This window comes from Janthinobacterium leeuwenhoeki (genome assembly GCF_051380795.1).
In the GTDB taxonomy this organism is placed as follows: domain Bacteria; phylum Pseudomonadota; class Gammaproteobacteria; order Burkholderiales; family Burkholderiaceae_D; genus Janthinobacterium.
The window spans coordinates 55981-112172 of record NZ_JBNYXT010000003.1; the positions used below are offsets into that span (position 1 = coordinate 55981).

The 56192-nt window shown below is 62.3% G+C and carries 54 protein-coding genes (2 of these 54 only partly in view); 31 read left to right on the forward strand and 23 right to left on the reverse strand.

Annotated features, from left to right (window positions below; genetic code table 11):
* Positions 1–436, reverse strand: partial view of a sensor histidine kinase gene (locus ACQ4WS_RS03590; protein WP_436473737.1) — the start only. 668 nt of this gene lie to the left of the window's left edge; 436 of the gene's 1104 nt are visible here — the first part of the coding sequence; its start codon is at positions 434–436; the stop codon falls past the left edge of the window.
* A 198-nt stretch (positions 437–634) separates the two neighbouring features.
* Here ACQ4WS_RS03590 and ugpQ point away from each other — a divergent pair, with 198 nt between their 5' ends.
* Entirely contained in the window at positions 635–1375 is a 741-nt protein-coding gene (gene ugpQ / locus ACQ4WS_RS03595) for a glycerophosphodiester phosphodiesterase (RefSeq protein ID WP_436473739.1), read from the forward strand.
* 73 nt (positions 1376–1448) lie between these two features.
* Here the strand turns inward: ugpQ and ACQ4WS_RS03600 are convergent, their stop codons facing one another.
* On the reverse strand, positions 1449–3494 hold the full coding sequence (locus ACQ4WS_RS03600; RefSeq protein ID WP_436473741.1) for a TonB-dependent receptor domain-containing protein: 2046 nt from the start codon (positions 3492–3494) through the stop codon (positions 1449–1451).
* Between the two features lie 154 nt (positions 3495–3648).
* Here ACQ4WS_RS03600 and ACQ4WS_RS03605 point away from each other — a divergent pair, with 154 nt between their 5' ends.
* The 6 genes from ACQ4WS_RS03605 to ACQ4WS_RS03630 all read left to right on the forward strand — a co-directional run bounded on the left by ACQ4WS_RS03605 (position 3649) and on the right by ACQ4WS_RS03630 (position 11186).
* On the forward strand, positions 3649–4101 hold the full coding sequence (locus tag ACQ4WS_RS03605) for a Fur family transcriptional regulator (RefSeq protein ID WP_436473742.1): 453 nt from the start codon (positions 3649–3651) through the stop codon (positions 4099–4101).
* A 119-nt stretch (positions 4102–4220) separates the two neighbouring features.
* On the forward strand, positions 4221–6839 hold the full coding sequence (gene alaS, locus ACQ4WS_RS03610; protein WP_436473743.1) for an alanine--tRNA ligase: 2619 nt from the start codon (positions 4221–4223) through the stop codon (positions 6837–6839).
* A gap of 228 nt (positions 6840–7067) precedes the next feature.
* A complete protein-coding gene (locus ACQ4WS_RS03615; protein ID WP_010395510.1) occupies positions 7068–7295 on the forward strand; it encodes a sulfurtransferase TusA family protein in 228 nt (75 codons plus the stop codon).
* Between the two features lie 251 nt (positions 7296–7546).
* Complete coding sequence (locus ACQ4WS_RS03620; protein ID WP_099379460.1) at positions 7547–8296, forward strand: electron transfer flavoprotein subunit beta/FixA family protein; 750 nt, start codon at positions 7547–7549, stop codon at positions 8294–8296.
* Between the two features lie 76 nt (positions 8297–8372).
* The gene (locus tag ACQ4WS_RS03625; protein ID WP_436473745.1) at positions 8373–9305 is read left to right on the forward strand and encodes an electron transfer flavoprotein subunit alpha/FixB family protein; all 933 of its coding nucleotides are present in this window, start codon (positions 8373–8375) and stop codon (positions 9303–9305) included.
* 90 nt (positions 9306–9395) lie between these two features.
* Positions 9396–11186: an acyl-CoA dehydrogenase gene (locus ACQ4WS_RS03630; RefSeq protein ID WP_436473747.1), complete on the forward strand. Its 1791-nt coding sequence runs from the start codon at positions 9396–9398 to the stop codon at positions 11184–11186.
* Positions 11187–11326: 140 nt separating this feature from the next.
* Here ACQ4WS_RS03630 and ACQ4WS_RS03635 read toward each other — a convergent pair whose 3' ends face one another.
* The gene (locus tag ACQ4WS_RS03635) at positions 11327–11953 is read right to left on the reverse strand and encodes a glycine zipper 2TM domain-containing protein (protein ID WP_436473748.1); all 627 of its coding nucleotides are present in this window, start codon (positions 11951–11953) and stop codon (positions 11327–11329) included.
* 136 nt (positions 11954–12089) lie between these two features.
* Positions 12090–12524: an NINE protein gene (locus tag ACQ4WS_RS03640; protein WP_436473750.1), complete on the reverse strand. Its 435-nt coding sequence runs from the start codon at positions 12522–12524 to the stop codon at positions 12090–12092.
* A 277-nt stretch (positions 12525–12801) separates the two neighbouring features.
* Between ACQ4WS_RS03640 and rpsP the strand changes: the two genes are divergently transcribed.
* The 8 genes from rpsP to ACQ4WS_RS03680 all read left to right on the forward strand — a co-directional run bounded on the left by rpsP (position 12802) and on the right by ACQ4WS_RS03680 (position 17739).
* The gene (gene rpsP / locus ACQ4WS_RS03645) at positions 12802–13053 is read left to right on the forward strand and encodes a 30S ribosomal protein S16 (RefSeq protein WP_010395524.1); all 252 of its coding nucleotides are present in this window, start codon (positions 12802–12804) and stop codon (positions 13051–13053) included.
* Positions 13054–13066: 13 nt separating this feature from the next.
* Complete coding sequence (gene rimM / locus ACQ4WS_RS03650) at positions 13067–13624, forward strand: ribosome maturation factor RimM (protein WP_257572951.1); 558 nt, start codon at positions 13067–13069, stop codon at positions 13622–13624.
* Positions 13625–13674: 50 nt separating this feature from the next.
* Positions 13675–14421, forward strand: a complete 747-nt coding sequence (gene trmD / locus ACQ4WS_RS03655; protein ID WP_436473753.1) for a tRNA (guanosine(37)-N1)-methyltransferase TrmD — start codon at positions 13675–13677, stop codon at positions 14419–14421.
* Between the two features lie 132 nt (positions 14422–14553).
* Complete coding sequence (gene rplS / locus ACQ4WS_RS03660; protein WP_010395528.1) at positions 14554–14937, forward strand: 50S ribosomal protein L19; 384 nt, start codon at positions 14554–14556, stop codon at positions 14935–14937.
* Positions 14938–15015: 78 nt separating this feature from the next.
* On the forward strand, positions 15016–15675 hold the full coding sequence (locus ACQ4WS_RS03665; RefSeq protein WP_436473755.1) for a CoA pyrophosphatase: 660 nt from the start codon (positions 15016–15018) through the stop codon (positions 15673–15675).
* Between the two features lie 97 nt (positions 15676–15772).
* A complete protein-coding gene (locus ACQ4WS_RS03670; protein ID WP_436473757.1) occupies positions 15773–16732 on the forward strand; it encodes a CobD/CbiB family protein in 960 nt (319 codons plus the stop codon).
* Between the two features lie 225 nt (positions 16733–16957).
* Positions 16958–17293, forward strand: coding sequence for a DUF3579 domain-containing protein (locus tag ACQ4WS_RS03675; RefSeq protein ID WP_029496213.1), 336 nt, complete (start codon positions 16958–16960; stop codon positions 17291–17293).
* A gap of 83 nt (positions 17294–17376) precedes the next feature.
* Positions 17377–17739: a CBS domain-containing protein gene (locus ACQ4WS_RS03680; protein ID WP_436473759.1), complete on the forward strand. Its 363-nt coding sequence runs from the start codon at positions 17377–17379 to the stop codon at positions 17737–17739.
* Between the two features lie 131 nt (positions 17740–17870).
* Here ACQ4WS_RS03680 and ACQ4WS_RS03685 read toward each other — a convergent pair whose 3' ends face one another.
* The gene (locus ACQ4WS_RS03685) at positions 17871–18611 is read right to left on the reverse strand and encodes a GntR family transcriptional regulator (RefSeq protein ID WP_035825427.1); all 741 of its coding nucleotides are present in this window, start codon (positions 18609–18611) and stop codon (positions 17871–17873) included.
* 387 nt (positions 18612–18998) lie between these two features.
* Here ACQ4WS_RS03685 and ACQ4WS_RS03690 point away from each other — a divergent pair, with 387 nt between their 5' ends.
* Complete coding sequence (locus ACQ4WS_RS03690; protein ID WP_436473761.1) at positions 18999–21659, forward strand: TonB-dependent receptor; 2661 nt, start codon at positions 18999–19001, stop codon at positions 21657–21659.
* A gap of 256 nt (positions 21660–21915) precedes the next feature.
* Positions 21916–23037 carry an acyltransferase family protein gene (locus tag ACQ4WS_RS03695; protein WP_436473763.1) on the forward strand — a complete coding sequence of 374 codons (1122 nt, stop codon included), beginning with the start codon at positions 21916–21918 and terminating at the stop codon, positions 23035–23037.
* A gap of 132 nt (positions 23038–23169) precedes the next feature.
* Here the strand turns inward: ACQ4WS_RS03695 and ACQ4WS_RS03700 are convergent, their stop codons facing one another.
* The 10 genes from ACQ4WS_RS03700 to ACQ4WS_RS03745 form a co-directional block, all read right to left on the reverse strand.
* Complete coding sequence (locus ACQ4WS_RS03700) at positions 23170–24483, reverse strand: tetratricopeptide repeat protein (protein WP_436473765.1); 1314 nt, start codon at positions 24481–24483, stop codon at positions 23170–23172.
* Between the two features lie 159 nt (positions 24484–24642).
* Positions 24643–25788, reverse strand: a complete 1146-nt coding sequence (locus tag ACQ4WS_RS03705) for an ABC transporter ATP-binding protein (RefSeq protein ID WP_436473766.1) — start codon at positions 25786–25788, stop codon at positions 24643–24645.
* A gap of 14 nt (positions 25789–25802) precedes the next feature.
* On the reverse strand, positions 25803–27161 hold the full coding sequence (locus tag ACQ4WS_RS03710) for an MFS transporter (protein WP_436473768.1): 1359 nt from the start codon (positions 27159–27161) through the stop codon (positions 25803–25805).
* On the reverse strand, positions 27158–27994 hold the full coding sequence (locus ACQ4WS_RS03715) for a carbohydrate ABC transporter permease (RefSeq protein WP_436473770.1): 837 nt from the start codon (positions 27992–27994) through the stop codon (positions 27158–27160). The genes ACQ4WS_RS03710 and ACQ4WS_RS03715 overlap by 4 nt, the downstream gene beginning before the upstream one ends.
* Before the next feature lie 13 nt (positions 27995–28007).
* Positions 28008–28877: a carbohydrate ABC transporter permease gene (locus tag ACQ4WS_RS03720; RefSeq protein WP_436473772.1), complete on the reverse strand. Its 870-nt coding sequence runs from the start codon at positions 28875–28877 to the stop codon at positions 28008–28010.
* Positions 28878–28884: 7 nt separating this feature from the next.
* A complete protein-coding gene (locus ACQ4WS_RS03725; RefSeq protein WP_436473774.1) occupies positions 28885–30141 on the reverse strand; it encodes an ABC transporter substrate-binding protein in 1257 nt (418 codons plus the stop codon).
* Between the two features lie 88 nt (positions 30142–30229).
* Complete coding sequence (locus tag ACQ4WS_RS03730) at positions 30230–31243, reverse strand: SIS domain-containing protein (protein ID WP_071079063.1); 1014 nt, start codon at positions 31241–31243, stop codon at positions 30230–30232.
* Complete coding sequence (gene nagA, locus ACQ4WS_RS03735) at positions 31233–32345, reverse strand: N-acetylglucosamine-6-phosphate deacetylase (protein ID WP_436473776.1); 1113 nt, start codon at positions 32343–32345, stop codon at positions 31233–31235. The genes ACQ4WS_RS03730 and nagA overlap by 11 nt, the downstream gene beginning before the upstream one ends.
* Entirely contained in the window at positions 32342–33076 is a 735-nt protein-coding gene (locus ACQ4WS_RS03740) for a GntR family transcriptional regulator (protein ID WP_099374772.1), read from the reverse strand. Before ACQ4WS_RS03740 ends, nagA begins: the two co-directional genes overlap by 4 nt.
* A 2-nt stretch (positions 33077–33078) precedes the next feature.
* Positions 33079–33951, reverse strand: a complete 873-nt coding sequence (locus ACQ4WS_RS03745; RefSeq protein WP_436473778.1) for a glucosamine kinase nucleotide-binding domain-containing protein — start codon at positions 33949–33951, stop codon at positions 33079–33081.
* A gap of 348 nt (positions 33952–34299) precedes the next feature.
* Between ACQ4WS_RS03745 and ACQ4WS_RS03750 the strand changes: the two genes are divergently transcribed.
* A complete protein-coding gene (locus tag ACQ4WS_RS03750; RefSeq protein WP_436473780.1) occupies positions 34300–34587 on the forward strand; it encodes a hypothetical protein in 288 nt (95 codons plus the stop codon).
* Between the two features lie 51 nt (positions 34588–34638).
* Here the strand turns inward: ACQ4WS_RS03750 and ACQ4WS_RS03755 are convergent, their stop codons facing one another.
* The gene (locus ACQ4WS_RS03755; RefSeq protein ID WP_436473782.1) at positions 34639–34911 is read right to left on the reverse strand and encodes a hypothetical protein; all 273 of its coding nucleotides are present in this window, start codon (positions 34909–34911) and stop codon (positions 34639–34641) included.
* Between the two features lie 413 nt (positions 34912–35324).
* Here ACQ4WS_RS03755 and ACQ4WS_RS03760 point away from each other — a divergent pair, with 413 nt between their 5' ends.
* The 8 genes from ACQ4WS_RS03760 to bufB all read left to right on the forward strand — a co-directional run bounded on the left by ACQ4WS_RS03760 (position 35325) and on the right by bufB (position 42879).
* Complete coding sequence (locus ACQ4WS_RS03760; RefSeq protein ID WP_436473783.1) at positions 35325–35849, forward strand: hypothetical protein; 525 nt, start codon at positions 35325–35327, stop codon at positions 35847–35849.
* Positions 35850–35900: 51 nt separating this feature from the next.
* Positions 35901–37541 carry an ExeA family protein gene (locus ACQ4WS_RS03765; RefSeq protein ID WP_436473785.1) on the forward strand — a complete coding sequence of 547 codons (1641 nt, stop codon included), beginning with the start codon at positions 35901–35903 and terminating at the stop codon, positions 37539–37541.
* A gap of 1 nt (position 37542) precedes the next feature.
* The gene (locus ACQ4WS_RS03770) at positions 37543–38241 is read left to right on the forward strand and encodes a general secretion pathway protein GspB (protein WP_436473787.1); all 699 of its coding nucleotides are present in this window, start codon (positions 37543–37545) and stop codon (positions 38239–38241) included.
* Between the two features lie 130 nt (positions 38242–38371).
* Positions 38372–39817 carry an alkaline phosphatase family protein gene (locus ACQ4WS_RS03775; protein WP_436473789.1) on the forward strand — a complete coding sequence of 482 codons (1446 nt, stop codon included), beginning with the start codon at positions 38372–38374 and terminating at the stop codon, positions 39815–39817.
* Between the two features lie 82 nt (positions 39818–39899).
* Positions 39900–40424, forward strand: a complete 525-nt coding sequence (mobB, locus tag ACQ4WS_RS03780; protein ID WP_436473791.1) for a molybdopterin-guanine dinucleotide biosynthesis protein B — start codon at positions 39900–39902, stop codon at positions 40422–40424.
* A gap of 57 nt (positions 40425–40481) precedes the next feature.
* Positions 40482–40682: a YjfB family protein gene (locus tag ACQ4WS_RS03785; RefSeq protein WP_436473792.1), complete on the forward strand. Its 201-nt coding sequence runs from the start codon at positions 40482–40484 to the stop codon at positions 40680–40682.
* A 254-nt stretch (positions 40683–40936) separates the two neighbouring features.
* The gene (locus ACQ4WS_RS03790; protein WP_436473793.1) at positions 40937–41239 is read left to right on the forward strand and encodes a BufA1 family periplasmic bufferin-type metallophore; all 303 of its coding nucleotides are present in this window, start codon (positions 40937–40939) and stop codon (positions 41237–41239) included.
* Positions 41240–41256: 17 nt separating this feature from the next.
* A complete protein-coding gene (bufB, locus tag ACQ4WS_RS03795) occupies positions 41257–42879 on the forward strand; it encodes an MNIO family bufferin maturase (RefSeq protein WP_436473795.1) in 1623 nt (540 codons plus the stop codon).
* A 4-nt stretch (positions 42880–42883) separates the two neighbouring features.
* Here bufB and ACQ4WS_RS03800 read toward each other — a convergent pair whose 3' ends face one another.
* From ACQ4WS_RS03800 to fumC, 3 genes are all read right to left on the reverse strand, one after another.
* A complete protein-coding gene (locus tag ACQ4WS_RS03800; RefSeq protein WP_436473797.1) occupies positions 42884–43168 on the reverse strand; it encodes a hypothetical protein in 285 nt (94 codons plus the stop codon).
* 125 nt (positions 43169–43293) lie between these two features.
* On the reverse strand, positions 43294–43515 hold the full coding sequence (locus tag ACQ4WS_RS03805) for an RNA-binding S4 domain-containing protein (protein WP_035825476.1): 222 nt from the start codon (positions 43513–43515) through the stop codon (positions 43294–43296).
* Between the two features lie 96 nt (positions 43516–43611).
* The gene (fumC, locus tag ACQ4WS_RS03810) at positions 43612–45006 is read right to left on the reverse strand and encodes a class II fumarate hydratase (protein ID WP_436473799.1); all 1395 of its coding nucleotides are present in this window, start codon (positions 45004–45006) and stop codon (positions 43612–43614) included.
* Positions 45007–45177: 171 nt separating this feature from the next.
* Here fumC and ACQ4WS_RS03815 point away from each other — a divergent pair, with 171 nt between their 5' ends.
* A complete protein-coding gene (locus ACQ4WS_RS03815; protein ID WP_436473801.1) occupies positions 45178–46308 on the forward strand; it encodes a type IV pilus assembly protein FimV in 1131 nt (376 codons plus the stop codon).
* 422 nt (positions 46309–46730) lie between these two features.
* Here ACQ4WS_RS03815 and ACQ4WS_RS03820 read toward each other — a convergent pair whose 3' ends face one another.
* Positions 46731–47027: a flagellar protein FliT gene (locus tag ACQ4WS_RS03820; protein WP_495542687.1), complete on the reverse strand. Its 297-nt coding sequence runs from the start codon at positions 47025–47027 to the stop codon at positions 46731–46733.
* 209 nt (positions 47028–47236) lie between these two features.
* Here ACQ4WS_RS03820 and ACQ4WS_RS03825 point away from each other — a divergent pair, with 209 nt between their 5' ends.
* The 3 genes from ACQ4WS_RS03825 (at position 47237) to ACQ4WS_RS03835 (ending at position 50385) form a co-directional block, all read left to right on the forward strand.
* On the forward strand, positions 47237–49315 hold the full coding sequence (locus ACQ4WS_RS03825; RefSeq protein WP_436473804.1) for a M13 family metallopeptidase: 2079 nt from the start codon (positions 47237–47239) through the stop codon (positions 49313–49315).
* 69 nt (positions 49316–49384) lie between these two features.
* On the forward strand, positions 49385–50035 hold the full coding sequence (locus ACQ4WS_RS03830) for a class I SAM-dependent methyltransferase (protein ID WP_436473806.1): 651 nt from the start codon (positions 49385–49387) through the stop codon (positions 50033–50035).
* Between the two features lie 164 nt (positions 50036–50199).
* Positions 50200–50385, forward strand: a complete 186-nt coding sequence (locus ACQ4WS_RS03835; RefSeq protein ID WP_116743435.1) for a CsbD family protein — start codon at positions 50200–50202, stop codon at positions 50383–50385.
* 70 nt (positions 50386–50455) lie between these two features.
* On the opposite strand, the gene ACQ4WS_RS03840 is transcribed toward ACQ4WS_RS03835, so the two are convergent.
* From ACQ4WS_RS03840 to ACQ4WS_RS03850, 3 genes are all read right to left on the reverse strand, one after another.
* On the reverse strand, positions 50456–52663 hold the full coding sequence (locus tag ACQ4WS_RS03840) for a S9 family peptidase (protein WP_436473809.1): 2208 nt from the start codon (positions 52661–52663) through the stop codon (positions 50456–50458).
* A 191-nt stretch (positions 52664–52854) separates the two neighbouring features.
* Positions 52855–53694, reverse strand: a complete 840-nt coding sequence (locus ACQ4WS_RS03845; RefSeq protein ID WP_436473811.1) for a PhzF family phenazine biosynthesis protein — start codon at positions 53692–53694, stop codon at positions 52855–52857.
* A gap of 18 nt (positions 53695–53712) precedes the next feature.
* The gene (locus ACQ4WS_RS03850) at positions 53713–55107 is read right to left on the reverse strand and encodes an MATE family efflux transporter (protein WP_436473813.1); all 1395 of its coding nucleotides are present in this window, start codon (positions 55105–55107) and stop codon (positions 53713–53715) included.
* A gap of 471 nt (positions 55108–55578) precedes the next feature.
* Here ACQ4WS_RS03850 and ACQ4WS_RS03855 point away from each other — a divergent pair, with 471 nt between their 5' ends.
* A protein-coding gene (locus ACQ4WS_RS03855) for a beta/gamma crystallin family protein (protein ID WP_436473815.1) crosses the window boundary here: on the forward strand, positions 55579–56192 show its 5' portion. The gene runs 391 nt beyond the window's last position; only the first 614 of its 1005 coding nucleotides appear in the window; its start codon is at positions 55579–55581; the stop codon falls past the right edge of the window.

Below are 56192 nucleotides of genomic sequence, written 5' to 3' on the forward strand. Positions count from 1 at the left end.
GGGCGATTTTTTCGCGGCTGCCAAAGAACAGGATGGCCGCCCCCGCTGCCGCCAAGGTGAACACCGTCATGCTGACATTGCGTGGCGACATGGCAATGGGCGCGGGAACGTCGATATTCGCCAGCCAGCCGAACAGCATGGTGCCGGCCACCTGTGCCACGGCGGCGCTGACGATGAGGAGGGCAGTGAAGGGCAGCCATGGTGCACGCCGCTGTTCGCCCCACCACGCCAGGCGGATGCCGTCGATGAGCAGGAAGGCAATGCCGCCGATGCACATGGATGCAAGGAGGTTGAGCCAGAAGCTTTGTCCACCGCTCAGCACGTAGGTGATGAAGAGGGCGCACAAGACATTGAGCAGCAGCGCATAACGGGCGTCGCCCAGCAGGCGCCGGTAGGGAAAGCCCTTCTTGCGTGGGGCGATGTCGGTGGTGTGCATGCGGAACCGCTTTCGGGTGGGCGCTCGGGTTGGTAATGCGGCAATTATGGGCGGCTCTGCATGCGGGCGCAACGCCGTTGCGACGAAACAGCACAGGCGTGGCGCCAATCGCCTGATCGCGTCCTTTACACGGTGGCGCTGGCACGCGATGATGGCAAGACGTCTTGGTCGACAACCTCATCATGATAAAGGAACAGCATGTGGCCCTATCCACGTACCCTGGCGCACCGCGGCGGCGGCACCCTGGCGCCTGAAAATACCCTGGCTGCCCTGCGCTGCGGCCTGGCCTACGGCTACCGCGCCGTGGAATTCGACGTCATGCTGGCGTCCGACAGCCTGCCCGTCGTCGTGCACGACCCCGAGCTGGGGCGCACCGTGGCCGGCAGCGGCCATATCCGCGATTACACGGCCGCACAGCTGGGAGCGATGGAGGCGGGCGCCTGGTTCGGCCCCATATTCGCCGGTGAAGGCGTGCCCACGTTCGAGGCCGTGGTGGCGTATTGCAAGGCGCAGCGCATCTGGATGAATATCGAAATCAAGCCGGCGCCCGGCTTCGATGCGCAGACAGGGACGGTGGTGGCGCGCGCCACCCGAGGCTATTTTGCAGAGGAAATCGCCGCCAGGCAATTGCTGCCGCTGCTGTCGTCGTTCAGCATCGAAGCCCTGCAGGCGGCACGCCAGGCGGCGCCGGAACTGGCGCGCGGCTGGCTGGTCGACGCTATTCCCAACGACTGGGCGCGCACCGCGAAGCAATTGGGCGTGGTGGCCATCCATTGCGACCACCGGCAACTGACGCCGGAACTGGCGCGAGAGGTAAAAGAGGCGGGATACGGGCTGTTCTGCTACACCGTCAACACCCCGGAACGGGCCAGCGAGCTGCTGGCCTGGGGCGTGGATGGGTTTTGTACGGACAGGATAGATTTGATCAAGCCAGTCTGAACGTAACCCAAAGCAACATCTGGGGTCGTACCCTGCAGGGTACGACCCCAGTCTTTGCCGTTGGGTTCAGCGTCTAGAAAGTCACACGCATACCTACCGTCAAGTTGCGCCCCATCAAAGGCGCCGCATTCTTGATGAAGGAAGTGTGGCTGTACGCCAGTTCATTCGTCAGGTTGTTCGCCTTGACGTAGAACTGGGCCGGCGTGGTGCCGATGCGCGTGTCGTAGTTGGCGGAGAGGTTCAGCATGTTGTAGCCCGGCGTTGCCGTTTCAAACGCTGCCACTTTATCCTGCTTGCCCACACGGTAGAACTCGGCCACGCCGCTCCACGCCTGCCAGTTGGCATCAAGCTTCACGCCGACGCGCTGGGCCGGGATGCGCGGCAGGTTGCCACCATTGTCGGCCAGCTTGGCTCTGACGTAATCGCCGAACACGCTGGCGCCGAACATGGGGTTCAATTGCTGGCGGATCTGGCCTTCCACGCCCGTAAACGTCGCGTCGCGCTGGGCGTACTGGATCAGCTGGAAGCCTTCGTGGCTGTCCAGCGTGGAACCGAAGATGTAGTTATCGACCTTGTTGCGGTAGGCGCTGGCCGAAAACGTCGTGGCGCCCGCATATTTGCGCAAGGTCAAGTCGATATTGTTCGACGTTTCCTTGCCCAGGTTTTCATTGCCCAGTTCATACGTGGCCGTGGCCATGTGCACGCCGTGCGCATACAGTTCCTCGGCGCTGGGCAGGCGGTGGGTACGGGAAATGGTCGAACCGAGCGAGTACTGCGGCGCGAATTTCCACACGGCGCCCAGCGACACGGACGTGCCCTTGGCGCTGCGGTCTTGCAAAGTGGCGCTGTCGACCGTGATGTCTTGCCACTCGTGGCGCAAGCCCGCTTCGAAGCGCCATTGGTCGAGTTTGTATTCTTCCACCAGGAAGGCCGCGTGTTTCTTTGTTACCGTCGGCGCCACGTAAGCTTCCTCGCCCAGGGCGGAGAAATCGCGCTTCGACGTTTGCAGGCCGACCACGCCGCGCCAGCCGAAGACGGGATGGTGTTCCATTTCCAGGCGTGCATCGTGGCCCTTGTTCTTGAAGGTGGTAGCGATTTCCGTACCTTCGATTTCGTCGTGTTTGTAGTCGGTGAACGCGGCGCGCAGGCGCAGCTTGGCGAAGCCGGGCACAGGATCGCGCAATTCGCCGCGCACGTCCCAGCGTTCGCTCTTCAGTTTCACGTACGGCACGCTGCCGTGGTCGTGCTCCTCTGCAGCGCCATGGTCGTGGCCTTCGTGGCCACCGCAATGCAGGTGCGTGCCATGCGGGTGGCAGCTTTCGAATTCATGGTTGTGGCCAGGCAAGCCGTATTGCGCGTGCTGGCTGGTGAAGGCCAGGCCCAGGAAGCCGCGTTGACCCACCCACGACACGCCCACGCTGCCCGTGTCCGTCTTGTTGTAGCTGCCGGCCACTTTGGAGCCGCCTTCCCAGCCGCTGCCGACCTTGTATTCTTTTGCGTCGCGCTTGACGCCTTCCGCGTGGAAGGCGATGTTGCCGGAGCCGCCAGTGACTTCAAAGGCGCCCGCCTTTTCGCGCGCGGCCGAGTTGGCGCGCACTTCCGCGCTGCCTTCAACACCTTTCGCCGGCACGCGCGTGGGGATTTTCTTGTCGATCACATTGACGACGCCGCCAACGGCGCCGCCGCCATACGCCAGCGCGGACGGGCCGCGCAAGACTTCAATCTGTTCCGACAGCATCGGCTCGGCCGCGACGGCATGGTCGGGGCTGATGGTCGAGGCATCCTGCACTTCGGCGCCGTCGGACAGCACCTTGACGCGCGGGCCATCCATGCCGCGGATGATGGGGCGGCTGGCGCCGGCGCCGAAATGGCTGGACGTGATGCCGGGTTGGCCGGCCAGGGTTTCACCCAGGGTCGCCTCGCGGGCGTGCACCAGTGCCTCGCCTTCGAGTACGGTAACGGGCGTGCTCATGTCGTCGCTGCCCAGGGCCAGTGCGCTGGCCGAAACGGTCACGGCAGGCAAGGTGGCTGCCTGCTGCGCCAGTGCGCTGGCAGGAGCGGCAAAGGCCAGCATGATGGCCAGCGCGAGGGGAGTGGGTTGGTGAGGACGGATGGGCATGGGCAAGGTTCCTTATCGGCTATCTGTGTTGGCAGGGTTGGGCAGCGCGTGAAAGGTAATGCCTGCCCTAAGATGATAATGATAACCCATTATCATTACTGTGTGACAGTTTTTCCGGGCGGTAGATGCAGGCGGATGGTGTATTCTGTCGGCTATGGAACGCACAACACGTCAAAAAACCGCTATTCAAGCCGCCATCGAGTCGGCCCAGCGCCCCTTGTCGGCGCAGGAAATCCTCGAACAGGCCAGCCTGCAAGTGACGCAGCTGGGCATCGCCACCGTTTACCGCAACTTGAAGTCCCTGGTGCTGGAAGAAAAGGTGCACGTGGTGACCTTGCCGGGTGAAAACCCGCGCTATGAGTCGAACACGGCCGCCAATCACCACCACCACCATTTCCAGTGCACCACCTGCCAGCGCGTGTTCGACGTGCATGATTGCCCGGGCGACTTGAAACGCATGGCGCCGCAAGGCTTTGTCGTCGAGCGCCACGAACTGACTCTGTATGGCCGCTGCGCCGATTGCAATGGCGCTGCCAGTGTCGCCGGTGCCGCCAGTGCTGCGGTTGCCACCCCGCACGCCTGCGCCAGCCACCACGACCCGGCCTGAGCGGGCAGGTTGTCGATGTTGGCACGGGCGCAACAATGCCCTGTCCAGCCGTCATTGCCGCACCCCATATCACGTATAATCTTCCCTTTAAAGCTGCCGCCACTCTTTGCCAAAAAAACATGAAATCAACTGAAATCCGCGACAAGTTCCTCAAATTTTTCGAGTCCAAGGGCCATTCCATCGTCCGTTCCAGCTCCCTGGTGCCAGGCAACGATCCGACCTTGCTGTTGACGAACAGCGGCATGGTGCAATTCAAGGATGTGTTTACGGGCACGGACAGCCGCCCGTACACGCGCGCCACCTCGGTGCAGCGCTGCGTGCGCGCCGGCGGCAAGCACAACGACCTGGAAAACGTCGGCTACACGGCGCGCCACCATACTTTCTTTGAAATGCTGGGTAACTTCAGCTTCGGCGACTATTTCAAGCGCGATGCGATTCACTACGCGTGGGAATTGCTGACCAAGGTGTACGGCTTGCCGGCCGACAAGCTGACCGTCACCGTGTACATCGAAGACGACGAAGCGTATGACATTTGGGCCAAGGAAATCGGCGTGCCTGTCGAGCGCATCATCCGCATCGGCGACAACAAGGGTGCGCGCTACGCGTCCGACAATTTCTGGCAGATGGCGGACACGGGCCCATGCGGTCCATGTACGGAAATCTTCTATGACCACGGCGCCGATATTCCTGGCGGCCCGCCGGGCTCGCCTGACGAAGATGGCGACCGCTTCATTGAAATCTGGAACCTGGTGTTCATGCAGTTCAACCGCGACGAAGCGGGCGTCATGCACAAGCTGCCGAAGCCGTGCGTCGACACGGGCATGGGCATGGAGCGCCTGGCCGCCGTGCTGCAGCACGTGCATTCGAACTATGAAATCGACCTGTTCCAGCATTTGATCCGCGCCGCCGCGCGCGAAACGGGCGCCACGGACCTGGAAAACAAGTCGCTGCGCGTGATCGCCGACCACATCCGCGCCGCCGCCTTCATGATTGTCGACGGCATCATTCCGGGCAGCGAAGGGCGCGCGTATGTGTTGCGCCGCATCATCCGCCGCGCCTTGCGCCATGGCCACAAGCTGGGCCAGACCAAGCCATTCTTCTACAAGCTTGTGGCGGATCTCGCCATCGAGATGGGCGGCGCCTATCCCGAACTGGAAGAAGCCAAGGAAAATGTCGCCAACATGCTGAAAGCCGAGGAAGAGCGCTTCGGCGAAACTCTGGAAACGGGCATGAAAGTGCTGGAAGCGCAACTGGCCAAGGATGCCACCGGCATCGATGGCGCCACCGCCTTCACCCTGTACGAAACCTACGGCTTCCCGCCAGACCTGACGGCCGACATTTGCCGCGAACGCAATATCACGTTCGACCAGGTGGGCTACGACGCCGCCCTGAAGGAAAGCCAGGAATTGTCGCGCAAGGGCGGCAAGACGCACAAGGATAGCAAGGTCGAATACACGGGCGAGAAAAATACCTTCGTCGGCTACGATCAACTGACGTTCAGCAGCAAGGTCATCGCGCTGTACGCGGCCGGCACGCCCGTGCAGGAACTGAAAGCGGGCCAGGATGGCATCGTCGTGCTCGACACCACGCCGTTTTACGCGGAATCGGGCGGCCAGGTGGGCGACCAGGGCGTGATCGCCTCGGGCGCAGGCAGCTTTGCCGTCAGCGACACCCTGAAAATCCAGGCTGACGTGTTCGGCCACCATGGCGTGCTCGCATCGGGCGTGCTGACAGTGGGCGACGCCGTCTCGGCCGAAGTCGATACGGCCAAGCGCGCGCGCACGATACGCAACCACTCGGCCACGCACCTGATGCACAAGGCCTTGCGCGAAGTGCTGGGCAGCCACGTGGCGCAAAAGGGTTCGCTGGTCGACCCGGACAAGACCCGTTTCGACTTCAGCCACCATGCGCCGATGACGGCCGAGCAAATTGCCGCCGTGGAAACCATCGTCAACAAAGAGATCCTGGAAAACCGCGCCACGCAAGCGCACCTGATGTCGTTTGACGATGCCGTCAAGCATGGCGCGATGGCCCTGTTCGGCGAGAAATACGGCGATGAAGTGCGCGTGCTCGACATCGGCAGCTCGAAAGAGTTGTGCGGCGGCGTCCATGTGCAGCGCACGGGCGACATCGGCCTGTTCAAGATCATCGGTGAAAGCGGCGTGGCCGCCGGCATCCGCCGCGTGGAAGCGGTGACGGGCGAGGGCGCGCTGGCGCTGGTGCAAACCATCAACCGCCGCCTGGTCGAAGCAGCGCAAGTTCTGAAGGCGCAGCCGGAAGAGCTGACTGCCCGTATCGTCCAGGTGCAGGACCATGTGAAGGCGCTGGAGAAGGAACTGGCCGCGCTGAAATCGAAACTGGCTTCCGGCCAGGGCGATGAACTGGTCACGCAAGCCGTCGATGTCAACGGCATCAAGGTGCTGGCGGCCGTACTGGACGGCGCCGACGTGGCCCGCTTGCGCGAAACCATGGACAAGCTGAAGGACAAGCTGAAGACGGCCGCCATCGTGCTGGCCAGCGTGGTTGACGGCAAGGTCAGCCTGATCGCCGGCGTGACGGCGGATGCGACTTCCAAGGTCAAAGCGGGCGAGCTGGTGAACTTCGTTGCACAGCAAGTGGGCGGAAAAGGCGGCGGACGCCCCGATATGGCGCAAGCTGGCGGTACCGATCCGAGTGGCCTGGCGAATGCCCTGGCCGGCGTGCCGGCCTGGGTCGGCGAACGCGCCAATAAGGCGTAAGCTAGAGGGCATGCGGGTTTTTCGCCCCACAGCCCCTTGAAAACGGCCCGCAGACACTGTTTGCGGGCCGTTTTTCCATGTGGGATCTCGTTGTGACACCACAACAGCCGATGAACTATTTTGGTGCAGCGCGTCAATGCCCCTGATTTAGAGTAGTATGTCGAAAATCAGTACAACAAAAATGGCGGGATATTGATGATGAGCGACACACTACTTGATACCGAGATTATGGAATTTCATAAAGAACTCGACGCGCGGGGCTTGAATTGCCCCTTGCCGATTCTGAAGGCGAAAAAGGCTTTGTCAGAGCTGCAGAGCGGGGAAGTGCTGCGCATCATGGCAACCGATCCAGGTTCCGTGCGCGACTTCCAGGCTTTCGCCAAGCAAACGGGCAATGCCCTGCTGTCGCATGTGCAGACGGGCACCGAATTCGTCTTCCTGATGCAACGCAAATAATTCTGCCAGCCGGGGCCGCCGTGGCGCGGCCTGCTTGCTCACCTGCGTGCCGTTTCCATGCCGTTTTGCTGCCTTGCAGCGTAGCGGCAGACTCCCCTGAAATCCCCAAAGCTGGACAGTTTAGATGGATTGCTCTAACAAAAAATCGCACGATCGTGCTTAAATTCGGTTCAAGATTCAAATTTCTCTTATAATCGAACGCACAATCAGCACTTGATCCGTCATTTTTATAATTTCCCAAAGGCATAGCTATGAAAGTCTTGGTACCCGTCAAACGCGTGGTCGACTATAACGTCAAAGTCCGCGTCAAGAGTGACGGCACTGGCGTCGATACCGCCAACGTCAAAATGTCGATGAACCCTTTCGATGAGATCGCACTGGAAGAAGCGATGCGCCTGAAAGAAGCCGGCAAGGTCACTGAAGTGGTCGCCATCTCCTGCGGCGTGACGCAGTGCCAGGAAACCCTGCGCACGGCCATGGCCATCGGCGCCGACCGCGGCATCCTGGTGGAAACGACGACTGAACTGGAACCGCTGGCCGTGGCCAAGCTGGTGAAAGCCCTGGCCGAGAAAGAGCAGCCGCAACTGATCATCCTGGGCAAGCAAGCCATCGATGACGACAGCAACCAGACCGGCCAGATGCTGGCAGCCCTGCTGGGTTGGCCGCAAGCCACGTTCGCCTCGAAAGTCGTGCTGGAAGACGGTAAAGTCACCGTCACCCGCGAAGTCGACGGCGGCCTGGAAACCCTGGCATTGACCTTGCCAGCAATCATCACCACCGATTTGCGTTTGAACGAGCCACGCTATGTGACCTTGCCAAACATCATGAAGGCCAAGAAAAAGCCGCTCGAGACCGTCAAGCCGGAAGACCTGGGCGTCGATGTTGCGCCACGCCTGAAGACCCTGAAAGTCGTCGAGCCAGCCAAGCGCTCGGCCGGCATCAAGGTGCCGGACGTCGCTACCCTGGTCGCCAAGCTGCGTACTGAAGCCAAGGTTATTTAAACATACCCCAAGACAAAAACTGGGGTCAGACCTGGAAGGTCCGACCCCCGGCACTTGCACATTACTAGGAATAATCATGGTCGCATTAGTTATTGCTGAACACGACAACGCTACCTTAAAGGGCAGCACCCACCATACCGTGACCGCGGCTGCCCAGTGCGGCGGCGACGTGCACGTGCTCGTCGCTGGCTCGAACGCTGCGGCTGCCGCCGCTGCCGCCGCGCAAATCGCCGGCGTGACGAAAGTCATCGTCGCCGACGCGCCATACTTTGCCGACGGCCTGGCCGAAAACGTGGCCGAGCAAGTGCTGGCCATCGCCGGCAACTACAGCCACATCCTGGCGCCAGCCACCGCCTACGGCAAGAACATCCTGCCGCGCGTGGCTGCCAAGCTGGACGTGGCGCAAATCTCGGAAATTACCAAGGTCGATTCGCCTGACACCTTCGAGCGTCCGATCTACGCCGGTAACGCCATTGCCACCGTGCAATCTGGCGACAAGATCAAGGTCATCACCGTGCGCACCACCGGTTTCGACGCGGCTGCCGCCACCGGCGGTTCGGCTGCCACCGAAACCGTCGCCGCCGTCGCCGACAACGGCAAGTCGGCCTTCGTGGGCCGCGAACTGGCCAAGTCCGACCGTCCTGAACTGACTGCCGCGAAAATCATCGTGTCGGGCGGCCGTGGCATGGGTTCGGCCGAGAACTTCCACATCCTGGAGCCGCTGGCCGACAAGCTGGGCGCCGCCATGGGTGCTTCGCGCGCCGCCGTCGACGCCGGCTTCGTGCCGAACGACTGGCAAGTGGGCCAGACGGGCAAGATCGTCGCGCCATCGCTGTACATCGCCGTCGGTATCTCGGGCGCGATCCAGCATCTGGCCGGCATGAAAGACTCGAAAACCATCGTCGCCATCAACAAGGATCCGGAAGCACCGATCTTTGCCGTGGCCGACTACGGCATCGTGGGCGATCTGTTCGAGATCGTGCCGCAACTGGTTAAGGAACTAGGTTAAGTCTTACCCATTCAGGTTTTGTTATTGACAAAGCCACGCCGGCCCGCCCCACACGGCGAGCCGAGCGTGGCTTTTTTCTTGGAGAAATAGATGAGCTATCAAGCCCCGCTGAAAGACATGTTGTTCGTGATGAATGAACTGGCCGGCCTGGCCGAAATCCATACCTTGCCGGGCTGCGAGGACGCCACGCCCGACACGGCCGAGGCCGTGCTGGAAGAGAACGCCAAGTTCTGCGGCGGCGTGGTGGCCCCCCTGAACTGGCCCAGCGACAAGGAACCGAGTTTCTGGCACGACGGTCAGGTCACGACGTCAAAGGGCTTCAAGGAAGCCTTCAAGGCGTATGGCGAAGCGGGCTGGCAGGGTGTGCAGCATCCGACGGAATTTGGCGGCCAGGGCTTGCCCAAGCTCCTGGCCACGCCGTGCATCGAAATGCTCAACTCGGCCAGCATCTCCTTCGCTTTGGTCGCCCTGCTGTCCGATGGCGCCATCGAAGCGCTGCTGACGGCCGGCAGCGACGAGCAAAAAGCCACGTATCTGGAAAACCTGGTGTCGGGCAAGTGGACGGGCACCATGAATCTGACGGAGCCGCAAGCAGGGTCCGACCTGGCCGCCGTGCGCACGCGCGCCGTGCCGCAGGGCGACGGCACCTATAAAGTCTTCGGCACGAAGATTTTCATCACGTATGGCGAACACGACATGGCCGAAAACATCGTCCACCTGGTGCTGGCCCGCACGCCGGACGCGCCCGCTGGCGTGAAAGGCATTTCGCTGTTCATCGTGCCGAAATTCCTCGTCAACGGGGATGGCAGCCTGGGTGAGCGCAACGACGCCCATTGTGTTTCCATCGAGCACAAGCTGGGCATCAAGGCCAGTCCGACGGCCGTGCTGCAATTCGGCGACCACGGCGGCGCCATCGGTACCCTGGTGGGCGAGGAAAACCGGGGTCTCGAATACATGTTCATCATGATGAACGCGGCCCGCTTCGGCGTCGGCTTGCAAGGCATCGGCCTGGCCGAGCGCGCCTACCAGCAGGCCGTGGCGTTCGCCAAGGACCGCGTACAGTCGCGCGACCTGGCTGGCTCGCCTGGCCCGGTCTCCATCATCCACCACCCGGACGTGCGCCGCATGCTGATGTCGATGCGCTCGCAGACGGAGGCGGCGCGTGCGCTGGCCTACGTGGGCGCGGCCATCAGCGACGTGGCGCACCACCATCCGGAGGCTGACGTGCGCGCGGAAAGCCTGGCGACGTATGAATACCTGGTGCCCGTGATCAAGGGCTGGGCCACGGAAATGTCGCAGGACGTCACGCGTGACGGCGTGCAAGTGCATGGCGGCATGGGGTTCATTGAGGAAACAGGTGCTGCCCAGCATTACCGCGACGCCAAGATTCTCACCATTTACGAAGGCACGACGGCCATCCAGGCGAACGACCTGGTGGGCCGCAAGACGGTGCGCGACGGCGGCGCCGTGGCGAAAGCCATCATCGCCCAGGTGCGCGCCACGGAAGCCCAGTTGGGCGAACTCTCCGGTGCCGACTTCCAGGCCATGCAGCGTCACCTGGCCGAAGGCAGCGCCGCGCTGGAAGCGGTGGTGGAATACGTGGTGGCGAACATGAAGACGGACATCAAGGCCGTCTTCGCGGGCAGCGTGCCCTACCTGAAGCTGGCCGGCATCGTGCTGGGCGGCTGGCAAATGGCCCGCGCGGCCGTGGTGGCGCAGCAAAGGCTGGGAGAAGGCAGCGGCGACGCTTCGTTCTACAAAGCAAAAATTGCCACGGCGCGCTTCTTTGCCGACCACATCCTGTCGCAAGCACCGGGCTTGCGCGCCACCATCATCGATGGCAGCGCCGGTGTGATGGCCTTGTCGGAAGAGCAGTTTTAAGTTGAAACTTGGCCGGCCCCCGCCGGCTGAATGTAAAAAAGCGCTGGAGATCACTCTCCAGCGCTTTTTCTTTTCTAGCCCCAAAGCAAATTCTGGGGTCGTACCCTGAGGGTACGACCCCGGTTTTTCCTGGGTTGGGCTTATCTTCTGGCAATACCATTGCCGGAATTGCGTACCAGGTCCCCAGCGGCCAGGCCAGGATCCTGGTCAAACGCGAAATCAGCCTTGGCGCCCGTCTCATATTGCACGGTGACGGTCCAGGTCTTGGCGTTCTTCATGTGGCCTTCGACTTGCTTGCCCGCGAAAGCGCCGCCTGCGGCGCCGGCCAGGGTGGCCAGGTCCTTGCCGCGTCCGCCACCGACCTGGCGGCCCAGCAGGGCGCCGGCCACGCCGCCGCCGATCATGCCCAGCGCGCCGCCTTCGCCCGCTTTTTCAGTGACATTGACTGCCAGCACCTTGCCGCAATCGGCGCAGATCTGGTGCTGTGGCTGCTTGGAAGGCTGGCTGGCGTAGGAATTGCCCGCTTTTTGCGCGGCCTTGGCGTTGATGATGGCCTGGTCGTATTCGCCCTTGGCGTCGCGCAGGCATTGCATGCGGGCTTTCGAGGTGCTTTCTTCTGCGCACAATTTCTTGTCGTCCGCATAGCGCGTGTTCGCTTGCTTCGTATCGTAGGCGTATTGCGCCTTCGGCGACAGGTTTTGCGCGAAGGCGGAGGTGCTGAACAGGGCCGTGATGGCGACTGCGAGGATGAGTGGGCGACGAATCATGATCTTCTCCTAGGGGGTGTTAAATGTGCCAGTAATGTCGGCATTGTGAATGCAGTATAGAGGAAAATCATGATTGCTTACCAACACTTACATGTGCGTGTGGCGCGCGTTGCTTGAGGTGATTTCCGTATGGAAATTAACCGTAGGCGCCGCCTGTATACAGCAAGTCGAACAGGCGCGCCATGGTGGCGATCAGCACGCCCGCGCCTAGCATCAAGGTAGCGACCAGTACCACGGCCAGGGGCCAGCCCGTGTCCGACAGGCGGCTGGAGGTGGCGTTGTAGCGCGCATCCCACTTGTCGTCCGGCATCAGGCCCAGCACCAGCGCTTCCAGGAAACCGACCAGGGCGGACAGGGTCAGCGGCAATATCTGGTAAAACCAGTCGGCCTCGGGAAGCAATTGTCGCAGCAGCAAGCTGGCGGGCAGGGCGGCCAGGTGTAGCCAGCCCCAGCGGTCTTTGGCGCCGTGCAGGTAGAAGCGGTGGGCGCCAAGCATGCCCAGCAGGAAGGCCAGTAGTGCCGTGTATGCCTTGTTCTTGTGCGACTGTTGCAAAATGGTAGCGGTGGTCATGGGACTCCAGAGTTGCTCATCGGTAAAGATTGCCAGTATCGGCCATTGTCTCGCACAACGATAGCACTTTCCTGTGGCGTTTATGTAATGTTTTCACCTGATTCCAAGCCATGGCCGGCACGATAGACGCACGCGCCTATTGCGTCTTCGGCCATGACTGGTCATAATGTTTGATTAGCCCAAATTACACGCCCGTCATCATAACGCTTGCTGCCTGGCGGTAAAGCGCGCTATAATTTGCGGCTTTTTCCGCCTCAGCACACTTTTTGGAAATATTATGGTCGTTATTCGTTTAGCTCGTGGAGGCGCCAAGAAGCGCCCGTTCTTCAACATCGTCGCTACTGACTCGCGCAATCGCCGCGATGGTCGCTTCATTGAGCGTATCGGTTTTTACAACCCGATGGCGCAAGGTGGCGAAGTTCCACTGCGTATCACCGCAGACCGTCTGGCCTACTGGCAAGGCGTTGGCGCACAATTGTCGCCAACCGTTGCTCGCCTGGTAGCTAGCAACAACAAAGCAGCAGCTTAATTAGATCACTGGTTTGACGGTCAAGACTGCATCCGGGGTGAAAGTCCCCGATGACCTGGTACAGGTAGGCTATGTCTCCGGTGCTTATGGCATTGCTGGCGGGGTCAGGATCACTCCTTTCTCCGACGACGCGGATGCATTATTAAGCGTCAAAACCTGGTGGTTTGATAAACCGACCTTGCATGATGTTCAAGTCAGGCAAGCGAAGTTACACGGCGGCGACGTCGTGGCCCAGCTGGTGGGTGTGGTCGGGCGGGATGCCGCAGAAGCGCTGAAAGGCGTCTCTGTGCAAATTCCGCGTAGCCATTTCCCGACGCTGACGGCCGATGAATTTTATTGGTCCGATCTGATCGGACTGACAGTCGAGAATTTGCAAGGCGAGTGCCTCGGCACAGTGCACGACATGATGAGCAATGGTCCGCAGTCGATCTTGCGCGTCACGCCCGTCGCCACTGCCGATGAGACCGTTGAAAAGGCGCCTGAGCGCCTGATCCCGTTTGTTGGCCAGTTTGTCATTAACGTTGACAAGACCGCCAACAAAATCACGGTCGACTGGGGCCTCGATTATTAAACCGCCTGCGCTTAACAATGCGCCGGGCAAACTTTGCAGGATGGTGAGCGATGCAATTTGATGTCGTGACCCTGTTCCCGGAAATGTTTGCCGCGCTGACGCAGTCGGGTGTGACCCGGCGTGCCTTCGAGCAGGGGAGATGTGGCTTGTCGCTGTGGAATCCCCGTGATTTCACCACCGACAATCACCGTACCGTGGATGACCGCCCGTATGGCGGCGGCCCCGGCATGGTGATGATGGCACGTCCCCTTGAAGCGACAATTAATGCCGCTAAGCAACGCCAGACCGATCTCGGCCTGGCGGCGCCCCGCGTGGTATTCATGTCGCCGCAAGGCCGTCCGTTGACGCATGAGCGCGTCACGCAACTGAAAGCCGAACCTGGTTTGGTGATCCTGTGTGGCCGTTATGAAGCCGTGGACCAGCGTTTGCTGGAGCGTTGCGTCGACGAAGAAATTAGTGTCGGCGACTTCGTCCTGTCGGGCGGTGAATTGCCTGCCATGGCGCTGATGGATGCGGTGATCCGCCTGTTGCCGGGTGTCTTGAACACCGAGGCATCGGCCATCGAGGACAGCTTCGTCAATGGCTTGCTCGATTCGCCGCACTACACGCGGCCGGAAACCTATGAAGGCATGGCCGTGCCGCCCGTCTTGATGGGTGGCAATCATGCCGAGATTGTCAAGTGGCGCCGCCAGCGCATGCTGGAAGCGACCGCGACAAAGCGGCCTGACCTGCTGCGCAGTGCGCGCGCCGCCGGCTTGCTCAGCAAGACCGACGAAAAATTCCTGGCCAGCCTGTAAACCGTTTTCGGACGGCAAGCAGGGTGGCTTTGTAGTGCCGGGCATGTTGCCCATATTGTGTTACCCATCCTCTACCGGGCGGATACTTGCTATCCACAGTGCGCCGGCATGATGGTTTTCGGAGTTATAAAAATGGACTTGATTCAACAATTAGAGCAGGAAGAAATTGCTCGTCTGGGTAAAACCATTCCTGAATTCGCACCAGGCGATACCGTTATCGTCAGCGTCAACGTAGTCGAAGGTACGCGCAAGCGCGCCCAGGCTTACGAAGGCGTCGTTATCTCCCGTCGTAACCGTGGCCTGAACTCGAACTTCATCGTTCGTAAGATCTCGTCCGGCGAAGGCGTTGAGCGTACGTTCCAACTGTACTCGCCGCTGATCGCTTCGATCGAAGTGAAACGCCGTGGTGATGTTCGCCGCGCCAAGCTGTACTATCTGCGTGAGCGTTCGGGTAAATCGGCGCGTATCAAAGAAAAATTGCCAAATCGCCGCGTTGTGGCGAAAGCAAGCGCGTAATATCAGCGTCTGCGTTGGGAAAAGGGGTGCCTCTCGGCGCCCTTTTTTTATTCTGAATTGCTAATGGGACAAGCTGCCATGGCCACCATCGCATTTGATCCAAAACAACTCGCCATCGATTCGATCGCCGGCGAGGCGGCGCTGGACGCCGTGCGCCTGACGCCCGCCTGGCTGCGTCAGCGCCTGGCCGAACAGCCTGACTGGCAGCCCGAGATTACCCAGGATTTTCTTTCCGCCCGCGCCGTGCCCGTGCGCGCCGCCGTGCTCATTCCCCTCGTGCAACGGCCGCAAGGCTTGACCATCTTGCTTACCATGCGCACGGACCACCTGAGCAGCCATGCGGGCCAGGTCAGCTTTCCCGGCGGGCGCAGCGAAGCCTTCGATGCGTCGCCCATCGCCACGGCCTTGCGCGAAACGGAAGAAGAAGTGGGCCTGGCGCGCGAACACATCGAAGTGCTGGGCTGCCTGCCCGACTACCTGACGGGCACTGGCTACCAGGTCACGCCCGTGGCGGGCCTGGTGACGCCACCGTTCGAGCTGCGCGCCGACCCGTCCGAAGTGGCGGAAATCTTCGAAGTGCCGCTGGCCTTTCTCATGGATGGCCTCAACCACCAGCGCCTGTCGGTGGAATTGCCCGGCGGACGGCGCTCGTTCTACGCCATGCCCTACGAGCGCTTCTACATTTGGGGCGCCACCGCCGGCATGCTGCGCAATCTGTTTCACCTCTTGCGCGCGTAAAATGGCGCCGTGCACGTAATAAGTTTGATTCCAGCACTGCACTGCGCTATCGTAGCGGGCATTGCGGTATTGCTGAAAAAGACAAAAAGGACGTTTGATGACATTTCTCTCCATACTTTGCGCATTGCTGATCGAGCAGCTCAAACCTTTGCGCGCGGACAACCCGATCTACGCCGAAATCAAGAGCCTGGCAATGCGCATGGAGACCTGGTTCAATGCCGGCCACGCCAACCATGGCCGCATGGGCTGGTTCCTCATGATCGGCGTGCTGATGGTGCCGACGGCAGGCGTGTACTGGCTCTTGCAGCATTATCAGCTGAGCCTGCTGGCTTTTGCCTGGAACGTCCTCATCGTCTACCTGACCCTGGGTTTTCGCCATTACAGCCACTACTTCACCTCGATCCAGCTCGCTCTGAGTGCCGGCGACGAAGCGACCGCGCGTACCTTGCTGACCGACTGGACCAAGCTCGATACGGTGGGCATGGAAGCGAGTGAAATCGCCCGCATCGCCGTGGAAAAAGCCCTGATTACCACGCATCGCAATGTATTTGGCGTCTTTTTCTGGTTCCTGATGCCGCTGGGTCCTGCCTGCGCCGTGATGTACCGCGTGGCCGAATACCTGGCGCGCGCCTGGAACGAACCCGAGCACATGCGCAATGAAGCGTTCGGCCAGTTCGCCGCGCGCGCCTTTTACTGGATCGACTGGATCCCCGTGCGCCTGACGGCCGTGGCGTTTGCCGTGGTCGGCAATTTCGAAGATGCCATCTACGCCTGGCGCAATTTCGCCCAGCGCTGGCAGGACGAGGCCATCGGCATCATCCTGACGGCTGGCGGCGGCGCCATGGGTGTACGCCTGGGCACGCCAGCGGAAACGGCGGCGCGTGTGCTGGTGACTCCCGACATGGCCGTCGATGACAGCGACAGCGAAAGCGATATCCTGCCTGGCGAAGAGCCGGGCCCGCGCGCCTTGCAGAGCACGGTCGGCCTGGTCTGGCGCGCCTTGCTGCTGTGGATGCTGTTGCTGCTGTTGATGTCGGGCGCCGTTTTCCTCGGCTGATGCGGGCGCACACGCGCCATCCATGCGCCTCGCGCGTGGAACAAGGTTAAAATAGGGGCTGGCGCGCAAGGCGTGCCGGCCCCTGTTTGCATAGTCAGGGCAGATCGAGGTAGAACCCAAGTCTTCTATAAGATATAATACTGGCTTACCGCAGCAAACGTAGTTGAATTACCAGCCCGGCTTACCCGCCGGGGCCATTCACGCAATCCAGTCCCGACAAGCCACATGGCCGAGTTATCTCAAAAAACAGGGGAACTCTCAGACGAGTTCTTCATCCTTGGTCTCACCAGCAATGGCAAGCAATTCCGACCCAGCGATTGGGCCGAGCGCCTTTGTGGAGTGATGTCCTGTTTCAATCCCGAAGGTGGCGGGCGCAATGCGCACCTCCAGTATTCGCCCTACGTGCGCCCGACCGTCGTCAATGGCGTCAAGTCGGTGGTGGTCAACACGAAGTTGCGCGAGATCGAGCCGATGGCGTTTCACTTCGTGCGCGAATTTGCCAAGGATAACGACTTGCAAATCGTCGAAGCCTGCTTCCTGCCGCCCCCCGAAGAAAAGTAAGACCCGTTTCATTTGATCTGGCGCAAAGCCCGCCACGGCCGTGCGGCGTAGCGTGGACACTCTGCCTCAAACGCAGTGGCGACATGCATATCGGCGATATCTGCACCCTGCACGGCATGCATTGCGAGCGCGTCCCCATCGGCATCCTCACCGACCGCGACATCGTCATTTCCGTCATTGCCTTGGGCCTCGCCGCCGCCATCCTGCTGATGGGTGACATCATGAGCGCGCAGCTGCTCACGGCCAGCGAAGACGAAGACGCCTATGACATCATCGAACGTAGGCGTGTCAACGGCATCCGCCGCCTCCCCGTGCTCAACAGCCTGGATGCGCTCTCCGGCGGCGTCAGCATCGACGATCTGCCGGCCTTCCTGGCGCAAGAAATGGTCGAGTTGGCGCGCTTCAGCGGCGGCCAGCTGGTGCATGAAGAGCGCACCCGCGAATAAGTCCGCATTGCGCAATGTCAGTTAAATCATCAATGGCAGTATTGCCGTGCCTATATCGGCGCGATGCAGACATATATATTGCACTGCAATAAGTGGTTTTATCTGGTATTGGTGAAATGGGACGCTTGGTATTAATTGGTACTTAATTCGGCCACGAAGTCATACATATCGCCGCGGAAATAGGAACGGCAAAATTCCACCGCGCGGCCATCGCGCAAAAAGCCCAGTCTTTCCACCGACAAGCCCGCATCACCTTCCTCCGCCTGCAACAGGCTGGCCTGTTCCCCCGTCAGCAAAAGCGCGCTGAGGCGCTGCAAGGCGCGCACGGGCCGGTTGCCCGCCTGTTCCAGCGCGTCATACATGGACACGTCGACGGCGTCGAGCGCCGGCAGGCAGCTGGCGACGATGGTCGCGTACTCCAGGCACATCGGTATCTCGTCCGCATAGCGGATGCGGTGAAAGCGGTATACGGGCGCGCCCGGCGACAGCCGCAGGCGCAGGGCCTCTTCCGGCGTGACGGTTCCCTCTGCGCGCTTGAGCCACACGCTGCGGGGCGTGCGTCCGCGCGCCCGCATGTCCTCGGAAAACGAAGTCAGCTTGGCGAAGTTTTTCTCGATGCGCGTATTGATGAAATTGCCCGAGCCGGGGCGCCGCACCAGCAAGCCCTCGTTGACGAGGCCATCGATGGCCTTGCGTACGGTGATGCGCGAGACGGACAGGTCGCTGGCCAGCTGGCGCTCGGCCGGCAAGGCTTCCTCGGGGCCGAGGATGCGCTTGTCGATCGCTTCGCGCAGCGCGCGCTGCAGTTGCTGGTACAGGGGCAGGCTACTCGTCTGCCCCAGGCCTTGCATGATGTGTGCCAGGGTTGTCATACGCTGAGGGTCTCCGTTACGGCGCGTTGCAGACGCGCTCTGTATCTGTTTTGTGTCGCTGGATAATACCAAAAAAGGCCGTTATAAAACCAATTTGAATTGTCAGGCCAGCAATTTATGCCAGGCTTCTCTGGTATTTAGCCCGTTCATACGGGCTACAGATTGATTTAGATAAAGTGGTCTGTGTGATTCAAACAACGTTATAAAAAAAAAGTTGCAACTGGTAGTGTTCTGGTATTGGATAGTAGTATATTGGCGTTGAATTGGTTTTGTAAGTGGTTGTGCCGAAGGGTCTGCAGCATGCCGCGAGAGTGGCCGGGCTGGAAAGAAGACCTACGTTAAAAATGAAAAGGGTCCAATCCTGGAGCCTAAATCAAGGGGGAGTACATGAAACGCAATTTGACACCTGCAGCTGCCGTCGTGAAATCCGGTTCGCGTAGCCGTACGCCGATCGCTGCTGCCGTTGCCGTAATGGTCGCCGGTCTGGCTTTTTCGGCACAGGCGCAGGAAGCACCCGCCGACGACGTGTCCACCGTAGTGACGGTGACCGGCGTGCGTGCCTCGCTGGAAAAATCGCTGAAGCAAAAACGTAATGCGGATTCCGTGGTGGAAGTGGTCACCGCCGAAGATATCGGCAAGATGCCAGACCGTAACGTGGCTGACGCGATCCAGCGCCTGCCAGGTGTAAATACCCAATCGTCTGCCGGTGGCGAAGGCGGCTTCGGCGAAAACGACCGCGTCAGCCTGCGCGGCACCAGCCCCAGCTTGCAGCAAACCCTGTTCAATGGCCACGCCATCAGCACGGGCGACTGGTTCGTGCTGAACCAGTTCGGTGGCAACGTCGGCCGCAGCAGCAGCTTCTCCCTGCTGCCATCGGAGCTGGTGAGCTCGGTCGTCGTGCGGAAGAGTGCTACAGCCGATCTGGTGGAAGGTGGCGTGTCCGGTGCTATCGACGTGATCACCCGTCGCCCGCTGGAGTTCAAGAACAAACTTACCGCCGAAGGCTCCATTCAGGCCAACTACAATGACCTGTCGGAGAAAACCCAGCCGCAATTCTCCGGTATGGTGAACTGGAAAAATGACGACAATACGTTGGGGATCATGGTTCAGGGTTTCTCGCAAAAGTCGCAAGTGCGTCGTGATGGCCAGGAAATCCTCGGTTACACGGCAATTGCCGCTGACAAGGCTGCTGCGAAGACGCACCCGGACCTGGTGGGAGTACTGGCTCCTACCTTCATAGGCGCGAGTTTCTTCGAGCAAAAGAAAACCCGTGAGGGTGGTGCTTTTGATATCGAATTCAAGCCGAACAAGGATCTGACGCTGGATTTGAATGGCTTCTATTCGCAATTGAAGGCGCCGCATTCGAACACCAACCATTTGGCCGCGCCGAGTGGCTCGATTAACGCGGGGATGGTACCGACGTCCTACACGGTGCGCAATAATACGCTCGTGGCGGCGAACTTCACGCAGAATGCTGGCGAGGTCGATAATATTTATCGTCCGGACGCAGGCGGCGAAACGTACTATTTGGATTTCAACTTCAAGTACCGTGCCAGCAAGGACCTGACCTTCACAGGCAAGTTAGGCAAGACCCACGGCGTGGGCTACGACCGTGATGATGTGTACTACCAAAACAAGGTCGATGGCGGCATGAACTATGCGCTAAATGGCATGAGTCCGGCAACCGTCGCCTACCCAGGCGGTACGACTACCGCGCCATTGGGCACGGCATGGATCGGTGGCGGGGAATCGCAGTCGGTCGACAAGGAACTGTATACCCAGATCGATGGCGAATTACGCCTGTCGAACGGTATATGGGATTCCATTAAGTTTGGTGCACGCTTCACTGACCATAAACGTACCGCCGAGCATCCGTTTGAAACGGGTCCTGGCGCGACAGGATTGGCCAGTGCCGGCCCCATCTGGAACGGTACGCAATATCCGGGTAATTTCGCCTCTAACCTGGGCGGAAATTTGCCTACCAACTATTTCCGCTATGCCGGTGATGCCTTGGCAAAATGGGCGGCGATTCCTGGTAACCGCAATCCCGATCGCGTAGCGCGCCACAACTGGCGTGATGAATTCAAACTGCAGGAAAAAACCCAGGCAGTCTACGGTATGGCCAATTTGGCGGGCGATAACTGGAGCGGTAACTTCGGCGTGCGTGCAGTCCATACCAAGCAGTCCACTACTGTCAATTCCAGTGGCGGTCCGATCACAGGTTCCGCTTTCGGCGCATACTCGCAAAATACCTATGACCGCAGCTATAACGACTTCTTGCCTAGCGCCAACATCAAGTTTGATGTCAGCCGCGATCTCGTTGTGCGCGGCGCATTGGCCAAGACTATAGCGCGTCCTGACTATAGCGCGTTGGGCGGCGCCGTATCGCTGAATGAGGATTCCCTGAGCGGTACCAAGGGCAACATCAACCTCAATCCTGTGCGTTCGAACAATGCCGAAGTCAGCGCCGAGTGGTATTTCGCGCCAAAATCGGCGGTATCTGCCGGTATTTTCTACATGGATTTGAATTCGATCGTGGCGCAGCGTAACGTCAACGCTACCTATTTTAATACCAAGGTCGGTGCTGAGAGGGTGTTCCAAGTTACTGAGTCCTATAACACCAAGGGCAAGAACAAGGGTATCGAGTTGAGCTATCAGCAGCCGGTGCTGGGTGATTTCGGTATATTGGCCAACTACACCTACGCCGATGGTAAGCTGAACGATGGCAGCGAATTGTTGAACGCGTCGAAAAACACCTATAACCTGACCGCTTTCTACGAAGCACACGGTTTTAGCGCGCGCCTGGCTTACAACTATCGTTCGGCTTACAAGGCGGGCGTGGATCGTGGCGCCAGCCAGCACGTCGATGACAGCAGCACCCTGGCAGGTTCGCTTAACTACAAGATCAATGAGAACTTCACGATCACGTTCGATGCGCTTAACCTGACCAACGAAACCATCAAGATGTACGCTGAAAACAAGGATCAGCCACGCGCTTTCTATAGCAACGGCCGTACTTTCTACCTGGGCTTGCGCGGCAAGCTGTAAGCAAGACGATCCGGCCTGATGCGTCCGCGTCAGGCCAGGTCTTCCTCGGTCTTTCAAGCAAGTTCCTGCTTCAGGGGCTTGCTTTTTTTTTGCGCTCACCGGTAGGGTGGCTTCTGTCTTGTTCATGCCAGGGCTGTCGCCGCCGGTCGCCAGCATGGCTTGCGCCCGCGAAGCTTGTATCCGGCGGCGTAAGGGTTTTTGCCGCCTCCTTGCCGCAAGCAGGAAGGCGGTTTTTCTCATTTGGAATTGTTTGATCATGACTATTGCACCTCAACGCTACCTCGCCCTCGACGTCCTGCGCGGCTTGACCGTGGCCCTGATGATCGTCGTCAATACGCCCGGCGACTGGGGCAGCGTGTATGCGCCGTTGCTGCATGCCGAATGGCATGGATTTACCGTGACGGACCTGGTCTTCCCCAGTTTTTTGTTTGTCGTCGGTAATGCGCTGGCTTTTGCGTTGGGGAAATATGAGCATCTGGGCCATGGCGCCGTGCTGGCCAAGTTGTGCAAGCGCAGCGCGCTGATCTTTTTACTGGGATTCCTGCTGTACTGGTTCCCTTTCTTCAAGCTCGACGATGCGGGCCAGTTCGCCTGGTCGCCCCTGTCGCACACGCGCATCCCCGGCGTGCTGCAGCGCATCGCCGTGTGCTACCTGGCCGCCGCCCTGGTCCTGCATTACTGGAAGACCCGGGGCGCGCTGGTCTTCAGCGCCTGCGCCTTGCTCGGCTACTGGGCCATCCTGGCATGCTTTGGCGACTACAGCCTGCACGGCAATGCGCCGGCCAAGCTGGATCTGATCTTGCTGGGTGACAGCCATTTGTACCACGGCGAAGGCATCGCCTTCGATCCGGAAGGTATCCTCGGCACCTTGCCGGCCATCGTCAATGTCATCGCCGGCTACCTGGCGGGCAGTTTCCTGCGCCAGACGGCGCCGGCGCAGCTGCGCTACAGCCTGGTACAACTGGCCGTGGTCGGCGCCATTTGCGTGGCCGTGGCCCTGTGCTGGAACGCGGTGTTCCCGATCAACAAGAAGCTGTGGACCAGCTCTTACGTGATGCTGGGCATCGGCCTGGACTTGCTGCTGCTGGCGTTGCTGATGTTCATCATCGACGTGCGCAAGATCACGGGCTGGACGTATTTTTTTGAAGTCTTCGGCAAGAACACCCTGTTCATCTACCTGGTGTCGGAAGTGCTGGTGATCATCGCCTTTACCGTGCGCATCGGCGGCGGCACGCTGTACCAGTGGCTGTACCAGCAGTGGTTTACGGGCTGGGCGCCGGCGCGCGTGGGATCCTTGCTGTTTGGCGTCAGTTTCATGCTGCTGTGCTGGCTGATCGCCTACGGCATGGACAAGCGCAAGATCTATATCAAGGTCTGACACTTCACGTCAGCCCATGCCGCGTGGACAGGGCAGAGGTGCGCATCCGTGGGCCGAAGGATGCAAGGTCGAAAAAAAAGCAGCCCCGGCCTGAGCCGGGAACTGCCTTGCACATGCTTGAGGAAGCGGGAATTACTGTGCCGCTGCTGCCGGCGCTGCCGCTGCGGTGGCAGGGCGGTTCAGCCACAGGATCCAGTAACGGGCCAGGTCGCTCACGCCGTCGCTGCCCTTGACCGTTTCCAGTACCTTGATGGCGTCGTCTTTCTTGCCGGCCATGGCGTAGGAATAGCCTAGGCGCAGTTTGGCGTCTTCAGCACGTTTCAGGCCGCCCTTGGCGATGCCTTTCTGGATCAGGTCGATACCTTTGTCGAACTGGTCCATCGTCACGAAGGCGTAGCCCAGGTTGATCAAGCCCGTGCCATCCTTGCTCTTCATGGCCGACGCTTCGCCGCTGGCGATGTTTTTCACATCGTCGGCGGCCGCCTTGTTGGCCTGGTCGCGCAGTTTCTTGTGCTTGGCAGCATTCGCTCCCGTGCCCAGCACGCCTTTGGCAAAGCCCGCGTCGAGGACTTTTTTCGCTTCCGTCGGGAAGGCGTTTTGCAAGGCGATTTCAGCCATGTCGCTGTAGTCCTGAGGCGGCATGGTGCCGACGGCCTGGTATTGCAGGCGCAGCACGTCCAGCGCGAAGCGGTCCGAATAACCGGCCTTGCCCTGCAGACGGCCCAGCAGATCGCTCCAGTAGTCGTCCGACGGGTAGTAGCGCACCAGGTTTTCCATGGCGATCAGGTAGGTGGCCGGATCCTTGCTTTTCGATCCCGTGTTGGCCAGCAATTGCAACTCTTCGATGTTCGGCGTCTTGCCCGCTTGCTGCTTGGCCGTCACGTCGGCCAGCAATTCCTGCTTGGCGCGCGCGAAATCGTTGCTGAAGTAATAGGCGCGGATGATGTAGGGACGCACGGTGGCCACGTCGCCTGTTGCTGTCTGGTAACGGGTGAACCATTTGATGGCGTTCGGGTAATCCTTGGCGTTGTAGTGATAGTTCGCCAGGGCCTGGATGAAGTCGCCTTCCGATTTTTTATCCAGCTTGCCCGATTCAATCACCGCTTCCAGCGCCGTCATGGCCATCGGTGCATTGTTGGTGGTCGAGGCCAGCGCCACGCGCAGGCGGTTCAGCACGAACAATTCGTAGGGCGTCAGGGCGGGAATGGCGGCAGCCTGGTCGATGCGGCTTTGCACGTCGGCGTAGTTTTTGGCATCCATCGATGCCTTCACTGCCGTCGGATCGAGCAGCTTGAATACTTCAGGACGCACCGTGTCTGCGGGCACGGCGGCGGGCGCACCAGCAGCGGCTGGCTTGGCATCCTGTGCGTGCGACAGGGCTGGCAGGACATTCAGGCCGATGGCGGCCAGGAGCAGGCTAAGACGGGCAAGACGGAATTGGGACATGGGTTATCCTTCAATCAATAACAAAAATACGCACCGGCACTGGCAGCCGCAACATCGGGTAGTAGCATCGCCAGAGGGGCAAGGAAGCTCGAAAAAACACACTCTGCCAGTCTGTCTGCATAAGTCAAACAGAAGCGGCATGATACAGAGCGGCTATTGTCACATAAACTGCTGGGCTGGTGCGGCAAACGTGTGCGCCAGTGCTTGCCCTTTGGCATCGAACAGCAGGCAGCGCTGCGGTGGCAGATGCAGGCGCATGGCGTCGCCCGCCTGGCGCAAGCCTTCCTCTGCCGGCAGCTTGACGGCCAGCATCTCGGCCAGCGTCCCGTCCACACCTGGCATGCTGGCGTAAACGATGGCCACGTCGCCCAGGTATTCGACATGGCTGACACTGGCCTCGATCACGTTGTTGTTCGCCATCTCGCCGTGCTGCAGGCTGATATGTTCGGCGCGCACGCCCAGGGTCAGCTGGTCGCCCGGCGCCACGCTTCCACCTTGCGCTACGACGTCGATCACAATGCCGCCGGGCAGGCGCACGGCCACCGAGCCGGGGCTGCTGGCAAAGGCTACGCAAGCGATGAAGTTCATCTTCGGCGCGCCGAGGAAGCCGGCTACGAACAGGTTGCCGGGATGGTTATACAGCGCGTGCGGACTGCCCACCTGCTCGATGCGCCCACCGTTGAAGACGACGATGCGCTCGCCCAGGGTCATCGCCTCGACCTGGTCGTGCGTGACGTAGATCATGGTGGTTTTCAATTCCTGGTGCAGGCGCGAGATTTCCACGCGCATCTGCACGCGCAAGGAGGCGTCGAGGTTCGACAGCGGTTCGTCGAACAGGAATACCTTGGGTTTGCGCACGATGGCGCGGCCGATGGCCACGCGCTGGCGCTGGCCGCCGGACAGGTCCTTCGGCTTGCGTTTCAATAGTGGCGTGATTTGCAGAATCTCGGCCGCGCGCTCGACGGCGGCGCGCACCTCGGCCTTCTTGTGTCCGGCAAGGGAGAGGGCGAAGGCCATGTTCTCGAACACCGTCATGTGCGGATACAGGGCGTAGCTCTGGAAGACCATGGCCAGGCCACGCTCGGCCGGCGCGATATCGTTGGCCAGCTTGCCGCCGATATGCAGCTCGCCATCCGTGATCTCTTCCAGCCCGGCGATCATGCGCAGCAGGGTCGATTTGCCGCAGCCGGACGGCCCCACGAACACGACGAATTCGCCGTCGCCGATATCGAGGTCGATGCCGTGGATGACCGGGTGCTTGTCGTCGTACAGCTTGACGATATTCTTTAATGCGATGTGTGCCATGGACTGTGCGATTCCTAGCTTGCGCTGGCCGGCGCGGACGTGGCGCCGGCGTCAGCCTGGTCGGAGGGGGCCTTGGGTCCGATGCGCATGAAGCGCGACAGAATCAATACGGGCACGGCCGACACCAGCACCCACAGGAAAAAGGTCTTGTAGCCGAGCGCCGTCTGGATATCGCCGCTGATCATCTTGAACAGCACGAAACCCAGCTGCATCACGCCGGTGGCGAACGCATAGTGGGCCGTCTGGTACTTGCCCACGGAGACCACCTGCATCATGAACAGGATCAGGCCGACGAAGCCGAAGCCATAGCCGAACATTTCCACGCTGAGCGCGGCCGTGATCAGGGTCAGATCGGTCGGCATGCTGTGGCTCAGGTAATAGAACACCAGGTTCGGCAAGTTCATGGCCAGGATCAGGAACAGCATGGCGCGTTTCAGGCCCAGCCAGGACGTGAAATAGCCGCCGCCTACGCTGCCCAGCAAAAAGGCGACAGTGCCGGCCGTGCCGTACACGGCGCCCACTTCCGTCGTCGACAGGCCCAGGCCGCCCAGCTCGCGCGCTTCGCGCAGGAACAGCGGGCCGATGGTCTGTACTTGCGCCTCGCCGGCGCGGAACAGGATGATGAAGGCGATCATGCCCCAGATGCCGGGCTTTTTCAGGAAGTCCGCCAGCACGTCCCACAGGGTGCGGCTGATGCCGGCCACGCTCTTGTCGGCCACGGCAGCATTGCGCACCTGCGGCAGGGCCCACAGGTGGTAGGCGGCCAGCGACAGCATCATGGCGCCTATGATCAGGAAGATCACCGACCATGCGGGCTTGATGCCGATTTTTTTCTCCAGGTAGCCGGCCAGGATCACCAGGCCGCCCAGCGAGATGAATTTGCCCGCATTGAAAAAGGCGCCTTGCCAGCCCGCGTAGGCAGCCTGCTGCTTGTCCGACAGGCTGGCGATATACAGGCCGTCGCAGACGATGTCGTGCGTGGACGAGGCCAGCGCGGCGACGAACAGCACGGCGATGCAGGCGGCGAACCACAGCGGCGTTTGCAGGGCCAGCGCGATCAGGCCCAGGCTCAGGCCACCGAGGAACTGGAACAGCACCACCATGGTCTTCTTGCTCGACGCCAGCTCCAGGAAGGGGCTCCACAGCGACTTGAAGACCCAGGCAAAGCCGATCAGGCCCGTCCAGCGGGCGATCTGGTCGTTCGGTACGCCCATGCTCTTGAACATCAGGCCGGCCACCAGGGCCACGGCGTAGAACGGCAGGCCCTGGGCGAAGTACAAGGTGGGCACCCAGGAAATCGGGCTGCGTGCTTTCTTGCTGATGCTGATGCGCTGGTCGTGCATGGAGGCTTCCTTATCGAGAGACGTTTTCATTTGACTGCGCCATCCATGCCGCGCATGAAGAAGCGTTGGGTAAACAGGAAGGCGAGCAGGGTTGGCACGATGGTGATCAGGGTGCCGGCCGCGATCACGCGCGTGCTGCTGCCGAAGGTGCCGCGCAAGTACAGCACGCCCACCGACAGGGGGAATTCATCGGGTTTGCTCATGACGATGGAGGGCCAGATGTATTCATTCCACGATTCGACGGCCGTCAGGATGCCGACCGTGGCCAGCCATGGCGTGATCAACGGCAGCATGATGCGGCTGAAGATGACCCACTCGGAGGCCCCGTCCACGCGCGCCGCGTCGATCAGGTCTTGCGGCACTTCCTCGAACGCCTGCTTGAGCAGCAAGATGGCCACGGCCGTCACCACGTTGGGCAGGATCACGCCCGTGTAGGTGTCGACCAGGCTCATTTGCGTGATGGTGATGAAGTTGACGAGGAAGTTCACCTCGGACGGCAGCACCAGGGTGGCCAGAATCAGGCCGAATACGAGTTTGCGGCCACGGAATTTCAGGCGCGCCAGCGGATACGCGGCCAGTGAGCAGAGCAGCAGTTTCCAGAACACGGTCAACACGGCGATCAGCACCGAGTTCTTGAAGAACGACCAGATGGGAATCGCGTTGAATACTTCGATGAAGTTGTCGAAGGACGGGGCCTTCGGCCAGAAAGTGGGCGGGAAGGCGAAGATATTGCCTTCCGTTGAGATGGCCGTCACCAGGGTCCACCAGAACGGGAAGACGCAGACGACGGCGATCGCGCACAGCACGGCATAGTGGCCGAGTATTTGCAGGCGTGTTTTCAGGGGGCGGGAGCGGGTTTTCATGATCATGCCCCTGTCAGCGGTGCTTCGGTTTCAGATAGCGCAGGCATAGCAGGGCGATGCCTATGCAGAACAGCGAGACGACGAAGCTGGCCGCCAGCGCGCGCGGCAGTTTCAAGTGTTTCAGGCCCTGATCGTAGGCGTAATACAGCGCCGTGAAGGTGGAATTCATCGGCCCGCCCTGCGTCAGCACGTCGACTTCCTGGTATGCCTTCAGGGCCGCCAGCACGGACAGGATGGAGCACAGCATGATGGTCGGGCGCAGCATCGGCACGGTGATTTTCCAGAAACGCTGCCAGCGGTTGGCACCATCGAGCATGGCCGCTTCCTGCATGTCCGACGGGATAGCTTGCAGGGCCGCCAGGTACATCACCATGTACCAGCCCAGGCCGCGCCACAGGGTGACGAACATCACGGCAAACAGGGCCAGGCTGTCGTTTGTCAGCCAGCCCACGGGCGCGTTCACGAGTTTCAGGGTCAGCATCACGTAGTTCAGCGCACCCTGTTCGTGGAACATGAAGCCCCACATGATGCCGACCACGGACACGGTGGTCACCACGGGCACGTAGAAGGCGGCGCGGAACAAACGGATGCCGGGCAGGCGGTTGTTGACCAGTACGGCCAGCACGATGGCGCCCACCTGCACGAAGGGCACCATCAGCAAAAACATCAGCGAGTTTTTCAGGCCCGAGACGAACATCTCGTTGTTGAAGATGTAGCGGAAGTTATCCAGGCCGACGAAGCGCGTCTCGCGTATCAGGCTGTAATCGGTGAAGGCCAGCACGGAGCCGTAGCCGACGGGCCAGAAGGAAAAGGCGGCCAGCAGCAGCAGGGCAGGGGCGAGGAACAGCCAGGCTTGCAGGGTATGGCGGTGGGCGAGTTTCATGCTGTCCTCAGTGGCGCGGCAGGGTGGCCAGCTTGCGGTTCCAGATGGCGACAGCCTGGTCCAGCGCCTGCTGCACATCCTGCTTGCCCGTCACGCCCGCCTCGACGGCTTTCACCAGCGAGCGGCGCAACTCGTCGTAATCGTCGATGCCGGCCACGTACAGGGTGCGCGAATGATGCATCGACAGGGCGCCGGCAGCCACCGCCTTTTCGGCCGCGCCCGCGTTTTTCGGCGTGGCGAGGAAGAACGGATCGGCCGCTGCTTTCACAGTGGTGGGGAAGACGCTGGCCTGTTTGGCGAAGGCCAGCTGGTTGTCGTCGTTTGTCAGGAAGCGCGCGAACTTGCCGATCGATGGCAGCTGGCGCGCCGGCACGCCTTTCGGAATGGCGAAGTGCACCAGCCAGCCGCCGTCGGCGATGCCGGTGGGGCCCAGCGGCGCGGGCGCCACGTCGGTGATGGCGTAGATGTCTTGCGCGTCGCCGCGGATGCGCTGCATGGCCGTCGGCGGCGCCAGCAGCATGCCCAGGCGGCCGCCCTTGTAGGCGTCGATCACGGCGGGAAAATTGTCTTCAGCGAACAGGCTTTCTTTCAACAAGCCACCGACCTTGTAGGTGTCGGCCAGTTTCTGCACCAGCGCCACGTGCTGCGGCGAATTGAAGACGGCGCGGTTGTCCTGGATCACAGCCAGGCCCTGCTGCATGAACAGGCCGTCGATTTTGGAGAGGGCGGGGGCGATGCCGGCCTTGCCCGTGCGCTGCGCGATCTGGCGCGCGTACGCCAGCTGTTCATCGAGGCTGGCGGGGCCGCGCGTGAGGCCTGCCTGCTTGAAAATGGCGGTATTGAAGGCGATCACCGCGACATTGCTGTACATGGGAAAACCGTAGGTGCGGCCCTTGAAACGCAGGTCGTCCAGGGCGCTGGGAATGTAGCTGGCGCGCGCTTCCGCGATCAGGCCATCGACGGGCGTGAGCAAGCCGTCGCGCGCAAATTCGTCGGCCCAGGGCACGTTCAGGCTGACCAGCGCGGGCGGCGTGCCAGCCACGATGCGCGTGACCAGCTTGGTCTGGATGACGTCCCACGGGAAGTCGATCCATTCGATCTTGACGCCGGGATTCTGCGCCTCATAGCGCGCCACCACCGCATTGAAATACGGCGTGAACTTGGGCTTCATGCTGAAGGTCCAGAATTCGATTTTCTCGGCAGCCCATGCCTGTGGCGCGAGCAGGCCCGCGCAGGCAAACACTGCCAACAGTCTCTTGATCATTATTATTATCCCGACCAGTGGCCCCGTAAGTGCCGGGGTCGGACCCTAAGGGTCCGACCCCAGTCTTCGCTTTCGGGTTGGGTATTGCTTAGTTTGTTTTTGTTACCTTGCTCAAATGGCGCGGTGCATCCGGATCCATGCCGCGCGCGGCCGACAGTTTTGCCGCCATCACGTAAAAGGACTGGATGGCGACGATCGGGTCGAGGTCCGGCGTGGCTGCCACGGGCAGGGTCAGGTCGCGCTCGGCCACGTCGGCGGGCGCCGCCAGCAAGACCTTGGCGCCGCGGCCGCGCATCTCTGTTGCCAGTTGCAGCAGGCCGGCCTGGGTCGGGCCGCGGGTGGCGAAAATGAGCAGCGGGTAGCCGTCTTCGATCAGGGCCATCGGGCCATGCTTGATTTCGGCGCCGCTGAACGCTTCCGCCTGCAGGGCCGAGGTTTCCTTGAATTTCAGTGCCGCTTCCAGCGCCACGGGGAAGCTGATGCCGCGGCCCACGACCATGATGTTGCGCGCTGGCGCCAGCACGTCGATGGCGGGCGACCAGTCGACGCGGGTCGCTTCGAGCAGCGCTTCAGGCAGCGCTTCCAGGCCCGCCTGCAGCTCGGGATCGTTCTGCCACTGGGCTACCATGCGTGCGCCGGCGACCAGGCTGGTGATAAAGCTTTTCGTCGCGGCGACGCTTTGTTCCTTGCCGGCGCGCAGGGGCATGGCCCACTCGGCGGCGTGCGCCAGCGGCGAATCGATGTCGTTGACGAGGGCCACGGTGGTGGCGCCGCCATCGCGGAAGTAGCGGATCGGCTCGACCACGTCCGGGCTCTGTCCCGATTGCGAGATCGAGATGGCCAGGGTGTCGCGCGTCACCAGCGGCGACTTGTTCAGGGTCACCAGCGACATCGGCAGGGACGCGACGACACGGCCCAGGCGCGCCATGATCAGGTAGGCGACGTAGTTGCAGGCGTGGTCCGAGCTGCCGCGCGCGATGGTCAGCGCGGTCGAGAACGAGGTGCTCCTCAATTTGCGGCCCAGTTCCGCGTAGCGTTCCGTGTCGCTGGCCAGTTGCAGGGCGACGCATTCGGCGGCGGAAATGGCTTCTTTAAGCATCATTGAGGTCACAGATTTCTCCTTCTATATACACAGCTTTGAGTTTGAGATCGCGATCGAGTACCACCAGATCGGCGTAAGTACCGGGGGCCAGCCGGCCGCGTTCTTCCAGGCCCAGGTAATCGGCGGCGTTGGTCGAGACGCGCTTGGACGCGTCGGCCAGGTCCAGTCCCAGTCCCACCAGGTTGCGCAGCGCCTGGTCCAGGGTCAGGGTGCTGCCCGCCAGCGTGCCGTCGGGCAGGCGCACGCCGCCCATGCATTTCTGCACGGCGTGGCGGCCCAGCATGTATTCGCCGTCCGGCATGCCGGTGGCGGCGGTCGAATCGGTGACGCAGTACAGGCGCGGGATGGCGCGCAAGGCGACCTTGATGGCGCCCGGATGCACGTGCAGCAGGTCGGGGATCAGTTCGGCGTACTCGGCGTGCGCCAGGGCGGCGCCGACCATGCCCGGCTCGCGGTGATGCAGGCCGCTCATGGCGTTGAACAAATGCGTAAAACCCATGGCGCCATGTTCCAGCGCGGCCACGCCGTCTTCATAGGAACCGAGCGTGTGGCCGATCTGCACGCGCACGCCGGCGTCGGCCAGGGCGCGCACCAGATCCAGGTGGCCGGCGATTTCCGGCGCCACGGTGATGACGCGCAGCCTGGCCAGGGTTTGCAGGCGCTCGATTTCAGCCAGGGTGGCGGCGCGCGCATAGTTGGGCTGCGCTCCGAGCTTGCCGGAATTGATGTACGGGCCTTCCAGGTGGGCGCCCAGCACGCGCGCCGTGTTCGGGCGGCGGTGCTTGGCGGCGATGCCGATGGCCGTCAGGGCCATGTCGATATCTTCCGGCGGCGCTGTCATGGTGGTGGCCAGCAGGCTGGTGGTGCCGTGGCGCGCGTGGATGGCCGCGATGGTGTAGACGGCGTCGCCGCCTTCCATGATGTCCTTGCCGGCGCCGCCATGCACGTGCAGGTCGATAAAGCCGGGCAAAATATAGTCGTCGCTGTTGCCCGACGGGTGCAGGGACTCGCCCGTGATGCTGTCGACGCGCTCGCCGAAGGCGATGGCTCCGTGGATCCAGCCGCCGGGGGTAAGGATATTGCCTTTGATAGTGCTGCTCATCTGCGCGACTCCGCTACGAATTCATAATAATCACTGCGGCAATACGAGTGGGTCAGTTCCACCGCTGCGCCGTTGTCGAGATAACTGACACGGGTGATGTGCAGCATGGCTTCACCCGTCTTGATATTGGCCAGCTTGGCCTGTTCCGCCGTGGCGTTGACGGCGCGGATATGCTGCAGCGCGCGCATCGGGATGGTGCCGCGCGACTCCAGGTAGCCGTACAGCGAATCTGTCACCTGCTGCGGGTCCGGCATGTACAGGGCGGGGATGGTGGTCGTTTCGATCGCCATCACCACTTCGTCGGCCGTGCGCAGGCGGCGCAAACGCGCCACCGGCATGTGCGGCGACAGGCCCAGCGACAGCAGTTCCAGCGGCGCGGCCGCGCCGATATCGCGCTGCAGCCAGCGCGAGCCGGCCGTAAAGCCCCGCTGGCGCAGTTCTTCCGAAAAGCTCGTCAGGCGCGACAGCGGCTGCTCCAGCTTGGGCGTGATATAGGTGCCCGAGCCGCGCTTGCGCGTCAGCATGCCCCGGTCGCACAGCATGTCGATGGCCTTGCGCGCCGTGACGCGCGATATTTCCAGGATTTCCGACAGCACGCGCTCGGAAGGCAAGGCCTGGTTGGCGCGCCAGTCGCCGCTGGCGATGCCGTCTGACAGCATGTTCGCCAGCTGCATGTAGAGCGGCGTGTCGCTGGCCGGATTGGGTTTGAAGGCGGACAGTTTGGCCAGCATGGTCATTGCTCCTGCAAGTGCTTGCGTATCAGGCGCAGGCCGCCTGCGGCCGAATCGCCCTGTGCCGGCACGACCAGTTGCAACAGTGCCGCCGGCAGGTAGCTCGACAAGGGCGCCGCCAGGCCGCCGCACAGGGCCACGGGCAAGGTGCCAGCCGGGTCGAGCGCCCTGGCGATGAGGGCGATCTGCTGGCCCGCGTCGACCAGGATGCTGCGTGCCACCGCATTGCTGGCCGCGTGTTCGAGCACCAGCCGCGCCAGTTGCGCGAAATTGGTCTGGCTGGCGGCGGCCAGCCACACCTGCATGGCGTCGCGCTGGCCGCCGCAGGCATCGACGATGGCCGTGGCGAAGGCGCTGCCGGGCACGCGCCCGTCGACTACCTGCTGCGCATGGTTGATGGCGCGCATGCCGATCCAGGCGCCGCCCGCCTCGTCGCCCGAGGGGAAGCCCCAGCCGCCCACTTCATGGCGGCTGCCGTCCGCATGCAGCACTTCGCCCACGCTGCCGGTGCCGATGGCAACGATGGCGCCCGGCTTGCCCGCGTGGGCACCCAGCAGGGTGGTCAGGGCATCCGATTCGAGCGCCACCAAGGCGTAGCCGGGATTGTGTTCGACGAAGCTGGCGGCCCACTGCTTGTTGTGTACGCCGGCCAGGCCCAGGCCGATGGCCATGCGCTGCAGCGGCGGCTGTTCCAGGCCGGCCGCGCGGAAGGCCAGGGTGACGGCATGCGCCACGGATGTCCAGGCCCGCTCGATACCCAGTCCCAGGCCGGAAGGACCGCTTTGTCCCTGTGCCAGTTCCTGGCCATCGAGGCGTGCCAGGCGTACGCGGGTACCGCTGCCCCCGCCGTCGACGCCGATTATGTATTCGATCATGTTGTGCAGTCCCGCGTTTGGTTGAGTGCGCCTGTCTCGGTTCTTTTATTTGTCGGGCGGCGAAAAAGCTGAAGGCACTATATTGTCGCCCCGATGGCTTGTCAACAGGTATTTAAGTGGTATTAATAAATGCCTTGCGCGATCTCTCGCCATGCCCGAGGGTATAATTGCAAGTCATTGTTAGTAAAGGGATTTTTGTATCTCGTGAATGGTATTGAAATTGGCCTTGTTTAATGCCAATTTTTCTTGAGTGGTCTATGCCTGGTGTTGCGCTATTGCTTGTATGCATGCTTGGCAAGGGACGCCATGAAGAGTAAAGTCCGCCTTTTACACCTGAGTTGGAAGAGCATGATGAATGACAAGGCAGCAAAGAGCGAGTACTGGGACGACTGGCAGCAAGAGGCGCTGGCCGCTGGCGTGTCGGCGCCGCTGGCCGCGCTGGGCATGGAAATGATGCGCACGCACCGCAAGAACCGCTGGCCGAAGGATTTCCTGGGCCGCGAAAGCGATGGCGCGGTCATGATCGAAATGTGCCTGGAAGATGAGGCAGAAACGGAATTGTTCTTTATCGAGAACCTGTATCCCTACGATGCGGAGCTGATCGAAAAGACGCGCCGCCGCCTGTGCCTGCACTGATAGTGCGCTGACGTGTGACTGGAACGGCCGCCTTGCGCGGCCGTTTTCACGTCAGGTACTGAATTTTTCGCTGCTGGTGCGCACGCGCATGCGTAGGCTCAGCAGCAAGATGGCGACCAGCAGCAGCGAATGGGTGCCCGGTTCATGCGGGCCAGAGGCGCGCCGGCTGGCGTCCGGTGACTGGAAGCTGGCCAGCCGCATGGCCAGGGTGGCGGGCGCCGCTTGGTAGGTGGCCACTTGAATGGGCGGCGTGTCTGCCGCATGCGTGTTGCCAGCGGCCCAGAGCGCCAGGGCCGCGCCCAGCAAGATCATCTTTCTCATCATATTGTCTGTTTCTGCCGAGGGCTGTAAGTCGATGACACATGGTCCCGCCGTATGCCGGCCCATGTCCTGTCCCCAGTGTGTATGCTTTTTGGCGCTGGTCATGCCGCACTAAAATGATATATATTTATAAATTTCGTGTATTAAAACATAATAAAATAGAAATGCAAACTTTTTTTTGCAAATAAGTGCATGCGCTGTCTGTGCTTGCCGGGCGGGATCTATTGCATGGGGGAAATGACGTGGCATTTTCATGGGGGAGTGTCATAATGGCTCAGGCATTTCCGCCCAAGTATGGAGTAGATGATGAGCAAGGCACAGGACAGCAAGAAAGAAGCCAAGAAGGAACCGGCCAAGAGCATGAAGGAAAAGAAGGAAGCCAAGAAGGTCAAGAAAGAAGAGCGCAAGCGCTGATCATGCGCTTGCGACGTGCATCGACGCGTCTGTGGCGTGCGCCGGCCCTGCTGGCGGCGTTCGCCTTGCTGGCCTGTGGCGTGCCCATGTCCGGCGTGCTGGCGCAGCAAAAGCCGCCGCCCACCACGTTCGGGCAAGTGGTGGGCAATGCCGTGCTGTGCCTCGACCAGATCGACAACAAGGCCTTCTATGCCTATCTGCTGACGGCCTTCGGCCCCGCCTACAAGCATGAAGGGGGCGCCTACTGGTTCCGCACGGACGCCACCTTGTGGGGCGCGCCGATTACCGACGTGATCGTCAGCGACGACACCAGCCCCCTCGTCTTCATGGGCGTGGTGGCCGACTCGACGCCGGAAAAGCTGGAGCCGGCCATCCGCGGCGCCTCGGGTCTGCGTTTCAATAAACTCGACAGTTCCGCCTTTCCTGTCCGTGGTTCCGAGCCTGGCAGTAAAATCGTCTACTTCCGCAGCAAGGCGAAAGTGTATTGCGCCAAATACAAACCGTTGCCGCCCGCCCGCACCCGCTGAGGGTATCGGCTTGCCGTTGCGCATTTTGATCGTTTCATCCGCAGGGTCTCCATGTACACGCATTATTTTCAGCTCAAGCAATCGCCGTTTTCGATCGCCCCCGATCCGCGCTACCTGTTCATGAGCGAACGCCACCGCGAAGCGCTGGCGCACCTGCTGTATGGCGTGGGCAGCGGCGGCGGCTTCGTGCTGCTGACGGGAGAAATCGGCGCCGGCAAGACCACCGTTTGCCGCTGCTTCATGGAGCAGATTCCGGAAAATTGCCAGCTCGCCTATATTTTCAATCCGAAACTGTCCGTCGAGGAATTGCTGCTGTCGATCTGCGAGGAATTCCGCATCACCCTGGCGCCCGGCGTGGCCAGCGTGAAGGGCTATGTCGACGCCATCAATGCGCACTTGCTGGCCAGCCATGCGCAGGGCAAGAACAATGTGCTGATCATTGACGAAGCGCAAAACCTGTCCGCCGCCGTGCTGGAGCAGTTGCGTTTGCTGACGAACCTGGAGACGAGCGAGCGCAAGCTGCTGCAGATCATCCTGATCGGCCAGCCGGAATTGCGCGCCATGCTGGCCCGGCCGGAACTGGAGCAACTGGCGCAGCGCGTGATCGCCCGCTATCACCTGGGTTCGCTGATGGCGGACGAGACGGCCAGCTATATCCGCCACCGCCTGGCCGTGGCGGGCAGCACGGCGCAGACGCCGTTCGCGCCCCGTCTGATGGCGCAAATTTACGCCATGAGCCACGGCGTGCCGCGCCGCATCAACCTGCTGTGCGACCGCGCGCTGCTGGGCGCCTACGTGGAAAACCAGCCGCAGGTGACGCGCCAGATACTGCGCCGCGCCGCCGGGGAAGTGTTTGCCGAAGAGGGCAAGCCGGCTGCCGGACGGGGCTTGCGCTGGCCGCATGTGGCGGGCGGCGTGCTGGCCGGCGCCGTGGTCACGGCCGCGCTGGCCTGGCATTTCATGCCGCGCCCGTCCGTTGTGCCCGCTGCACCTGCCGTGGCCGCCTCGCAGCCGACCGCATCCGCCGTGGCGGCGGTGGCCGTATCCACGCCCGCGTCCGCGCCGGCCAGCGTGCCTGACCGCAACGCCGTGCTGCGCCAGCTGGCCGCCTTGTGGGGCGAGCAGTTGCCGGCCGGTGACGCTTGCCAGGCGGGCGTCCGTACTGGCTTGCGCTGCCTGCACAGCCGGGGCGGCATCGCCGAGCTGCGCGTGCTGGACCGTCCCGCCTTGCTGGTCTTGCGCGATGCGGGTGGTGCAGAACAGCTGGCGCTGCTGACGCACTTGCAGGACGAGAACGCCACGCTGATGCTGGGCGGTAAGCAGCAAAGCTTGCCGCTGGACCAGCTGGCGCAGCGCAGCGATGGCAGTTTCACGACCTTCTGGCGCGCCCCGCGCAGCTGGCGCGACGAAGTGCCGCTGGGAGCGCGCGGCGCCGACGTGGACTGGCTGGCGCAACGCCTGGCGCAACAGCAGGGCTTGCCGGCGCCGGCCGCCAATCTGCCGCTCGATGCCGCGATGCAAGGCCAGCTGCGCGCTTTCCAGCAGCGCCAGAACCTGCGGGCCGATGGCCTGGCGGGCCCGAAAACGTATATACGCCTGATGCAGCTGGGTGACAATGCGGAGCCGCGCCTGAGCAGCGCAGCTCCTGCCGTGGCAGCGCCCGCTGCAACGGCGATGGTGGCAGGGAAATAAGATGTCCTACATACTTGAAGCACTGAAAAAATCGCAAGCCGAGCGCCAACTAGGCGAGTTGCCGTCGATCCACGCACCGCAAGTGCAGCTGCACGCTGCGGCCGCGTCCGGCGCGGCGCGGCGCGCGCCCGTCTGGCTGGTGCTGGGCGGCGTCAGCGTGGCCGTGGCTGCCGCGCTGCTGCTGTGGCAGCCTTGGCAGGCAGCGGCCACGGCGCCTGCAGTGACGCCTGCCGCGCTGGCTCAGGCCGTGCCAGCACCTGTGCCGGCAGCTATTTCGCCAGCAGTCCCTGCGCCCGCGCCTGTGGCAGCCCCCGTCACGCAAGTCACGCCCGTGCCGCTGGCGGCCACCGCCGCGCCCCTGCACCATGCCAGACCCGTGCCGGAAGCGAAGCAGGAGTCGCCAGGCCGGGCCGCACCGCCTGTCTCCGTCCCGGCGCCAGCCGTGCCCACGCCCACGCCATCGGCCGAAGAGACGGTGCCCGGCATGCGCGACTTGCCCGAGCCGATACAGCGGCAAATTCCCGCTATTGCCATCGGCGGCTATATCTATTCGAAGAATCCGGCCGACCGCCTGTTGCTGATCGACAAGGTCCTGCGCCACGAGGGCGAGGAACTGGCGCCCGGCCTGGTGCTGGAAACGTTGCAGCCGAAGGCGGCCATCTTCAGTTTCAAGGGCTACCGCTACCGCGTGCCGTATTGAGTTGTTGCACATCAAGGCCGGGCCGCCATCGCTGAACCAACCTGGCCTGGCCTGGTCGAACCAGGGTCGCTGCGCCCGTGTGCGCGGCCGGGGAGGTCCTATGATTGCTGCCGCTGCTGCTGATAAAGGTATGCTTGATACGCATGGCTTGGGAAACCTGGCGCGTATCGACCATATCGTCGTGCTGATGATGGAAAACCGCTCGTTTGACCACCTGCTCGGCTACCTGAGCCTGGAAGGCGGGCGCGCCGACATCGATGGTTTGCAGGCCGGCCATGCCAACCTGCACGCGGGCGTGAGCTACCCCGTGCACCATTTGCGGCGCACGGCCTTCGGTCCGCAGCAAGACCCGTCGCATACGGGCCTGTCGGTGGCGCAGCAATTGCAAAACAATAACGGCGGCTTCGTCGACGACTATGCGCAAACGCATCCGGGCGACCCCGACATCGACCTGGTGATGGGTTACTATAATGCGGCCGACTTGCCCATGTATGATTTCCTGGCGCAGCAGTTCTGCGTCTGCGACCGCTGCTACAGTTCCGTGCCGGGTGCCACCTGGCCCAACCGCCTGTATGCGCTCAGCGGCAGGGCGGCCGGCAGCCGCGACAGCAAGCGCGTGCCCCTGTATGCGAACAAATCCTTCGTGCGCCACCTTGAGCGGGCCCAGGTCAGCTGGAAATTTTACTCCGCCTGGAAACCCTGGAGCCTGGCGCTGACGGACGACCATTACCGTTCGTCCGAGTGGTATGAGCCGTTTGGCTCGAGCGCCCGCCGCTATGGCTTCATCGGCGATGCGCTGGCGGGCAGCTTGCCCTCGGTCAGCTGGATCGACCCGCATTTCTTCGAGAATGACGACCATCCGCCGGCCGATATCCGCGCCGGCCAGGCGCTCGTGGCGCAGGTCTACCAGGCCCTGTCGCGCGGACCGGCCTGGCGGCGCACCTTGTTCATCCTCAGCTATGACGAACACGGCGGCTTTTTCGACCATGTGCCGCCTGGCGCCGCCATCGATGACGATCCCGCGTTTCGCCGTTACGGCGTGCGCGTGCCCATGCTGCTGGTGTCGCCGCTGATCGCGCCGGGCAGCGTCAGCCACGAGATAGTCGATCACACGTCGATCATCAAAACCATCCTGCAGCGCTTTTGCCGCGCCGCCGATGGCGCCTTGCCCCAGATGGGCGCGCGCGTGGGGGCCGCCAGCGGCCTGGGCGCCGTGCTGACCCTGGCGCAAGCGCGCGCAGCGCCCGCCGTGCCCGCTGCGGTGCTGGCGCAGCGCGCCGCATGGGAAGCGGATGTGCGGGCACAGGATTTTGCCCCGCTGGCGCCTGCCTGCCCGCTTGATGATGAGCTGGCCGCCGCTGCCGCCATCCCCTTCCAGGCCGATGCCGAGGCGGGCACAATCGCCGCCCACCGGCAATTGGCGCGCACGGCCAGGAATGCGCCGGCGGTGAGTGGTAAAGCGGCGAGTAAAACGGAGGGCGCGACAGCGCCGAAGCCGGCGGGCAGGCGCCGGCGGCAGGGCGGCAAGCCGGTGCCTTCCGGTGCCAGGAATGGCGGAAAATCCACAGGCGCTTGATTTGGGCAATGCGCTGGACCATGCGCGGTACCTGCGTGATTGCGGCTGCGTATAATCATTCCTTCTCAATCAAGGAGTGACCATGCACGATGCGATGCCCGCACACCCGGTACTCGGTGTGATCGGCCGTTCCGGTAGCGGCAAGACGACCCTGCTGGAATTTGTGGTGAAGGAACTGGCGGCGCGCGGCTTGCGCGTCAACCTGGTCAAGCACAGCCACCATGACCTGGCGCTGGAGCCGCCGCAAAAGGACAGCGCCCGCCTGCGCCTGGCCGGTGCGGCGGAAGTGCTGGTGGCGTCGCCGTACCGCTTTGCCATCGTGCATGAGCTGCGCGGCGCGCCGGAACCGAGCCTGGCGCAGCAATTGGCTCGCATGGGGCCGGCAGACCTGACCCTGGTAGAGGGTTTCAAGACGGATCCCATCCCCAAGCTGGAAGTGTTCCGCCCGGCAGTGGGGCAGGCGCCCCTGTATCCGCATGACCCGCATGTGATCGCCGTCGCCTCGGACAGCCCGGCACCGGCCGACTTGCGTGAGGGCGTGCAATGGCTGGACTTGAATGCGCGCGAGCAGGTGCTGGCATGGCTGCTGCACAGGATGGAAAAATAAGCTAAAGGTTTGCCGGCAGCATCCGTTAACAAGGGTAGAACCTCATTGGAGAAACGTATGGACGTCGGAAGCATTGCTCAACTGTCAACCACGATGGCGGAGACAGGCACGCGTCAAGCCGTCGGCTTGACTGTCTTGAAAAAAGCCCAGGATATCCAAAGCTCGACTGCCACTGCCTTGCTGGCATCCGTGCCACCGATGCAGGCAGCGCCTAGCCTGCCGGCTCACCTCGGTAATCGCATCAACACGACAGCCTGAGCGCAGTCCCGCAGCGCCAAGCTGGCGCTCGCTATATTTACGCCCACACCACCGTCATCGACGGTGGCGAGTGAGCGTTTATCTGCTGTATTCCAGCCTTCCCTTCGCCGTCCTTGTCGCCCCTGTCAAGCTGACTAATTGGCCATGGCTCGCCATGGCACGGCCGATTCAGTAAAATGATAGCCATTACCACGCGTTGTCCATGGCGCAGCGCGGAGCGTGCCATTACTTTGACCCATGCAAGAGGAATCCCCATGAACAAACGTCAAGCTCTCATCGCCGCCGCCCTTGCGGGCATCTGCGCCGGTACCACCGTCAACACGGCCGCGCACGATGGCCCCGCTCCTGGCGACAAGGAAAAATGCTACGGCGTCGCCAAGGCAGGGCAGAACGATTGCGCCTCGTCCGATGGCGCGCATTCCTGCGCGGGCCAGGCGGAAGCGGACAATCTGCCCACGGAATGGATCTATGTTGCCAAGGGCACGTGCGAACAGGTGGGCGGTTCCGTCAAGCCCATCAAGGCCAGCAAGGCTGCCAAACCGGCTACGCAGCCGTAAGCGTCCGCCGCCTGCCCATGCCGCCGACCATTCAGGCGCTGGCCGGCGTCGGCCTGCGCGCCGTGCACTACCGCGACTTCCTGGCGCGCCGGCCCAAGGTGGGCTGGCTGGAAGTGCACACTGAAAATTATCTGCAGCCATCGGGCTGGGATAGTCATGTGCTGCAGAGCCTGCGCCAGGATTACCCCATCAGCCTGCATGGCGTGGGCCTGGGCCTGGGTTCTGCGCGCGGCTTTTCCGAAGCGCACCTGCAGCGCGTGCGCGACGTGGCCGAGCGCATCGAGCCGGTCCTCGTGTCGGAACACCTGTGCTGGGGCGCCGTGGCGCAGCGGCAACTCAACGATCTGTTGCCGCTGGCCTTGAATGGCGCCGCCCTCGATTTGCTGTGCGCCAGAGTGGGGCGGGTGCAGGATGCGCTGAAAAGGCCGATCTTGTTGGAGAATGTCGCCACTTACCTGCGTTTTGCCGACGATGCCATGAGCGAGGCGCAATTCCTGGCGGAGCTGGTGCGCCGCAGCGGCTGCGGTCTGCTGCTCGATATCAATAACTTGTATGTGAACCAATGCAACCACGGCGAAGACGCCATGCTTGCCCTGCACGCCATCGCGCCGGGCTGCGTGGGCGAGCTGCACCTGGGCGGCCACCTGCTGACGCCGCACGCCGTGATCGACCACCATGGCGCCGCCGTGGCCGATCCCGTCTGGGACTTGTATGCGGCCGCCTTGCTGCGCTTTGGCGCCATTCCCACCCTCGTCGAATGGGATACGGATGTCCCGCCGCTCGATATCCTGCTGGGCGAAGCGGACAAGGCGCAGGCCATGCTGGCGCGCCACGCGCCGCAAGCGCCATGGCAGGGAGCGCTGCTGCCGTGGCCGCCACCGCCCGTGTCGCTCGATGCGCTGGCGGCCGGCCAGCAAGCGTTTGCCACGGCCTTGCTGGATACTGTGGCAGTTTTGCCAGCGTTCGCGGGAAAGGTGGTGCCGCAGCGTTTTTCACTGTACCGTGGCAACTTGAGCGCCACCTGGCGCCGCACCCTGGGCCAGGTCTATCCCGTCGTGCTGGCGCTGGTGGGCGAGGATTTCTTTGCTGGCCTGTCGCGGGCGTATGGCCGTAAGATACCATCCGATAGCGCCGATTTGAAGCAGTTTGGCGCCCGTTTCGCCGATTTTCTGGCTGCCTTCCCGCCCGTGGCCGAGTTGCCTTACCTGCCGGACATGGCGCGCCTGGAATGGGCATTGCACTTGGCCCACTACGCGGCCGATGCGCAGGGTCTGGCGCCAGAGTCGCTGGCCACCATGCATCCCGATCAGCTGGAAGCACGGCGTTTTGCCTTGCATCCCGCTTGCGCCTTGCTGGCGTCGCGCTGGCAAGTGGCGGCCCTGTGGCAGGCGCATCAGGATGGTGAAGGGCAGGGGATGTTTCCGCAAGATATGCAGGTGCCCAGCTATGCGCTGGTATGCCGCACGCACTGGAAGGCGCAGGTGTTGGTACTGGATGCGGCTGCGCATGCAGCCTTGCTGGCTTTGCAGCAGGGGCAGACGTTCGGCACCGCGCTCGATGCGGCGTTCGGGCTGGACCCGGCATTTGACCTGGCGGCACACTTGCGCCAGTGGCTGGCGCATGCCGTGTTGACGGCGTGACGGCTTATTCGAAGGCCCGCAGCACGCGCGCTTCGCCCGTCTGATCGCGGTACAGGGCATTCGCGGCCAGGGTGGCGTCCACCATGCGCGTCACTTGCTCTTCTTCAAAGCGGGCCAGTTCGGCAGTGGCTGCGACGAGGGCCAGTTCCAGCCTGGCGCGCGCGCTCTGGTACAGGCTGCTGGTGTATTTGTCTGTGTTGCGCAGCAATGCTTCCGCGTTTTCTATCACCTGGCGCAAGTCGCCGATCAGGCGTTCCTGGCTGCGCGTACCTTGTTCGGGCTGGTCCATGGCGCTTCCCTTCTGCAATCGATATTTATCTGACAATAACGACGTGTTTGCAGCCTGATCCAGGCAACCGGGCTGGCAGAGTGCTGGCTGGACACATGGGGCCGCTTTCGCGCCCCATGCCGGGGTCAGACCGGGGCGACCACCGTGATGCGGATATCGCCCACGCTGACAACCTGGCCGGCGCGGATCTTGGCGGTCTTGCGCAATTCCTTCTTGCCATCGACCTTCACCACGCCGCTATCGACCATGACCTTGCCTGCGCCACCGCTGTCGCACAGGCCGACCAGCTTCAACAGCTGGTTCAGCTCGACGAACTCGGATGTTAAATCAAAGCTTACTTTTTGCATTGTATCCCTTATTGCAATGATGTGTTTTAAACACTTGATGACGGCATCAACTAAGGTCATAGTTTACATGAAGCGAGGGATCATGCAGGCTGAGCCTTAACTTTTGTTGGGCCGCGTCATCTCCAGTGGCACGATCCACGCACTGAATTGCTCTTCCGTTACAAAGCCCAGGGCCAGCGCCGCTTCCTTCAAGGTCGTGCCTTCATGCTGGGCCTGCTTGGCGATTTGCGCCGCCTTGTCGTAGCCGATGTGCGGCGCCAGCGCCGTGACCAGCATCAGGGAGCGTTCCATCAGTTCGGCGATGCGACCACGGTTCGGCGCGATGCCGTGCGCGCAATGCTCGTCGAAGCTGCGCATGCCGTCGCCCAGCAGGCGCGCGCTTTGCAGGAAATTATGCGCAATCAAGGGCTTGAAGACGTTCAACTCGAAATTGCCCGAGGCGCCGCCCACCGTGATGGCGACGTCATTGCCAAACACCTGGCAGCACAGCATGGTCAGCGCTTCGCACTGGGTAGGATTGACCTTGCCCGGCATGATGGAGCTGCCCGGCTCGTTTTCAGGAATGGTGATTTCACCGAGGCCGGAACGGGGGCCGGACGCCATCCAGCGCACGTCGTTGGCGATTTTCATCAGCGCCGTGGCCAGGGTTTTCAGCGCGCCATGGGCGGCCACCAGCGCATCGTGGGCGGCCAGGGCGGCAAACTTGTTGCTGGCCGTCTCGAACGGCTGGCCCGTCAGGCGTGCCAGTTCCGCGGCGATGCGGTCCGCAAATTCCACGTGGGCATTCAAACCCGTACCGACGGCCGTGCCGCCGGCGGCCAGTTGCAGCAGCGGCGGCAACGATGCCGTGATGATGTGCTCGGCGAAGTCCAGTTGCGCCACATAGCCGGAAAACTCCTGGCCCAGGGTCAGCGGCGTCGCATCCTGCAAATGGGTGCGGCCGATCTTGACAATGTCGGCAAATTCCGTGGCCTTGGCGTCCAGGGTGGCGCGCAACTGGCGCAGCGGCGGCAAGACCGTGTTGGCGACGGACAGCGCGGCCGCCACGTGGATGGCGGTGGGAAAGATGTCGTTCGAGGACTGGCCCAGGTTGACGTCGTCATTCGGGTGCAGCAGGCGCTCGGCGCCCCGCAAGCCGCCGATCAGCTCGGAACCACGGTTGGCCAGCACTTCGTTCATGTTCATATTGCTTTGCGTGCCGGAGCCCGTCTGCCAGACGGCCAGCGGGAATTCCCCGTCGTGCTTGCCGGACAGTACTTCGTCGGCCGCCTGCGTGATGGCGATGGCTTTCTTGCCATCCAATAGACCCAGCTCCAGGTTGACGTGGGCGGCCGCGCGCTTGACGGTGGCCAGGGCGGCGATCAGTTCGGGCGGCATCTTTTCCGTGGAGATATGGAAGTGTTCGAGCGAGCGCTGCGTTTGCGCTCCCCAGAGCCGGTCGGCGGGTACGTCGATCGGGCCGAAACTGTCGCGTTCGATTCTGCTACTCATGACATCCCTTTCATCGATGGAGGTGGATCGAGTGTACTCCAGGCGTTAAAAAGGCACAGGATGATGCTGTATTGCATCATTTTTTCCTTGGGCCATCTATATTTTTGCGATTTCCTGCCGTTAAAGACAGGCGAGCTACCCTTCTTATCTTGTTATCAAAGCGATCAGTCCATGCAGAGCAGCATCCTTCCCCGTTGGACCTTGATCGCGTGCGCCGCCGCCAGCCTGGCCTCGCCGCCCGTCATGGCGGCCGAACTGGGCGAGATGGCGGTGCTGTCGCATGTGGGCCAGCCTCTGCTGGCCGAAATCGAACTGACGGCCCTGGCGCCCGAGGAAGTCAGTGGCGTGGCCGTGCGCCTGGCCTCGCCCGATGTGTACCGCGGTGGCGGCATCGGCATGGATCCAGCCCTGCAGACTTTGACGATCAGCCCGCTGGAACGCGGTGGCCGGCACTATGTGCGCGTGGCTACCCGGCAAGCGATCCAGGCCGGTCACGTGCATTTGTATTTGTTATTGGGCCATGGCAGTGGCGCCATCGTGCGCCTGGGCACCGTGTGGCTGACGCCGGCCCCGCCTGTTGCCGCTGCCGTCAGTGCGCCAGCCAGGCCAGTCATTCCTGTGTCCGCACCTGTGCTTATGCCCGTGCCGCAGCCGCGCGCTGCAGCCGTCGCGCCGTCGCCCGACGCTGCCGCGCTGGCGGCCCGCGCGCGCGCCGAGGGCCTCGTGCGCCCGGCGCGCATGTTCGTACCGCCGCCCGCCGCGCCCCCGCCGGCTGCCCCCGCGTTGCGCCCGACGCCATTGCGCCGCGCCACGGCGCCCGTCGCTGCTTGCGCACCGCAGGCGGATGCCGGGCAGGCGCAAGCGTGCGTGGCATTGGACGAGAAAAACGCAGCCCTGAATGACAAGCTCGGGGAGTTGGAGGGCAAAATCGGTGCCTTGCAAAAGGCGCTGGCGCTGCCCGTCGCCGCCGCCGTTGCGCCTGCTGCCGCGCCGGCCGAGGTGCAGGCGCCGCATGCCAAGCCCAAGCCCCTGGTGCCGCCAGCGGGCGCGAAGGAAAAGAAGGCGGGGGGCAACGGCTTGCTGTGGCTCGGCATCGCTACTCTGGTCTTCCTGTTGCTGACGGCGGTCATCGTGTATATCGTGCGCAAGCGCAAGCCGGCAGCCGCGCCGGGCGCGCCGTCGAAATACTGGGTCTTGCTGCGCAAGCCGTTCGGCCGCAAGAAGAAGGATGCGCCCGTGCTGACGGAGGCCGTGGAAGATGGGGCGCAGGCTGCTCCGGAGCCGGAGCCATTCTCGCGTTAAGGCTACTGCAAGGCGCGCTCAAATTTGATATAAAAAAAGATATTCAAAAAAGACAGAAAAATGCGTGTCTATTGTGTTGCCTATTTTTAAAAGATGGTGATATGATTAACTCAGTGGACTTGCTCTACGACAAAAACAGTCCCAGCCTGCGCAGTCACCAACGATAGTGTGGCGCGACAAACAGGTGTAGCGTTGCATAAACGCCTGGGTCTGGAAGCGGTTTGCGATGCCGACGATGTGCTCGCGAACGCCGGATGCAACCGGCAGCGAGGCGACGCCAGGAGATACCTGGGGCTCGCCTTCCAAATTCCCCTCCCTGCTTGCCGGGCGCCGCAGATGCCGCGCTTCCCCGGCACGGCGGCAGACGTAAAAAAAGCACCCACGGGTGCTTTTTTTGTTTCTGGCGCGGCAAGCTTGCTTATTTACATGCGGGCGCGCGAGCCCTGCATGGCGTTCGGCAACTGCGTCATCCACGCTTCCGTGATGCTGCGGATTTCGCGGTCATTGGCCAGGATTTGCTTGAGCAAGTCGATCTTGCGCTGGCGCGAGGCGCCGGCCAGGGCGGGCACCTTGCCCGTCAAGGTCGGGCTGGCGGCGCTGGCGCACTGGTTTTCCAGGGCGTCCAAGCCATCCCAGTCGCTCGAACGTGCGGCCACGACCATTTTATTGGTCATTCCTGCAATATTTTCATACATCGAGAGAACGTCGTTGGAGGTCATGAGCACACCCGTAACTAGTGAATGGATTACCGCTTGTCTAGATTAACGGCAGGTTCGGCGGGAACTTGAGGGTGTTTTTGAAAAAAAAGTGAAAATAGTGTGGATGGTTTTGGCTGGCCACCGGAATCGTCCGCCTAGCCGTTTGTCCGCAGGCGAAAAAGGTATCATTTCAGGCTATGATTTTGCTTGTTTTCATCGAAAGGATCGCCATGCACGGTTTGCGTTTCCCCTGGCTCCGGACGCCAGTCCAGGCTGCCATCGTCCTCGTCCTGGCCGGCGTCTCGCTGACCGGTTTGCCGCTCCAGGCGCTTGGCCAGCAAGCGGCCGCAGACGCTGCTGCCCTCGCTGCCCCCGCTGCCCCCCGGGCTTTGCCCGGCGACGACTTTTATGACTATGTGAACGGTGACTGGCTGCGCGGCACGGCCATTCCCGCCGACCGCAGTAGCTGGGGTTCGTTCGCCATGCTCTCCAACGCGACCAACGAGCGCATCATCGGCCTCGTTGAAGGCCTGGCGACGGCTCCACAGACGGACGCGGCAGCGCGCCAGGTCAGCGATTTTTACCGTTCCTGGATGGATGAATCGGCTATCGAGGCAAAAGGCTGGACCCCGATCAAGCCCTTGTTGACAAAGATCAATGGCATACGCGACCAGGCAGGACTGGCCCGCGCGCTGGGCGAGAGCTTGCGCGCCGATGTCGATCCGCTCAACGCCACCAATTTTTATACGGAAAATCTGTTTGGCCTGTGGGTGGCGCAAGACTTGAACGACACCACGCGCAATGTGGCCTACCTGCTGCAGGGCGGACTGGGCTTGCCCGACCGCGCCTTCTATCAGGGCGACAGCGCCCGCATGCAGGGCTTGCGCACGGGCTACCAGGCGCATATCGCCGCCATGCTCCAGCAAGCCGGCTACAGCGATGCGCCGGCCCGCGCCGCGCGCGTGTTTGCGCTGGAGCAGCAAATTGCTGCGAGTCACGCCAGCCGCGAGGATTCGGCCGATGTCGCCAAGGGCAATAACGCGTGGCGCGCCGCCGACTTCGCCAGCAAGGCGCCGGGACTGGACTGGAAAGCCTTCTTCCAGGCGGCCGGCCTGGGCCAGCAGACGGATTTCATCGTCTGGCATCCGTCAGCCATGACGGGCAGCGCCGCGCTGGTGGCGAGCGTGCCGCTGGCCACGTGGAAAGATTTCCTCGCCTTCCACGCCATCAACCATTTCAGCAGCACCTTGCCGAAGGCGGCTGCCGAGCAGCGCTTTGTCTTCTATGGCAGCGCCCTGAGCGGCACGCCGCAGCAGTCACCGCGCAGCAAGCGGGCGCTGGCCGCGACGAATGCGGCCCTGAGCGACGCCGTCGGCAAGCTGTATGTGGAACGCTATTTCCCGCCTGAATCGAAAGCCCGCGTGCAAGACATGGTGACGAATATCGTCGCCGCCTTCTCGCGCCGCATCGACAAGCTGGACTGGATGGCGCCGGCCACCAAGGCGCAGGCGCAGGAAAAACTCAAGACCCTGTACGTGGGCGTGGGCTATCCGGAACGCTGGACCCGCTATGCGGGCTTGCGCGTGGTGCGCGGCGATGCCCTGGGTAATGTGCAGCGGGCGGAACAGTTTCACTATCGCCAGGCGCTGGCCAAGCTGGGCCAGTCCCCTGACCGCAAGGCCTGGGCCATGCCGGCACAGCTGGTCAATGCCGTCAACCTGCCGCTGCAAAATGCGCTGAACTTCCCGGCCGCCATCTTGCAGCCGCCGTTTTTCGACCCGCAGGCGTCCGATGCGGCCAATTATGGCGGCATCGGCGCCACCATCGGCCACGAGATCAGCCACAGCTTTGACGACCAGGGCGCCCAGTTCGACGCCCAGGGCAAGCTGCGCGACTGGTGGACGCCAGCCGACCTGGCGCATTTCCAGTCGGCATCCAAGCAATTGGTGGCGCAGTTTGCGGCCTATAAGCCGTTCCCCGACCTGGGCGTGAATGGCCAGCTGACCCTGAGCGAAAATCTGGCCGACCTGGCCGGCGTGGCGGCCGCGCATGACGCGTTCACCTTGTCGCAGCAGGGCAGGCCGGTGCAGCCGGACGCGGACCGCGCATTCTTCACGGGCTATGGCGTCAGCTGGCGCAGCAAGGCGCGCGAAGCGGCGGCGCGCCAGCAAATCCTCACGGATGGCCATGCGCCTGCCCAATACCGCGCCGCCACCGTGCGCAACCTCGACGCCTGGTACCCGGCCTTCGACGTCCAGCCGGGGCAGCAGCTGTACCTGGCGCCGGAACAGCGCGTGCGGGTCTGGTAAGTGCGCTTGCGCTGCCGGCCGGGGCGCCGGCCGGCAGCGTAAAATGCGCCCATCGATGACAGGAGCGCCATGAAGCCGACCCCACCGCAATATCCGCAAGATCCCATCCACGCCATCACGGGCCGCACCCTGGCCCATTACGACGCCAGTGCCGAGCAGTTTTTCGAAGGCACGCGCGACCACGACGTCAGCCAGAACATCAACGCGCTGATAAAAGCCATCAACATGCCGGCGCCCCTGGATATTCTCGACCTGGGTTGCGGCCCGGGCCGCGATTTGAAGGCGTTTACGGCCATGGGGCACCACGCGACGGGCGTCGATGGCTGCCCCCGCTTCGTCGAGATGGCGCGCGCCTACAGCGGTTGTACCGTGTGGCAGCAGGATTTCGTCGACCTCGATCTGCCCGCCGCGCACTTCGACGGCGTGTTCGCGAATGCCGTGCTGTTCCACGTGCCCAGCGCCGCCTTGCCCGGCGTGCTGCGCGCCCTGCATGCGTGCCTGAAGGAGGGGGGCGTGCTGTTCAGCTCGAACCCGCGCGGGCAGAACCAGGAAGGCTGGAATGGCGCGCGCTATGGCAGTTATTACGACGAAGAGACGTGGGCCGCGTATGTGCAGGCGGCCGGTTTCAGCCTGATCGAGGAATATTATCGTCCGCCCGGCTTGCCGCGCGCGCAGCAGCCGTGGCTGGCTACCGTCTGGCGCAAGGATACGGTGGCGTAATCGGCGATGTTGCTGCTGTGTTAGGAACCGTACAGAGGCTTTGATCCTCCTTGCGTAATATGGACACATCGACACGCAGCAAGCAGTTTGCAACAGCGTGTGAGCCGCAGTACCGGCCCTTGCGGGCTGGACAACAGATGTACCAACTACAGTGAGGATTCATCATGAACAAAGATCAAGTCGAAGGTAAACTGAAGGAAGTCGGCGGTAAAATCCAGGAAGCCGCTGGCAAAGTTGTCGGTAGCGAAGAACAGCAAGCCAAGGGCCTGGCAAACCAGGTCGAAGGCAAAGTGCAGAAGAAGGTTGGCGATGTGAAAGACGCGGTGGAAACCATCACGCGCAAGCCATAATTTTTGCTTCAGCATAAAAAAACCGCCGCCTGTCGCGAGACAGGCGGCGGTTTTTATTTGTGGGCGCGCTTTACTTCGCTACGCCCAGGTTCTGCTTGAAGAACATCTCGATTTTCTTGTACACGTGGCGTTGGCCCGCGCGCGACGAGATGCCGTGCTTGGCGCCCGGATATGTCATCAGGTCGAACTGCACGCCGCGGTTCACCAGCGCGTCGATCAAGCGCGTGCTGTTGCTGAACAAGACGTTATCGTCGGCCATGCCGTGTACCAGCAGCAGCGGCGACTTCAAGCCGTCGAGGTGGGCGAACACGGTGCTGGCCTTGTAGCCATCCCCGTTTTCCTTCGGCATGCCGAGGAATTGCTCCGTGTAGTGGGTGTCGTACAGCGACCAGTCGGTCACGGGCGCCACCGAGACGCCCATGGCGATCTTGTCGGAGGCAGCCGACAGCAAACGCAGGGTCATGAAACCGCCATAGCTCCAGCCGAACACGCCGATGCGCTTCGCGTCGACGAAGCTTTGCTTGCCCAGCCAGTCGATGCCGACCAGTTGATCGGCCACTTCGGCTGCGCCCAGATTGTGATAGATGGCGTCCGTGAACGCGCGTTCGCGGCGCGACGAACCCCGGTTATCCAGGCGGAAGACGACAAAGCCTTGCTGCGCCATGTACTGGTCGAAGTTGTTGCCCCAGCGGCGCGCCACGTGCTGCGAGTGCGGGCCGCCATACGTCGACAGGTAGACAGGATAGCGTTTGCTGGCGTCGAAGTTCGACGGTTTGACGATGGAGTAATACAGCGTCTGGCCATCGTTGGCTTTCAGGGTGCCATATTCCGTCGGCAGGTGGTCCGCCTTGTACTTGAAATACGGATGGCTGGTATTGAGCGCATTTTCTTCCAGCCAGCCTACCATGGCGCCGTCCGGACGGTGGATGCTTACCTGTGGCGGCGTGGCCGGGTCGGAATACGTGTCGACGAACACTTCGCCATTGCGCGAGAACGTCGTGTCGTGCCAGCCGTCTGCCTTGGTGACGCGCTGCGGCTTGTCGGCCGTGCTGCCATCGAGGGCCAGGGCGTAGGTCTGCTTGTCGATTACCGCGTCGCGGTTAGACGATACATAGACCTTGCCGGTTTTCTGGTTCACGGCCAGCACGCTGTCGATGCCCCACTCGCCCGAAGTGACCGGGTGCAGCAGCTTGCCGCGCATGTCGTACAGATACAGGTGATTGCGGCCCGTGCGTTCGGACGACCAGAGGAAGGTGCCGTTCGACAGGAAGCGCAAGTCGTCATGGATGCTGACCCAGGTTTTCGACGTTTCCGTCAGCAGGGTGCGCTGCGCCAAAGTACCGGCATCGACGGCGACCAGGTCGAGGGTCTTCTGGTCGCGCGACTGGCGCTGGTACACCAGCGATTTGCTGTCCGCGCTCCAGTCGGCGCGCACCAGGTAGATGTCCGGGTTCGTGCCCAGGTCCACCTGGCGCTGCGCGCCCGTTTCCGGCGAGACGATCAGCAGCTGCACCAGCACGTTCGGGTCGCCGGCGGCCGGGTAGCGCTGCTCGACGACGTCGGTGCGGTCGGCGAAGATTTCGAAGCGGCGCACGACGGGCACGGGCGCTTCGTCATAGCGTTTATAGGCGATGGCGGAATCGTCGGGGGCCCAGTAGTAGCCGGTGCGCTGGCCCATTTCTTCCTGCGCCACGAATTCGGCTTCGCCATTGCGAATGGTGCCTTTGCCGTCCGTGGTCAGCTGGCGTTCCTTGTTCGTCTTGAGGTCGATCACATAGATGTTTTGATCGCGCACAAACGACACATAGCGGCCTTTCGGCGAGATTTTCGGGTCCAGTACATTGCCCTTGGCGACCAGGCGCGCCTGGTCCGGATGGGCTGCGTCGACCAGGTACAGATTGCCGGCCAGCGGCACCAGCAGCTGCTTGCCATCGGGCGACCAGCTGTAGCTGAGAATGCCGTTCAGGCTGGCCGTGCGCTCGCGTTCGCGGCGCGCCTGTTCTTCGGGCGAGATGGTTTCATTCGGCACCAGCGCCTTCGAGTCGACCAGGCGGTGCGTGCTCTTGTCCTTCAGCTTGAACTCCCACAGGTCGAGCTGGAACTGGTTGTCGGCGCGGCCGCGCAGGAACGTGACGCGCTCGCCATCGGGCGAGACCTTCAGGTAGCGCACGCCGGGGCCGGCCAGCGCCGGATCGGCGTGAATGCGTTCCAGGGTCAGCTTTTCAGCCGATGCGGGAACGCTGGCCATCGCGGCCAGAAAACAAAGAATAAAACGCATGGATGTCTCGGTAATTGGAAGAATGAATGGCACTGCATGCAAAGGCGAGCTTGAGCGTTGCCTAAGCGTAAGACGATACCAGAGCGTGTCCCTTTATGCGATAGCCCCAGCCACGGAAAATGGGTGTGCTGGCCGTATTTCCTTCGTTGGAAATATCCGATAGCCACCCATTCCATGGCACTTTCCCTGGTTCAGGCCAATATCGTACCTGCGATCACGCTCAGGCAGGCACCGCCTATCCAGGCGTGGCCATCGCGGAAACTGATGGACACGCGGCCGTCGCGTTGCAGACAAGTACCTTGGCGGACGGTGTAGTCGCCGCCCGCCAGCAGCTGCGCGATGCAGGCGTTGGCGCTGCCCGTGACGGGGTCTTCCACCAGCGCGCCATGCTCGCTGAGCAGCGCGCGCACTTCGTAATCGGCTGGCCCGTCCGCGTCGTGCGGGCCATACAGCGCCAGGCCGTCGGCCCCGGAAGCGGACAGCAATGCCGTTAGCGCCACGATGTCGGCGCGCACGGCCAGGCAGGCGGCGGCGCTTGCCAGCGGCACGCACAGCCAGCGGATGCCCATGTCGACGACGCTGCCGGAAGGCGCCGGGGCGCCGTCCAGCGCAGCTTGCAGCAGCGGCAGCAGCGCGGGGGCGAGAGCGCGTGTGGTGCAGGGTGGCACCTGGAATGCGAGCCCGCCGCCAGCACGGCGTTCCACCTGCACCAGGCCGACGCCGCATTCCTGCACGATGCGCGCGCCTTTCGGCTGCAGGCCCGCATCTAGCAGGGCGTGCGCCGTGCCCAGGGTCGGGTGGCCGGCAAACGGGAATTCCGTCTCGGGCGAAAAGATACGCACGCGGTAGTCGGCGGCGGGATCGCGCGGCGCCAGCACGAAGGTGGTTTCCGACAGGCCCGTCCAGCGCGCGATCGCCTGCATCTGCGCGTCATCGAGGCCATTCGCGTCGAGCACCACCGCCAGCGGATTGCCCAAGAAGGGCACCGTGCTGAAGACATCGACTTGCCTGAAGGGGCGTTGTTGCGGCATGGTGGTTTCCTTGTTGGCTTATCGGGCCGCGCGCAGGCGCTGCAGCGACAAACGGTTCAGATACCAGGTCAGCAGCACGGCGGCCACCGTCAAGCCCGTCACCAGGCCGATCCAGAAACCGGCGGCAGCCATCGGCTCGGCTGGCGACCAGATAAAGCCGGCAGGCGCAAGGCCCAGCACATAGCCGATCGGCAGCGAGAAACCCCAGAAGGCCAGCAGCTGGATCAGCATCGGCTGGCGCGTCACCTTGTAGCCACGGATGGCGCAGGAAGTGGCCACTTGCGTCGCGTCGGACAGCTGGAACAGGGCGGCAAACAGCAGCAGCTGCGCACACAGCGCCTGCACTTGCGGGTCGGACGTGTAGGCTTGCGCGATCTGGTGGCGGAAGACCGTGATGAGAGTGGCCGAGACGATGGCCGCCGTCAGCGACATGGCCACGCCCACCCACGAAATGAAACGGGCGCGGCGCAGATTGGCTTCGCCCACGGCATGGCCCACGCGCGTCACCAGCGCGATGCCGAAGGTGAGCGGCACCATGAAGACGACGGACGAGAAATTGAGCGCGATCTGGTGCGCCGACACCTGGATCACGCCGAAGCGCGCCACCAGCAGGCTGATGACGCCAAACGCGCTGACTTCGGCAAAATAGGTCACGCCGATGGGCAGGCCCAGGCGCAGCATGGGGCCGATGGACGACAGCTGCGGCCCTTCCCAGTGGCTGAACGGGTACGTGGCGTGGTAGGCGGGCGCGATCCTGATCCAGGCCAGCATGGCCAGCAGCATCATCCACACGCAGCAGGTGGTGGCCACGGCGCAGCCCACGCCGCCCATCTTCGGCATGCCCCAGTGGCCGTAGATCAGCAGATAGTTGACGAAAATATTCAGCGCCAGGGCGGCCAGCGCGATGACCATCACGGGCTTGGTCTGGTTGATGCTGGTGCTGTAGCCGTACAACGCGCGGTAGGCGGCGAACGGCGGCAGCGCGCAACTGATGATGTGCACGAACAGCTTGGCCTTGGCTGCGACAAAGGGTTCCAGCATCAGGTGGTCGAATACCAGCGCCGCCATGTTCGTCAGCAGGCAAGCCACCAGGCCCACGAGCAGCGCCTTCCACAGCGACTGGCGCACGATGTGCGGCACCCGGTCGTGGCGCGCGGCGCCGATTTCATGCGCCACCAGGGTATTGATCGCCATCATGATGCCGCTCACGGTGACGAGCACGATGGACCAGATGGCCGCGCCCAGCGAGACGGCCGCCAGTTCCTCGGGATTCGTATGGCCCGTCATCGCCACGTCGGCCGCGCCCATGCCGACGGTGGCCAGCTGGCCGATCAGGATGGGCCAGGCCAGCTTCCACAGCGAGGACACTTCAGTGCGGACGGCGGGCAGGGTGAACGAGGTAGTGTGTGGCATGGGCGGCAAGCTTGACTAAACACAAGATTCTACCCGGCATTCGCCATGCTTGTCCGCCGCAGCGACCCTGTTGTCCGGGAGTGCGCTGATTGATGTGCGCGGATAGATGTGTGTTGGTCGATGTGCGTTGATACAAGGCGCATGGCGAGGCAAATGGCAATAACAGGCTGCGTGGGGGGCTGCTATTGCTTTTAGTAACAAATTATTGTGCTTTTCGCATACTTTGTTACACCGTTTTTTCTACGGATGGCTACACTGACAGCAGTTGTCATGTCGATCACTTGTCCCTGGGGCGCGGTGTACTTGCGCGTGACGATGCGGGCCAGCGGTTTTCCTCGCTGCGCTGGCGGTATCGAGCATGGAATATTGATCGTGTGACCGCGCTTTCCCGTGGCCTTGTATTTGTTACACTAGCACCCTGGCGCAACAGCCAGGCAAATCATCACCAAAGAATGAAGAATGGAGTTAATCATGACGGGCCCTCTCAAACACGCGCTGGCATGCGCGGCGACCTTGCTGCTCTCGCTGGGGGCGCATGCCAGCGCCCACGCGGGCGAAATCACCCTGTTCGAGGATGATAATTTCCGTGGCCGCGCCGTGACCCTGCGCGAAACGACGGACAACCTGTCGCCCCAGGGCTTCAACGACAAGGCGTCCAGCATCATGGTGCGTTCGGGCACGTGGGATGTGTGCACGGACTCCGGTTTTCGCGGCAATTGCCGCAGCCTGGGGCCAGGCGAATACCGCTCGATGCCGGGCATGAACGACGCCATCAGTTCGGTGCGCGAAACGGGGCGCGGCGATGGCTACAATCCGGGACGCCCGGGACGCGATCCCGACCGTGGCAACGGCGGTTATGGCCGTGGCGGCAGCCTGGAAGTGTATTCCGGCGCGGGACAGAATGGCGGCTCGGCGCGCCTGAACCGGGATACGGACGATTTCGTCGGCATCGGTTTCAATGACCGCACCACCAGCATCGTCATCCATAACGGCTACTGGCAGCTGTGCAGCGACTCTAACTACCAGGGCACCTGCCGCATCTTCGGCCCCGGCCGCCATGACGACCTGGGGCGCGGCCTTGACGG

Coding starts and splice junctions, on each gene's coding strand:
- nagA (WP_436473776.1), bottom strand. CDS start 32,345: ATGAGCAGCACTATCAAAGGCAATATCCTTACCCCCGGCGGCTGGATC.
- ACQ4WS_RS03820 (WP_495542687.1), bottom strand. CDS start 47,027: ATGACCTCCAACGACGTTCTCTCGATGTATGAAAATATTGCAGGAATG.
- ACQ4WS_RS03665 (WP_436473755.1), top strand. CDS start 15,016: ATGGCCACCATCGCATTTGATCCAAAACAACTCGCCATCGATTCGATC.
- ACQ4WS_RS03830 (WP_436473806.1), top strand. CDS start 49,385: ATGAAGCCGACCCCACCGCAATATCCGCAAGATCCCATCCACGCCATC.
- ACQ4WS_RS03670 (WP_436473757.1), top strand. CDS start 15,773: ATGACATTTCTCTCCATACTTTGCGCATTGCTGATCGAGCAGCTCAAA.
- ACQ4WS_RS03850 (WP_436473813.1), bottom strand. CDS start 55,107: ATGCCACACACTACCTCGTTCACCCTGCCCGCCGTCCGCACTGAAGTG.
- ACQ4WS_RS03690 (WP_436473761.1), top strand. CDS start 18,999: ATGAAACGCAATTTGACACCTGCAGCTGCCGTCGTGAAATCCGGTTCG.
- ACQ4WS_RS03725 (WP_436473774.1), bottom strand. CDS start 30,141: ATGATCAAGAGACTGTTGGCAGTGTTTGCCTGCGCGGGCCTGCTCGCG.
- ACQ4WS_RS03845 (WP_436473811.1), bottom strand. CDS start 53,694: ATGCCGCAACAACGCCCCTTCAGGCAAGTCGATGTCTTCAGCACGGTG.
- ACQ4WS_RS03640 (WP_436473750.1), bottom strand. CDS start 12,524: ATGACCACCGCTACCATTTTGCAACAGTCGCACAAGAACAAGGCATAC.
- ACQ4WS_RS03765 (WP_436473785.1), top strand. CDS start 35,901: ATGTACACGCATTATTTTCAGCTCAAGCAATCGCCGTTTTCGATCGCC.
- ACQ4WS_RS03825 (WP_436473804.1), top strand. CDS start 47,237: ATGCACGGTTTGCGTTTCCCCTGGCTCCGGACGCCAGTCCAGGCTGCC.
- ACQ4WS_RS03635 (WP_436473748.1), bottom strand. CDS start 11,953: ATGATTCGTCGCCCACTCATCCTCGCAGTCGCCATCACGGCCCTGTTC.
- ACQ4WS_RS03630 (WP_436473747.1), top strand. CDS start 9,396: ATGAGCTATCAAGCCCCGCTGAAAGACATGTTGTTCGTGATGAATGAA.
- ACQ4WS_RS03600 (WP_436473741.1), bottom strand. CDS start 3,494: ATGCCCATCCGTCCTCACCAACCCACTCCCCTCGCGCTGGCCATCATG.
- ACQ4WS_RS03730 (WP_071079063.1), bottom strand. CDS start 31,243: ATGATGCTTAAAGAAGCCATTTCCGCCGCCGAATGCGTCGCCCTGCAA.
- trmD (WP_436473753.1), top strand. CDS start 13,675: ATGCAATTTGATGTCGTGACCCTGTTCCCGGAAATGTTTGCCGCGCTG.
- rpsP (WP_010395524.1), top strand. CDS start 12,802: ATGGTCGTTATTCGTTTAGCTCGTGGAGGCGCCAAGAAGCGCCCGTTC.
- ACQ4WS_RS03615 (WP_010395510.1), top strand. CDS start 7,068: ATGGAATTTCATAAAGAACTCGACGCGCGGGGCTTGAATTGCCCCTTG.
- mobB (WP_436473791.1), top strand. CDS start 39,900: ATGCACGATGCGATGCCCGCACACCCGGTACTCGGTGTGATCGGCCGT.
- ACQ4WS_RS03745 (WP_436473778.1), bottom strand. CDS start 33,951: ATGATCGAATACATAATCGGCGTCGACGGCGGGGGCAGCGGTACCCGC.
- ACQ4WS_RS03705 (WP_436473766.1), bottom strand. CDS start 25,788: ATGGCACACATCGCATTAAAGAATATCGTCAAGCTGTACGACGACAAG.
- ACQ4WS_RS03675 (WP_029496213.1), top strand. CDS start 16,958: ATGGCCGAGTTATCTCAAAAAACAGGGGAACTCTCAGACGAGTTCTTC.
- ACQ4WS_RS03785 (WP_436473792.1), top strand. CDS start 40,482: ATGGACGTCGGAAGCATTGCTCAACTGTCAACCACGATGGCGGAGACA.
- ACQ4WS_RS03840 (WP_436473809.1), bottom strand. CDS start 52,663: ATGCGTTTTATTCTTTGTTTTCTGGCCGCGATGGCCAGCGTTCCCGCA.
- ACQ4WS_RS03775 (WP_436473789.1), top strand. CDS start 38,372: ATGCTTGATACGCATGGCTTGGGAAACCTGGCGCGTATCGACCATATC.
- ACQ4WS_RS03625 (WP_436473745.1), top strand. CDS start 8,373: ATGGTCGCATTAGTTATTGCTGAACACGACAACGCTACCTTAAAGGGC.
- ACQ4WS_RS03815 (WP_436473801.1), top strand. CDS start 45,178: ATGCAGAGCAGCATCCTTCCCCGTTGGACCTTGATCGCGTGCGCCGCC.
- ACQ4WS_RS03720 (WP_436473772.1), bottom strand. CDS start 28,877: ATGAAACTCGCCCACCGCCATACCCTGCAAGCCTGGCTGTTCCTCGCC.
- ACQ4WS_RS03700 (WP_436473765.1), bottom strand. CDS start 24,483: ATGTCCCAATTCCGTCTTGCCCGTCTTAGCCTGCTCCTGGCCGCCATC.
- ACQ4WS_RS03800 (WP_436473797.1), bottom strand. CDS start 43,168: ATGGACCAGCCCGAACAAGGTACGCGCAGCCAGGAACGCCTGATCGGC.
- ugpQ (WP_436473739.1), top strand. CDS start 635: ATGTGGCCCTATCCACGTACCCTGGCGCACCGCGGCGGCGGCACCCTG.
- ACQ4WS_RS03740 (WP_099374772.1), bottom strand. CDS start 33,076: ATGCTGGCCAAACTGTCCGCCTTCAAACCCAATCCGGCCAGCGACACG.
- ACQ4WS_RS03715 (WP_436473770.1), bottom strand. CDS start 27,994: ATGAAAACCCGCTCCCGCCCCCTGAAAACACGCCTGCAAATACTCGGC.
- ACQ4WS_RS03680 (WP_436473759.1), top strand. CDS start 17,377: ATGCATATCGGCGATATCTGCACCCTGCACGGCATGCATTGCGAGCGC.
- ACQ4WS_RS03790 (WP_436473793.1), top strand. CDS start 40,937: ATGAACAAACGTCAAGCTCTCATCGCCGCCGCCCTTGCGGGCATCTGC.
- ACQ4WS_RS03805 (WP_035825476.1), bottom strand. CDS start 43,515: ATGCAAAAAGTAAGCTTTGATTTAACATCCGAGTTCGTCGAGCTGAAC.
- ACQ4WS_RS03685 (WP_035825427.1), bottom strand. CDS start 18,611: ATGACAACCCTGGCACACATCATGCAAGGCCTGGGGCAGACGAGTAGC.
- ACQ4WS_RS03760 (WP_436473783.1), top strand. CDS start 35,325: ATGCGCTTGCGACGTGCATCGACGCGTCTGTGGCGTGCGCCGGCCCTG.
- ACQ4WS_RS03750 (WP_436473780.1), top strand. CDS start 34,300: ATGATGAATGACAAGGCAGCAAAGAGCGAGTACTGGGACGACTGGCAG.
- alaS (WP_436473743.1), top strand. CDS start 4,221: ATGAAATCAACTGAAATCCGCGACAAGTTCCTCAAATTTTTCGAGTCC.
- fumC (WP_436473799.1), bottom strand. CDS start 45,006: ATGAGTAGCAGAATCGAACGCGACAGTTTCGGCCCGATCGACGTACCC.
- ACQ4WS_RS03695 (WP_436473763.1), top strand. CDS start 21,916: ATGACTATTGCACCTCAACGCTACCTCGCCCTCGACGTCCTGCGCGGC.
- rplS (WP_010395528.1), top strand. CDS start 14,554: ATGGACTTGATTCAACAATTAGAGCAGGAAGAAATTGCTCGTCTGGGT.
- ACQ4WS_RS03620 (WP_099379460.1), top strand. CDS start 7,547: ATGAAAGTCTTGGTACCCGTCAAACGCGTGGTCGACTATAACGTCAAA.
- ACQ4WS_RS03770 (WP_436473787.1), top strand. CDS start 37,543: ATGTCCTACATACTTGAAGCACTGAAAAAATCGCAAGCCGAGCGCCAA.
- ACQ4WS_RS03835 (WP_116743435.1), top strand. CDS start 50,200: ATGAACAAAGATCAAGTCGAAGGTAAACTGAAGGAAGTCGGCGGTAAA.
- ACQ4WS_RS03710 (WP_436473768.1), bottom strand. CDS start 27,161: ATGAAAACGTCTCTCGATAAGGAAGCCTCCATGCACGACCAGCGCATC.
- ACQ4WS_RS03605 (WP_436473742.1), top strand. CDS start 3,649: ATGGAACGCACAACACGTCAAAAAACCGCTATTCAAGCCGCCATCGAG.
- ACQ4WS_RS03755 (WP_436473782.1), bottom strand. CDS start 34,911: ATGATGAGAAAGATGATCTTGCTGGGCGCGGCCCTGGCGCTCTGGGCC.
- bufB (WP_436473795.1), top strand. CDS start 41,257: ATGCCGCCGACCATTCAGGCGCTGGCCGGCGTCGGCCTGCGCGCCGTG.